Raw genomic sequence first — 57,671 nt, 5'->3', positions numbered from 1 at the left:
ACTTGCCGACGTACTGGAGGGCCTGGCGTGTCACTGACACCGCAGACCTACTGGGCGGAACACGCCTGGCTGGGGAGCACGGTGGAGCAGCACGTATTGATCGAGAGCGGGCGGGACGGCCGGATCGCAGCCGTGCGGGCCGACACGCCCGCCCCGCCGGCCGGGGCGGTCACCCTGCGCGGGCTGACCGTCCCCGGCTTCGCCAACGCCCACTCGCACGCCTTTCACCGGGCCCTGCGCGGCACCGTCCAGACCGGCTCCGGCACGTTCTGGACCTGGCGCGACGTGATGTACGAGATCGCTTCCCGCCTCACCCCCGAGAGCTACTTCGATCTCGCCCGGGCTGTCTACGCCGAGATGGCCATGGCCGGCATCACTGCCGTCGGTGAGTTCCACTATCTGCACCACGCCCCGGGCGGCGATCGGTACGAGAACCCCAATGCCATGGGCGAGGCGCTGATCGCGGCCGCCGCCGAGGCCGGTATCCGTATCACCCTCCTCGATACCTGCTATCTCGCCTCCGGCTTCGGCATCGGCCGCAAGGCCGCCGCCCCCGAGGGGCACCAACTCCGATTCAGCGACGGCACCGCCGACGCCTGGGCGGAACGCGTCTCCGCCTTCGACCCGAACGCCCTGGGCGACCACGCCCGGCTCGGCGCCGCCATCCACTCCGTACGGGCCGTCCCCGCCGAGCAGTTGGGCACGGTCGTGCAGTGGGCCAAGGACCGGATGGCGCCCCTCCACGTCCATCTCTCCGAGCAGACCGCCGAGAACGACGCCTGCCGTGCCACCCACGGCTGCAGCCCCACACGCCTCCTCTCCGACCGTGGTGTGCTCGGCCCGAGCACCACCGCCGTCCACGCCACCCACCTGACGGCCGAGGACGTCGCTCGCCTGGGTCGCTCGTCCACCGGCGTGTGCATGTGTCCGACCACCGAGCGGGACCTGGCCGACGGCATCGGGCCGGCCAAGAACCTCCAGGACAAGGGCAGTCCGCTCTCCCTCGGCACCGACAGCCACGCCGTCATCGACCTGCTCGAAGAAGCCCGGGCCATGGAGATGGACGAGCGCCTGCGCACCCGGAGCCGGGGCCACTGGACGGCATCGCAGCTGCTGCGCGCTGCCACCACCGACGGTCACGCGGCCATCGGCTGGCCCGAGTCCGGGCGCATCGAAGCCGGCGCGCCCGCCGATCTCACCACCATCGCGCTGGACTCCGTCCGAACGGTCGGAACACCGCCCGGCCTCGGACTCGAGAGCGTGATATTCGCGGCGACCAACGCGGATGTCCGCCATACCGTGGTCGCGGGCCGCCATATCGTCCGCGATGGCGTCCACCAGCTCGTACCGCACGTCCCGGTGGAACTCGCCAAGGCGATCGACGCACTCCGCCCCTGACCGGCCGGTCCCCGGCCCGCCGGTACGCGGGAGCCCCGACAGCCACGTCAGCCACCACAGCCGCGACCGTGACGCGGTCGAAGGAGCACAGCGCGCTCATGGCCACCGCCATCACCCACATCGCCAGTCTCGTCACCAACGACCCTCCCCTCGCCTCCGGCTTGGGCGATCCCACCCTCGGCGCGGGCCCCCTCGGCCTGATCCAGGACGCGGCCGTCGTCATCGACGGCGACCGCATCGCCTGGGTCGGTGAATCCAGCAAAGCACCCGCCACTGACAACCGGATCGACGCCGAAGGCCGGGCCGTGATCCCGGGCTTCGTCGACTCCCACTCCCACCTGGTCTTCGCGGGCGACCGCACCGAGGAGTTCAACGCCCGTATGTCGGGCCGGGCATACACGGCGGGCGGCATCCGCACCACCGTCGCCGCGACCCGCGCCGCCTCGAACAACGTGCTGCACGCCAATGCCGGCCGCTACGTCCGTGAGGCGTTGCGCCAGGGCACCACCACCATCGAGATCAAGTCCGGTTACGGCCTCACCGTCGAGGACGAGGCCCGCTCCCTGAGCATCGCCGCCGCCCACACCGACGAGGTCACCTACCTCGGCGCACACATCGTCGCCCCCGAGTTCGCCGATGACCCATCGGGTCCGGCACGGTACGTCGACCTGGTCACCGGCCCGATGCTCGACGCCTGCGCCCCGTACGCCCGTTGGATCGACGTCTTCTGCGAGAAGGGCGCCTTCGACGGGGACCAGGCACGTGCCGTCCTCACGGCCGGCGCGGCCCGCGGACTGACCCCGCGGGTCCACGCCAACCAGCTCTCCTACGGCCCCGGTGTGCAGCTGGCCGTCGAGCTGGGAGCGGCCTCCGCCGACCACTGCACGCACCTCACCGACGCCGACGTCGACGCCCTCGCGAACAGCGACACGGTGGCGACGCTGCTCCCGGGCGCGGAGTTCTCCACGCGCGCCCAGTACCCCGACGCGCGCCCACTGCTCGACGCGGGCGTCACCGTCGCGCTGTCCCCCGACTGCAACCCCGGCTCGTCGTTCACCAGCTCGATGGCCTTCTGCATCGCCGTCGCCGTACGCGATATGCGGATGACCCCGGACGAGGCGGTCTGGTCGGCGACAGCGGGCGGCGCAGCCGCGCTGCGCCGCACCGACGTCGGTCGCATCACCCCCGGCGCCCTCGCCGACCTGGTCCTGCTCGACGCCCCGTCCCACGTCCATCTCGCCTACCGCCCGGGCGTCCCTCTGGTCTCGGCCGTCTGGCGCAGGGGCGAGCTGGTCTGAGCAAAGCGGAGGGCCCGCCCCATGCGAGGCGGGCCCTCCAAGCGCCATCCGCGCCGTCTCGCCGGAACGGCGGCGGCGGTGTCACTCCTCGATCATCAGGCCCTTGCGCAATCGGCCCAGCGTGCGTGACAGCAGCCGCGACACGTGCATCTGCGAGATGCCCAGCTCCTCGCCGATCTCGGACTGCGTCATATTGGCGACGAAGCGCAGCGAAAGGATCTTCCGGTCGCGCGCCGGGAGCTCGGCGATCAGGGGCTTCAACGATTCGACGTACTCGATGCCTTCGAGCCCGTTGTCCTCGTAGCCGATGCGGTCGGCCAGGGCCCCCTCGCTGTCGTCCTCCTCGGGCTGGGCGTCCAGCGAGCTCGCCGTGTACGCGTTGCTCGCCGCCATCCCCTCGACGACCTCGTCCTTGGTGATCCCCAGCCGATGGGCCAGCTCGCTCACGGTCGGAGCCCGGTCCAGATTCTGGGCGAGTTCGTCGCCGGCCTTGGCCAGGTCCAGCCGCAGCTCCTGCAGCCGCCGTGGCACGCGCACCGACCAGCTGGTGTCCCGGAAGAACCGCTTGATCTCACCGACGATGGTCGGCATCGCGAAGGTGGGGAACTCCACGCCGCGGCTGAGCTCGAAGCGGTCGATCGCCTTGATCAGCCCGATGGTGCCCACCTGGACGATGTCCTCCATCGGCTCGCTGCGGGAGCGGAACCGGGAGGCCGCGAACTTCACGAGCGCGAGGTTGAGCTCGACCAGGGTGTTCCGGACGTACGCGTACTCGTGCGTGCCTTCCTCGAGCTCCTCGAGACGGGCGAAGAGGGTCTTGGACAAGGCCCTCGCGTCCAGCGGTCCCACCTCGTCGTACGGGGGGACCTCGGGCAGGTCGGCGAAGATCTCCTCGCCGTATTCGCGGACCTCGGTCTCGATCCCGTCGGACCGGGTATACCCCCCCTGATGGTCGGGGGCGGTTGTCGACGACGCGGTCGGCGCGCCCTCATGGGCGTCGTCGAAGATGCGCGATTCGTCGAGCCGGGGTGACATTGTCTCCTCCATCATTCTCGGCATATGGCTGCCGATGCCGATCTCGCTTCCTGCGGTGTGCGGCGCCTCCCAAGCCGGCGGTGGCGAATGTGTCCCTACTAGCCCTACCCGCAACCACCCCGGCAAAGCAAGGTCGCGTATGGGCGGTATGCCCGTTTCGAGGGGATGTTCGGCTACCGGTCGGCGTATCGAAGGCGTAGGGTTCATGGTGCGCCGTCGCAAGCAACCAGAAGGGGTGCGCATGGACCGCGGGATGGTCGGCAGTACCAACAAGCGCCGACTCCAGGTCGAGGTTCGGCACCACGGTTCCAGCGCGGTCGTGACGCCGGCGGGTGAGCTTGATCACCACACCGCCGAGTTGCTGCGGGAACCGTTGGAGGGCTGTGTCGACGACGGGCTGTCCCGGCTCGTCGTGGACTGCTCCCGACTCGAATTCTGCGATTCCACGGGGCTCAATGTGCTGCTCGGTGCCCGGCTCAAAGCCGAGGCGGCGGGCGGCGGCGTCCATCTGGCCGGGATGCTCCCCGTGGTCGCGAGGGTATTTGAAATCACGGGGGCCGAAGCGGTATTCGCTGTGCATGACACCCTTGACGAGGCTCTCGCCGACTCGCCTGCGGACTGACCGCCGCCCTTCCGCCTGTTGCAGCCTGCTGCGCAGCGTGACTGCACGTTATATGCGTCACACCTTTCGTGCCGAAGAAGTGGGTGTTCCCTTCGATTGGCCGGGCAGGAGACAGCTGAATCTGATGAATGTGTCAGGTATCCGTTACCTGCGTATTGGCGAATCGGTGAGGTGAAGCGCTGATGAGCACCACTCGGCCGTACTCGCCGGGCGATCGTGGCCCGGAGTCGGACGGTGCTTCCCCTGCCAATCCTGAGCCCGGTCAGGTCCGCAGGCTCCGTCTCACGGACGCGAGTGGCATCGTCCCGAGCGCCCGGGACTTCACGCGCAAGGCCCTCTACGACTGGGGCTGGCTCCCCGCCGTGACCGGCGACCAGCGAGCTGCGGCCGAGGACGTGCTGCTCGTCGTGTCCGAGCTCGTCACCAATGCCTGTCTGCACGCCGAGGGCCCGGAGGAGCTGGCGGTCGCCATGACGGGCAAGGTCCTCCGGCTCGAGGTCGTGGACCGCGGTGCGGGCTCGCCCGCCCCCCGTACGCCGCACCGCGCCGGCCGGCCCGGCGGCCACGGCATGTTCATCGTTCAGCGGCTCTGCCTGGACTGGGGGGTCGTACGGAACCCCGACGGCGTCGGCAAAACGGTGTGGGCGGAGCTGGGTGCACCGGCCTAGCCCCGTCCGTTCACCGCCATCTCCCCTCCGAACACGTCGATCCGACGTGTTCTTTCTCTTCCTTCTACAAGGTCCCCGGCGTACCGTCAGCGGCCGACCTGATATGTCGTCAGTAACTCTCACGGCGACGATCGATGAGAGGGGGAGCCCGAGGTGTCCCACACGAAGCGCCACGCGGCCCGCCGCGGCGGGGGCGCGTTCGCGGTGGTCGCGGCGGTGGCCGGGGCCACCGTGCTGATGACCGCCCCTGCCGCCCATGCAGCGGTGGTGGACGTCGACTACCAGTGCAAGACGCCGATCGGCAACAAAGGAGCGGTGTCGCCCATCGACATCAAGAGCGTCAGAAGCGGAAGCTCCTACAAGCTCACGATGTCCTTCCAGAAGGGCGTCTCCTCCAGCCCGGTGGAGCTGGGCAGAGGGGCGATGAAGCCGAGCGCGCTGATCAAGCTGGGCGGAGCGGAGAGCGGAACGGTCGCGGTGTCGGGCCCGACGAACTCCGAGGCGATCCCGCCCAACACCCCCATCAAGATCACCGACCTGTCGGGCACCTACACCCCGAAGGCGAGCGGCAAGGTCACCTTCACCGCCTCCACGCTGACGATCAAGGCGCTGGGCACGACGACCACCTGCACGCCCGGCAACAATCCGGGGCCCTCGCTGACGCTCGATGTGCAGGGCGTGGGCGGGGCGTCGGACGCCTCTCCATCGGGTGGTGAGCTGCCGCAGACCGGCCCCGCGGACTCGGCGATCGCGCTCGGCACGCTGGGCGGAACGGTTCTCCTCGCCGGAGTGGCCGGGGCGCTGTGGCTGACCCGCCGGGGCGGCAGGCAGCCCGCCTAGCGGCGGGCGCGCCGTGCCGCCGGCGCCGCTGCTGCGGGGAGCCGTACGCGGGTCGCGCCGCGTACGGCGCGCACCTGGTCGGTGCCCGCCGGTTCGGCTCTCGGCCAGTCCGGCCATCGCCACGTTGGCGCCTGCCGACTCCGGGGCCTGGCCGGACCCGTCGGCTTGGCGCTGGGCGGCACCCGCCGCTCCCGTTCTGGCGGCTGGCGCGGCCGACGCGACTGGCCGGTCCGGCCACCGGCTGGTCCGGCCGTCGAGCAGCACCGCTACCGCACCGGCGCGACAGCGCACCGGCCTGTCGCTTCCGCACCGTCCGAAAGCTCAGGAGCCCGACCCCGAGGAGTCGCCGAGCAGCACCGCTACCGCACCGGCGCGTCAGCGCACCGGCCTGTCGCTTTCTACACCGTCAGAGATCGCAGGAGCCGCCGAGCCACATCCCGTATTCGGCCCGATGCGCCGAGTCGCGTCAGCGCACCGGGCCGCCGTTCCGGCGCCGTACGCCACGTCTTCCAGTCCCATCCGCGAGCACGCAGTCGAGGAGCCGCCGATGCCGTCCCGCAGCCGCAGGGCAGCCGTTGTGCTGGTGACGCTGGTTGCCGCCGTGACCCTGATGAGTGCGCCTGCCGGCGTCGCACTCAGCGGTCCGAGCACCGGCGCGACTGGCGCGGCCGGGGCTGCGACGTCGGGTGGCACGGCCGCGCGAGACGGGGGCTGGGTCGCCGGGCCCGCGCCTGGCGGAGGGACCAGGCCCAGCGCGGATGACCGGGCGTACTTCTACCTGGAGGGGCGCCCCGGTGCCGTACTCGAGGACGCGATGGCCGTCGCGAACACCGGTGACCGGCCGCGCACCGTCGAGCTACGCGGAGCCGACGCCGACAACACGCGCTCCGGGGCCTTCGCCGTACGGCCCCCGGGGCAGAGCACGGACACCGGGGCATGGGTGTCCCTCGTCCGGGCCGAGGTCGGGATCCCGGCCCGCACCCGGGCCGAGATCCCGTTCACCGTGACCGTCCCGCCCGATGCCGTGCCCGGCGACCATCCCGGAGCGATCGTCGTCAGCGGGGGCGGGCGCGAGGCGGTGACCCGCATCCATCTGCGGGTCACCGGGCCGACCCTGTCCGCACTGTCCGTCGAGGACGTCTCCGTCGCGGAGGCCGGCTCTGGTGCCCTGATCCGGTACGCGCTCGTCAACCGCGGTAACACCGTCCTGACACCCCGGCTCGCGGTGCGCGCGGAGGGCCTCTTCGGCGAAGTGCTGCGCCGGGATGCCCGCGCCCTTCCGCTGGAGCTGTTGCCCGGACAGCGGGTCCGGCTCACCGAGAAGTGGCCCGGGCCGCCCGAGCTCGACGCCGTGGACATCACGCTCACCGCGAGAGCGGCGGGCGGCGCCCACGGCGCGGCGACCACCTCATACGCCGCCGTCCCCTGGTTCGCCGCCGGACTGCTGCTCCTCGTCCCGGGGGCGGGTGCGGGTGCCTGGTGCGCCTGGCGCGTACGCCGTCGCCGACGGGCCGCGTCGACGGCCGACGGCGGGCCGGACCGAGGACGGGACGCGGACCGAAGGCGCGACCCGTATCGAGAGCCGGACCCGGCCCTGGACCGTAACCCCGTTCCCGGCCAGGTCCGAGGCGGCAACCAGGACGGGCAAGACGGCCGGGAGACACGACAGTTGTCCGGTACGGGGGCAGGAGCGGCGACGTGAGCGGCGTCACGGACAGCCGGTGGGCGGTGTCGCCCGACCGCCCCAGCCCCCGTAGCCGCCGACCGGCGGCCTGCGGCGCGGCTCCGGGGTCCCCCGCACAGCCCGTGCGCGATGGGTGCGACGGGCTCAATCACCCCGCCGGGAGCCACCGAGGCCGACGGCGCCGGACCGTACTCGTGGTCGTCATGGTCGCCGCCCTGCTCGTGCTGTTCCCCGCGGGGGGCGTCGCGCCGGCCACGGCCGCAGACGGCCCCACCGTCACCCTGTCGAAGCAGGAGGCCGGCACGGGCGGCACGATCACCGTCAGCGGTGCGGGCTGGCGCCCTGATGCGCTGCTCATGATCCTCATCTGCGGCCAGAACATGATCGGCGGCACGAACGCCTGCGCCAACGCCGACGGCCGCGCCGTCACCACCCGTTCCGACGGTCGCTTCAGCAAGAAGCTGCCGGTCGCCGAACCGCCCGAACCGTGTCCCTGCGTCGTCCACGTGGCCACCGTGACCGGTGAAACGGCGGCTGTGGACGAGGAGTTCGTGGTCGCCGGCCACCCCGTCGAGCCGCTGCCGCAGGAGGAGGGCACGGGCCGGATCGCGGTGTTCGCCGCGCGGTTGGACGGGTCGAGCGGGCTGCTCACCTGGTTCGGGGCCCCGCCCCAGCGGCAGCTCGTGCTGACCGTCGGCAACCTCGGGTCGGCACCGGTCCGGAATCCGATCTTCCAAGTCGGCACCTCGCACGGTGTCTTCGCGCCGCGCTGGGAGGAGCAGCAGTGGCGGGGAACCGTGCCCGCAGGCAGAAAGGCGCAGATCAGACTGCCGGTCGAGCTCTCCGCGGGCGCACACGGGGACTATCTGGTGTCGCTCAAATACCAGGGCAAGGTGCTCACCGAGCAGCCGTGGGGCGTCGGCCGCCCCTGGGGCGTCACCCTCTTCTGGGCGCTGCTGTTCATCGTCGTCCCGGCGGCCGTCTTCCGGATCGGCATGGCGATCGTCGACCACGTCCGGCCGCGCAGGCCGCCACCCGCTCCGGACGCCCCGGGCCCTACGGCCTCCCGCGCGCCGTCCGATGAGCGCCCGCGCGCCGGCCGTACCGCGCCAGGACCGGAGCTCGCGTGGCACGACGAACCGAGCCGGCCCGATCTGTCCTGGCCGGACTCGGACGAGCCTCCGGGAGAGCAGGCTCCGCCCCAGGCTCCGCCCGCACATGCTTCCGCACCGTCAGATGACCGTCCCCCGTCGAAAGGAACCCCGTGAGCAGACAACGGAGGGTGAGCGCGGCCGGTGTCGCGCTGATGCTCGGCGGTGCAGGGCTGCTGTTCGCCGCAAGCCCGGCGCATGCCGCGGAGGTGTCGTTCGCGACAGAGTGCATTCCGCCCCCGATCTCCGGCCGGCCGCCGGTGCAGGGCACCACGAAAGTGGACGTGAAGGCTCCGGCGACGGCGAAGGTCGGGGACACCGTGGAGGTGGTCTGGACGACAGTGCAGGCCGCTTCCAAGAACCCGGACGTCATCGACCTAGAGAAGGACACCGTCAAGCCGACCGGGAAGATCACGGTCGGCGGAGTCCAGAGCGGTGAACTGGCCATGGAGGGGCCACGGCAGAATCCGCCGATCCCCAAGAACAGCCCCATGGTCCTCTCCGAGATGAAGGGCACGCTGAAGCTGGAGAAGGCGGGTGAGGTGACGCTGACACCCGGCTTCTACAACATCAACGTCAGCAAGCCGGTGTCGACGGACACCAAGTGCTCCCCGAAGGAGACGGTGAAGCCCGCGGTCACCATCGCGGTGACGGACGGCGGCGGTGACACCGGCGGTACGAGCACCGGCGGTACGACCAACGGCGGTACGAGCAGCGGCGGAACAACGTCCGGTGGCTCGGCGTCGGGCGGCGACGACAGCGGCGGATCCACCACCGGCGGTGGCTCGAGCGGTGGCACCAGCGGGGGCTCCGCCGGTTCCAGCGGCGGTGGAGGCGACCCCGACGGCACGGCGTACACGGGCAAGGAGGTCCTGGTCCCGTACGAGTGCAAGACCCCGATCGGCGACAAGAAGGCGACCTCCCCGGTCCAGATCAACGGCAAGAAGAGCGGGGGCAGCTTCGACCTCACCGTGAAGTTCAAGAAGTCGGTGATGGACAGCCCGGCCGACATCCCCGCGGACTCCGTCAAGCCCTCGATGGAGGTCAAGCTGGGCGGCGCCGACAAGGGCTTCGTCCACGTCGAGGGCCCGACCAACAAGGAGCCCATCAAGAACGGCGATCCCATCGCGATCCCGGATCTCAAGGGCACCTACAAGCCCGGCGCGGACGGCAGGACGACGCTCACCCCCGGCGTGCTGACCGTCAAGGCCCTCGGCACGACCACCACCTGCACTCCTGCCAAGGACCCCGGCCCCTCGCTCGAGTTGGACACCGCCGCTCAGCCGGGCGGTGCCGCGGGCGGGAGCAGTACGGGCGGCGGCACCGGCGGCACGGCAGGCGGCTCGTCGTCCTCGGGCGGCGGCCTCGCCGAGACGGGCGCGAGCGACCACGGCGGCCTGCAGGCCCTGGCCATGGTGGCGGGCACCGTCATCCTGCTCGGCGGTGCGGTCTTCACCCTGACCCCCTGGAGCAGGCTGCGCGGCACCCGCTGAGAGTTCCCGCGAGAACATGCAAGGGCCGCCGCACCGATCGGTGCGGCGGCCCTCGTCATGCCGTGCGGTGGTGCCTCAGTGCACGCCGGGGGCGGTGCCTCAGTGCACGCCGCCCATCAGCTGCTGGACCCGCTTGCGGTACATGTACACCGCGACGCCGGCCAGCGCGGCCAGGAGCGCCTCCAGGGTGATGACGCCCGTACCGTTCAGGTCGACGCCCGCCAGGGACAGCAGCCCGGTGGTGCAGTCGCCGGCGGTGACGGCGAGGAACCAGACCCCCATCGTCTGGCCGGCGTACTTCGCCGGTGCCATCTTCGTGGTGACGGAGAGGCCGACCGGCGAGAGGCAGAGTTCACCGATGGTCTGAATCATTTGGAGTGCTCTCCCGGCTGAGGCGGGAGATTCCCACCTACCTTGCGGTGGCGGGCTTGACGCGACGAGCGCGCCTGACGACTGCCCTCCCGGCAGCCGGGATGAGCGCGAGGCCCATCCGGTACAGGTACAAGGTGTTCCGGGCTGCGTTGTGATCGGCGTTGCCGGACCAGCCGCAGTTGGGGTTCTTGCACACGAACACGGCCTGGGACTCCCGGCTGCCCGGTGTGATGAAACCACAGGCCGAGCAGCGCTGGGAGGTGCCGGGAGCGGGAACCTTGTGGAGGGAGCCACCGCTAGCCTCACATGCGCGGCGGCCGCCACGTCGTTGATCACCTGCATGCGCACTTGATCGTTCTCGACACGTGCCAGCACAGGGCATTCAACGCCGAGATGCTCACGAGGTGCGAGGAGATCACGCGGGAGATGTGCACGGCCCCGGCCTACAGGCCAATGACTGTCCGAGGCCGGTCGTTCCGGCCCGAGCACAGAAAGGGAGACCTTCGATGTGGTCGACATCGCAAGGTCCCCAGTTGGTGCTATCGGACGCTTCGACACCTTACGTCATACCTGGGCGGTATATGGAAGGACTTGAGAGGTGGATCACAAGTGGATCAGGAACGACGTGACTCTTTCGAAGGTAGCCGACGTTCATCAGTCGCATACCGCAGGGTCTCGTCAGCACGCCCCGCCCCACCACCTGTGCGGACTACCATCACCCCATGACCCGAGTACTGCTCGCCGAGGATGACGCGTCCATCTCGGAGCCGCTCGCCCGTGCTCTGCGCCGCGAGGGATACGAGGTCGAGGTGCGGGAGGACGGTCCCGGCGCTCTCGACGCCGGCGTCCAGGGAGGCGTCGACCTGCTCGTCCTCGACCTCGGCCTGCCGGGCATGGACGGTCTCGAGGTCTGCCGCCGGCTTCGCACGGAGGGCCAGGGCTTCCCGGTGCTGGTGCTCACCGCCCGCGCCGACGAGGTGGACACGGTCGTCGGTCTCGACGCCGGTGCCGACGACTACGTCACCAAGCCCTTCCGGCTGGCCGAGCTGCTCGCCCGGGTACGCGCCCTGCTGCGCCGCGGTGCCGTCGAGTCGCAGCAGGCCCCGGCCACCCACGGCGTACGGATCGACGTCGAGTCGCACCGAGCCTGGATGGGGGAGGAGGAGCTGCAGCTCACCGCCAAGGAGTTCGACCTGCTCCGGGTCCTCGTACGGGACGCCGGCCGAGTCGTCACCCGCGACCAGCTGATGCGCGAGGTCTGGGACACCACGTGGTGGTCCTCCACCAAGACCCTCGACATGCACATCTCTTGGCTGCGCAGAAAGCTCGGTGACGACGCCGCGAACCCGCGCTACATCGCCACGGTCCGCGGGGTCGGTTTCCGATTCGAGAAGAGCTAGTGCCTGCCGGGCGGGAGGCGGCGATGCGACGGGATCGGGTACCGAGCGGTGGTGAACCGCGCCGCGTTCTGCCCGGGGGCCGCCCCCGGATTCGTATGACCCCTGCCCGGAGAGCACATTGCGCCGCCGTCTGATCCACTCCACGCTCGCCGTGGTCCTCGTGGTGATCGCCGTCTTCGGTGTCTCGCTCGTGATCGTCGAGACCCGGACGATCGAGCAGAGCGCCCAGGAGAGCGTGGACTCCGAGGCCGTGCGCCTGGTGAGCATCGTCGAGAGCCGGCTGCTCGGGGGCGAACGGATCGCCTCGCAGGTGCTGCGCGATCAGATCACTCCCGAGCGCTTTGCCCGCATCGAGCTTCCGGGCCGCCGTCCCATCGACATCGGTGAGCGCCCGGCCGGCGATGTCATCGAGGCCAAGGAGACCGGCGAGCAGGGCGAGACGGTCACCGTCCAGGAGTCCTCGGCGACCGTCAGCGAGGAGATTGGCCGCACCCTGCTGATCATCCTTGCGGTCGCGCTGCTCGCCGTCGGGGCCGCCGTGCTGCTCGCCCTCCGGCAGGCACACCGGCTCACCGCACCGCTCACCGATCTCGCCGAGACGGCGGAGCGGCTGGGCTCGGGTGACCCCCGACCGCGCCACCGGCGGTACGGGGTGCCGGAGCTGGACCGGGTCGCCGACGTGCTCGACGCGAGTGCCGAGCGGATCGGGCGGATGCTGACGGCCGAACGGCGGCTCGCCGCCGACGCCTCCCACCAGTTGAGGACGCCGCTGACCGCGCTCTCCATGCGGCTGGAGGAGATCTCCGCGACGGACGACCTCGGGACGGTCAAGGAGGAGGCGATGATCGCGCTCGGCCAGGTCGAACGCCTCACCGACGTGGTGCAACGACTGCTCACCAACTCCAGGGATCCGCGCACCGGTTCGGCCATCGGCTTCGACCTCGACGAGGTGGTCAAGCAGCAGATCGAGGAGTGGCGGCCGGCCTATCGGAGCGCTGGACGGGCCATTGTCCGCTCGGGCAAGAAGGGGTTGCGGGCGGTCGGCACCCCGGGGGCGGTCGCCCAGGTACTGGCGACGCTGATCGAGAACTCGCTGATGCACGGCGCGGGCCCGGTGGCCATCCGGACCCGGGTCACCGGCAACCAGGTGGTCGTGGAGGTCACGGACGCGGGTCCGGGCGTCCCGCCGGATCTCGGCGCGCGGGTCTTCGAACGGACGGTGAGTGGGCGGAACTCCACGGGGCTGGGTCTCGCGGTCGCCCGCGACCTGGCGGAGGCGGACGGCGGACGGCTGGAGCTGCTGCAGCAGAAGCCACCCGTCTTCGCACTCTTCTTGAGCTGCGATACGGGCACCTCTTGAGGCACCCCCAGCGGTAACGGGGGAGGTAGTCCCCCTGAGCCCAAGCCCGGGTGGGGGATGGACGCGGCCCTACTTCAGGCGATTGACCCGGTACTGGGGGTCGGAGAGCAGCGCGTCCTCCTCCAGGAACGATTCAGCGGTCTCGACGGCCTCGTGCCCGGGCAGCGTGCGGAACACCCAGGTCCGGTACGACCAGAAGCGGAACACCGAGGCGATGCCGAGCCCGATGACGTTCTTGGCGACGTTGTCGGCCACGGTCGAGGTGAAGCCGAGGCCGTAGTGCGAGATGGCCAGGATGCCGTTCTCGATGACCAGGCCGACGCCGCTGAAGAGGAAGAAGAGGGTGAGCTCGCGGGTGCGCCGGGATCGATTGCTGTCCCGGTAGGTCCAGTAGCGGTTGCCGATGTAGTTCGTGCAGATCGCGACGAACGTGGAGATCACCCCGGAGCGCACCACGGCCAGGCCGATGGCGTGTACGCAGAGGTTGAAGACCACGAAGTTGACCAGGGACCCGACCGCCCCGACCGTTCCGAACTTCGCCAGCTCGCGGATCAGCTGCCTCAGCCGCGAACGCAGTGTGCGCCGTTCACCCATAGTGATCGTGTTAACTCCGTCGTTGGCGTGGGTCGGTCTGGTCCCGGGCGCCCCATGCTATCCAGCGGCTCCCCGCCCCGTTGCCGGGACACCCGGGCGGCCACCCGCGCAGAGCACCGGGCGGGATCTGGAGGATCCTCCAAGGGGAGAACGGGCGCAGTGTCCGCCGACGGATACCCTAGGCAGGTGACATTCCCGGTAGTCGGCATGGTCGGCGGTGGCCAGCTCGCCCGTATGACCCATGAGGCGGGCATCTCCCTCGGCCTGAGATTCAAGCTCCTCAGCGACAGTCCGCAGGACTCGGCGGCCCAGGTCGTGAACGAGGTCGTGGTCGGCGACTATCACGACCTCGAGACCCTTCGTGCGTTCGCACAAGGCTGCGATGTGATCACCTTCGATCACGAGCATGTGCCGACCGAGCACCTGCACGCCCTGGAGGCGGACGGCTTCGTCATCCGCCCCGGGATCGAGGCTCTGATCCACGCCCAGGACAAGGGCGTGATGCGGGCCAGGCTCGACGCGATCGGCGTGCCGTGCCCCCGGCACAGGATCGTCACCGACCCGGAGGACGTCGTCCGCTTCGCGCAGGAGGGGGTGTCTGCCGGCGGAACAGGAGACGGATTCCCGGTCGTCCTCAAGACCGTGCGCGGCGGCTACGACGGCAAGGGCGTGTGGATCGTCCACCGTGCGGAGGAGGCACGGGACCCCTTCCGCGCCGGGGTACCGGTCCTGGCCGAGGAGAAGGTCGACTTCGTCCGCGAGCTGGCCGCCAACGTCGTCCGCTCCCCCAGCGGCCAGGCCGTCGCCTACCCCGTCGTCGAGTCCATCCAGGTCGACGGCGTGTGCGACACCGTGATCGCCCCCGCCCCCGGCCTCTCCGAGGAACTGTCGCTCCAGGCGCAGCAGCTGGCCCTGACCGTCGCCGAGGAGCTGGGCGTGGTCGGGCATCTCGCGGTCGAGCTGTTCGAGACCCGCGGCGACGACGGCACTGCGGGGATTCTGGTCAACGAACTGGCGATGCGCCCGCACAACTCCGGGCACTGGACTCAGGACGGCGCCGTCACCTCGCAGTTCGCCAACCACGTACGGGCCGTACTCGACCTGCCGCTCGGCGACCCCCGTCCTCGTGCCACCTGGACGGTGATGACCAATGTCCTCGGCGGCGACTACCCCGACATGTACTCCGCGTATCTGCACTGCATGGCCCGCGACCCGCAGCTGAAGATCCACATGTACGGCAAGGACGTGAAGCCCGGCCGTAAGGTCGGCCACGTCAACACCTACGGCGACGACCTGGCCGACGTGCGCGAGCGCGCCCGCCACGCCGCCGACTACCTGCGCGGCACCGTCGTCGAATAGGAGAGCCCCAGATGAGCAGCGCCCAGCCGGCCGGCCACCACCCCGGTACGAGCCCTGACGCGCCCCCTTCCTCGCGCGTCGTCGGCATCGTGATGGGCTCCGACTCCGACTGGCCGGTGATGGAAGCCGCCGCCGAGGCGCTCGACGAGTTCGAGGTGCCCTACGAGGTCGATGTCGTCTCGGCCCACCGCATGCCGCGCGAGATGATCGCGTACGGGGAGCAGGCGGCGGACCGCGGTCTCAAGGCGATCATCGCGGGCGCGGGAGGCGCCGCGCATCTGCCGGGCATGCTCGCCTCCGTCACCCCGCTCCCGGTGATCGGCGTCCCGGTGCCGCTCAAGCACCTCGACGGCATGGACAGCCTGCTCTCCATCGTCCAGATGCCCGCGGGGGTGCCCGTCGCCACCGTGTCCGTCGCGGGCGCCCGCAACGCGGGCCTGCTCGCCGTACGGATGCTGGCCGCCCACGATCCCGAACTGCTCGGCCGGGTACGGCAGTTCCAGGACGAGCTGAACGACCAGGCCACCGAGAAGGGCAAGCGGCTGCGGGCCAAGGTCGACGGCAGCGCCGGCTTCGGCTTCGGCACGTAGCGGGACGGCACCCGGCCCCGCGGGCGTCGAAACCACCGCCGCGCTCCGTCGACGGCCACGCTCGTCGGCCTCGACGGCTGGCCCCGTACCCGTCGCCGAACCGGGGTGCTACGCGCGCGGGCGGCCCAGGGCGCGGTACGTCCAGCCGGCCTCGCGCCACAGCTCCGGATCCAGCGCGTTCCGGCCGTCCAGCATCCGCCGTTCCGCGACGACTTCGCCCAGCGCCGCCGGGTCCAGCTCGCGGAACTCACGCCACTCGGTGAGGTGCAGCACCACATCCGCGCCGCGCGCCGCGTCCAGCGCCGTGGGGGCGTAGCCCAGGGTGGGGAAGATCCGGCGGGCGTTGTCCATGCCCTTGGGGTCGTAGACGGTGACCTGGCCGCCCTGGAGGTGGATCTGCCCGGCGACGTTGAGCGCGGGGGAGTCCCGTACGTCGTCGGAGTCCGGCTTGAACGTCGCGCCGAGCACCGCCACCCGCTTGCCGAGAAAACCGCCCCCGCCCACTGCCTCGCGGGCCAGCTCCACCATGTGGCCACGGCGGCGCATGTTGATCGAGTCGATCTCGCGGAGGAAGGTGAGCGCCTGGTCGGCGCCCAGCTCGCCGGCCCGGGCCATGAAGGCGCGGAGGTCCTTGGGCAGGCAGCCGCCGCCGAAACCGATCCCGGCGCGCAGGAACTTCTTCCCGATCCGCTCGTCGTGTCCGATGGCCTCGGCGAGCTTCAGCACATCGCCGTCGGCCGCCTCGCACACCTCGGCCATCGCGTTGATGAACGAGATCTTGGTGGCGAGGAAGGAGTTCGCGGAGGCTTTCACGAGCTCCGCCGTCGGATAGTCGGTGACGATGAACGGCGAGCCTTCGGCGAGCGGCGCCGCGTACACCTCGCGCAGCTGCTTCTCGGCGCTCTCGCTGCGGATGCCGACGACGATCCGGTCCGGGTGGAGGGTGTCCTGGACCGCGAAGCCCTCGCGCAGGAACTCCGGGTTCCAGGCCAGCTCGGCGCCCTCGCCCACCGGGGCCAGCTCGGACAGCCGCGCGGCCAGCCGGGCCGCGCTGCCCACCGGCACGGTGGACTTGCCCACGACCAGACAGGACCGCCGCAGGTGCGGCGCCAGCTGTTCGAAGGCGCTGTCGACGTAACTCATGTCGCAGGCGTACTCGCCGTGCTTCTGCGGAGTGTTCACGCAGACGAAGTGGACGTCGCCGAACTCTCCCGCCTCCTCGTAGGAGGTGGTGAAACGCAGCCGCCCGGTGGCGCCCTCAAGCCCGGCGACGTGCTGGTGGAGCAGCTCCTCGAGCCCCGGCTCGTACATCGGGACCCGGCCGGCCGCCAGCATCTCGATCTTCTCGGGGACCACGTCGAGCCCCAACACCTCGAAGCCCAGCTCGGCCATGGCGGCGGCGTGCGTGGCGCCGAGGTATCCGGTGCCGATCACGGTGATCTTCGGGGCCATGCATGCTCCCTGGAGGTACGGGCTGGACTGCGGCACGAGCATAGTCGGGCCGCGCTCCGGGTAGGGGCCGCTCTTCAGGGAGGCAGCCGAGGGGGCGGCCCCTGCTGACGTCGCTGTCGGCAAGCTCACGTACCACGGTCCGTGGCTTCGCCCCTAGAATCGAGTTACTTAACAGTAGTTAGCGTTGTCTGGAGTGAGGACACCTTGGCGGGCTCGACTGAATTCGACCTTTACCGGCCGTCCGAGGAGCACGAGATGCTCCGCGAGTCCGTGCGCTCACTCGCCGAGGCGAAGATCGCGCCGTTCGCCGCCGAGGTGGACGAGGAGGGCCGCTTCCCGCAGGAGGCCCTGGAAGCGCTGGTCGGGAACGATCTGCATGCGGTGCACGTGCCCGAGACGTACGGCGGCGCGGGTGCGGACGCGCTGGCGACCGTGATCGTCATCGAGGAGGTGGCGCGGGTCTGTGCCTCCTCCTCCCTCATCCCGGCGGTCAACAAGCTCGGCTCGCTTCCGGTGATCCTCTCCGGCTCGGAGGAGGTGAAGAAGAGGTACCTGGCGCCGCTCGCGGCGGGCGAGGCGATGTTCTCGTACTGTCTGTCCGAGCCGGACGCGGGGTCCGACGCCGCCGGTATGAAGACCAAGGCCGTCCGGGACGGCGACACTTACGTCCTCAACGGTGTGAAGCGCTGGATCACCAACGCGGGCGTCAGCGAGTACTACACGGTCATGGCCGTGACCGACCCCGAGAAGCGCTCCAAGGGCATATCGGCCTTCGTCGTGGAGAAGTCCGACGAGGGCGTCTCCTTCGGCGCCCCGGAGAAGAAGCTCGGCATCAAGGGTTCGCCGACCCGCGAGGTCTACCTCGACAACGTCCGCATCCCCGCCGACCGCATGATCGGCGAGGAGGGCACCGGCTTCGCCACCGCGATGAAGACCCTGGACCACACCCGCATCACCATCGCGGCGCAGGCGCTGGGCATCGCCCAGGGCGCGCTGGACTACGCCAAGGGCTATGTCCAGGAGCGCAAGCAGTTCGGCAAGCCGATCGCCGACTTCCAGGGCGTCCAGTTCATGCTCGCCGACATGGCCATGAAGCTGGAGGCCGCCCGCCAGCTCACCTACGCCGCCGCGGCGAAGTCCGAGCGCGTTGCCGCCGGAGGTGAGAAGGAGGCTCTGACCTTCTTCGGCGCCGCGGCCAAGTGCTACGCCTCGGATGCCGCCATGGAGATCACCACGGACGCGGTTCAGCTGCTGGGCGGCTACGGCTACACCCGCGACTACCCGGTGGAGCGGATGATGCGCGACGCCAAGATCACCCAGATCTACGAGGGCACCAACCAGGTCCAGCGCATCGTCATGGCGCGCAACCTGCCGTAAACGCGCAACGCACGCGACCTGCCGCGGACAACGGAAAAGGCCCCGCCGACTGGCGGGGCCTTTTCAGGTCCGGTCAGTCCTCCTGGACGGTGACCGGCTCGTCGTTCTTGAGCTGCTGCACCAGCTGCTTGACCCGCGTCATGTCCCACTTGAGCGAGCCGGCCGGCGCGGGCCCGGCGATCGGCATGTTCATCGACTTGCCCTCGCCACCCGTGACGCCCTTCATCGCCCAGAACATCTCGGCCAGGTCGAACAGGCTCATCTCCTTGTCGACGACCAGGGTGTCGAGGCCCGCGCCCATGGTCGGGTAGAGCTTGAAGGGGTTGAGCACGGTGCCGGGGTTGGCGGTCTGGCTGGCCAGCGCAGAGAGGAACTTCTGCTGGTTCTTGGTGCGCTCCAGGTCGCTGCCGGCCTCCTTGCGGTTACGGACGAAGGCCAGCGCCTGCTCGCCGTTCAGCGTCTGCGTCCCCTTCTTGAAGTCCGCGCCGGAGTCCTTGTCCTTGATGTCGCGCGGGATGTTCATCTCGACGCCGCCGACCGCGTCCACGATCTTGGCGAAGCCGCCGAAGCCGATCTCCGCGTAGTGGTCGATGTGCAGACCGGTGTTGAACTCGACCGTGCGGACCAGCAGCGGGGCGCCGTCGATGGAGTAGGCCGCGTTGAGCTTGTTGCCGCCGCGGGCCGGGAAGGCCTTGCCGGACTCGGAGCCGTGGAAGGACGGGATGGTGACCCAGGAGTCGCGCGGCAGCGAGACCATGGTGTTTCCGTTGCTGCCGACATGCAGGATGATCATGGAGTCGGTGCGCTTGCCCGCCGCGGACCCGGTGTGGAGGCTCTTCTTGTCCTCGGCGGTGAGGCCGTCACGGCTGTCCGAGCCGACGATCAGGTACGTGGTGCCCTCACCGGTCTCGGGGCGTTCGTCGACCTTCGACAGGTCGACTTCGCGCCGGAGCTTGGAGTCGGCCCAGAAATAGGTGCCTATCAGGACCACGAGCAGGACGACTATCAGCGTCAGCGCGATGTTCTTGAACCGTCTGCCCCGGCCGCCCCGGCGGTCGTAGGGTCCGTCGTCGTACCCGTCGCCGTACACCTGTCCCTGTCCATACCCGTCGTCGTAGTCGTCGTAGCCCCGCGACTGCTGACTGGGGACGGCGGCCCGGCGGGGCGACATGCCCGGCGGCATCGGCGGCTCGGACGGGTAGCGCCCGCCGTAGCCTCCGTATCCGTCACCGCCGCCACGCTGCCGCATGGCGCGCGCGGACTCGGGCCTGGGGCCGGCGCCGCCGCGCCCGTACCCGTCCCTGCTGTTGCCGGTCCATCCATCGCGCCAATCGCTCATAGGGGGAAGTGTGCCTTCCGGGTCCACAGTCATACAGGGTGAGTGGCGAATCACACCTTGGCTGTAGCAGACCTGATGCAAAGCTACGAGGGAGGGGTCGGGGTGGATCGCCGCATAAGGTTGACGGCATGACCGACCAGGCAGCGCCCCCGGAAGCAACGATTCCGGGCAAGCCCACCGCAGCGTCCCGGACCACGCTGAGTCACATCATGACGGCGAGTGACACCAACCTCCTCGGGACCGTGCACGGCGGGGTGATCATGAAGCTGGTGGACGACGCGGCGGGCGCGGTCGCCGGGCGGCACTCGGGCGGGCCGGCGGTCACGGCGTCCATGGACGAGATGGTCTTCCTGGAGCCGGTCCACGTGGGCGACCTCGTCCACGTCAAGGCCCAGTGCAACTGGACCGGGCGCTCCTCCATGGAGATCGGGGTCCGGGTGCTGGCCGAGCGCTGGAACGAGTCCACGCCGCCCACGCAGGTCGGCAGCGCGTATCTCGTCTTCGCAGCCGTCGACGCGGACGGCAAGCCGCGTCCCGTGCCGCCGGTGGTACCGGAGACCGAGCAGGACAAGCGGCGCTACCAGGAGGCGCAGATCAGACGCACCCACCGGTTGGCCCGCCGCCGGGCGATCAAGGAACTCCGCGCCAAGCGAGCCGCCGAGGGCATGGGCGACTGACCCGCCCACACACCGGCGGCTACGAGCGGAGCGGCCTCAGCAGTGAGCTAGTCGCAGAGGACCTGGTCGCCCGTGATCGCCGCGATCTCGGATGAGCCATGGGCACCGTCCACGCCCACGCCCGTCCCCTGAGGCGTCGGGGACTCCGCCCGCACCCGGCGCACCCGCCGGAAGTCCGAGCCGAGTGTGACGCGCATCACCGGGCCCTGCCCGTAGACCGGCCGCAGCTCCGCCCCGGGCAGCGCGGCTGCGACCGTACGGGCCGAGCGGTCCCAGCCCGGGTCGTAGGAGACGACCGTACGGTGGACGGGCACGGCCGCGTTCCCGGGCTTATCGGTGGTGAGGAAGCCGGTGTCGCGCAACGCCCGGGTGACCCGTCGACCGAGACCGGGCCGGTCCGTGCCGTTGTCGACCTGCACGCGGACGCGTCCGGGCGGCACATCGACCAGCGCCGCGCGCTCCCGGAGCGGACGGTGGACGGCGAGCGGCCGGTCCGCTCGCAGCGCCCGGAAGAGCCGGTCGGCCTGCTTCTCGTCCCACTTCACGGTCGATCCGAGTCCCGGCACCGGGAAGCTGGGGTCCGCGATCGGCACCGAGGCGAACTCCGAGGACGCCGGGGTGAAGTGCCGCATCGCCCGGCCGAGGTCCAGCATCTTCTCCGCATCGAAACCGCGGTCCGCGCGGACGGAGCCGAGGAGGGTGGAGCTGACCTCGTTGAACCGCACCGGGTTCAGCAGCACGCCGCCGCCGGTCACCTTGTGCACGAGCGCGGCGATAAAGCGCTGCTGGCGGTGCATCCGGCCGAGGTCGGCGGCGCCGTCGACATGCCGGGAGCGGACGTACTGCAGGGCCTCGCCGCCGTTCAGCCGACTCGTGCCGGCGGGCAGGACCAGGCCGCTGTAGCGGTCCTGCATCGGCCGCGCCGTGCAGATCTCGACCCCACCGACGGCGTCGACCGTCTTCATGAAGCTGATGAAGTCCACTTCGAGGTAGTGGTCGACGTGGAGACCGGTCATGTCCTCGACCGTGCGTACGGTCAGCTGCGGCCCTCCGTGCGCATAAGCGGCGTTGATCTTCCCCGGCCGTGCGGGGACCTTCCGTCCGCTCTCCTGGTCGGTGTGCGCGGGGAACCGGACGTACGAGTCGCGCGGAATGCTGATCACGCTGGCTCGCTTCCGGTCCGCCGACAGATGCACCAGCATGATCGTGTCGGTGCAGTTGCAGGAGTCGCCGCCGAGGTGGAACGTCGCGCGCGACTGCGGGGTGAGCCGGTCCCGGCCGTCGGTGCCGACGAGCAGGACGTTGAGTCCGTCGCTCCCCCGGGGGCGGTCGTCCAGTCCCGCGAAGGGGTCGATCCGGCCGATGGCGCTGTCGAGCCCCTTGACCACCATGTGCCCGCAGCCTCCGGCCAGCAGCACCAGAGCCGACACCCCTGCGGCCAGCCGCAGCCCCCAGCGGCGCCGGGCCGGAGGTCGCCGGAGGCGGCCCCGGGGGTGCCGCCGGGGAGGGCGAGCCGGTGTGGTCAACGGGGACACCTCCGCGCGGGCTTGGCTGTGACCGGGACCACCGTAGGTCGCGGTCCATCGGGTCTTACGGCCACACGCCGCCCCCGCTCGGCCGCGTACGGGCGGGTCCTCCGTTCGCGGTAACGTGAGACGCGATACCGCGCAGCCGTACTCCGAGGACATCCCCGTGCCCGCACCCGAATCGACACCTCCGGCCGTCTCCGTGATCATGCCGGTGCTCAATGAGGAACGTCATCTGCGCGATGCGGTCCGGCACATCCTGGAGCAGGAGTACGAAGGGGAGCTCGAGGTGGTGATCGCCCTCGGCCCGTCGACGGATCGCACGGACGAGATCGCCGCCGAGCTCGTCCGCGAGACCGCGTCGAACTCCTGGGCCCGGGTCCACACCGTCCCCAACCCAACGGGCCGTACGCCCGCCGCGCTCAACGCGGCCATCAAGGCGTCCCGGCACCCGGTGGTGGTACGGGTGGACGGCCACGGCATGCTCTCCCCGGACTACATCGCCACGGCCGTCCGGCTGCTGGAGGAGACGGGCGCGCAGAACGTCGGCGGCATCATGCACGCCGAGGGCGAGAACGACTGGGAGCACGCCGTCGCCGCCGCCATGACCTCGAGGATCGGCGTGGGCAACGCGGCCTTCCACACCGGCGGCCAGGCCGGTCCGGCCGAAACCGTCTATCTCGGCGTCTTCCGCCGCGAGGCGCTGGAGCAGCAGGGCGGCTACAACGAGGAGTTCATCCGCGCCCAGGACTGGGAACTGAACTTCCGGATCCGCGAGGCGGGCGGCCTGATCTGGTTCTCACCGGAGCTCAAGGTCTCCTACCGGCCGCGGCCGACCGTGCGGGCGCTCGCCAAGCAGTACAAGAACTACGGTCGTTGGCGGCACGTCGTCGCCCGCTACCACCAGGGGTCGATCAACCTCCGCTACCTCGCCCCGCCGACCGCGCTGGCGGCGATCGTGGCTGGTCTGGTCGTCGGCGCGGCCGTTACCGCGTGGGGCTTCGTCGTCCCGGCCGGCTACCTCGCGGCCATCGCGCTGGGCTCGGTCCCCGCGGGGAAGGGCCTGCCCGCCAAGGCCCGGCTGCGGATACCCGTGGCGCTCGCCACGATGCACCTGTCGTGGGGCTGGGGTTTCCTGACGAGCCCGCGGTCCTTGGCGAAGAAGGTCATCGCCAGCCGCCGCCCGGCGGTCCTCCCCCGCTGACGTCGCGTCCCGCCAGGAGGAGTACAGGGCCGGCACCACACGGCCCGCCGCGCAACGGCCCGCCCGCGCGCGGATGGCGGACGGAGCACGGCACCGCAGCCCCCAACCCGCGCCGCGGAGTGATCCCTCGCGGCGAGCGGAGCGGCGGTGCGCGGGGCGCGAGTGTTGGGCGGAGCACGGTGCCGCGGTCTCCAACCCGCGCCGCGGAGTGATCCCTCGCGGCGAGCGGAGCGGCGGTGCGCGGGGCGCGAGTGTTGGGCGGAGCACGGCGCCGCAGTCCCCAACCCGCACCGCGGAGCGGCCCCCGCGGCGAGCGGAGCGGCGGTGCGCGGGGCGCGAGTGTTGGGCGGAGCACGGCGCCGCAGTTCCCAACCCGCATCGCGGAGTGATCCCTCGCGGCGAGCGGAGCGGCGGTGCGCGGGGCGCGAGTGTTGGGCGGAGCACGGCGCCGCAGTCCCCAACCCGCACCGCGGAGCGGCCCCCGCGGCGAGCGAAGCGGCACCACACGGTGGCCCCTACCAGACGTGCACCGGGTTCACCTTCATGCAGGCCGACGTGTCATCGCCGCCCAGTGGGTCCGCGCTCTCCGGGGCTTTGTTGTCGTCCTCTCCTCCGGAGCCGTCGGAGCCCGCGGCCTTCGGATAGGCCGTGCCCGTACGCCAGTCGGCGCCGATGACCAGAGTGATCTGCGGCACGCCCTGGGAGTGCCGCACGGCGCTCTTCGGCAGACCGAGCGCCTCGGCGACGGCCAGGGCGTCGCCGTGCAGCGACTCCTCCGGATACGAGACTGTGGTGTCCGCCCGGGACTTGGGGGTCGCGTCCGCCACGGCCCGGGTGAAGCCGAGCTGCGAGAGCCGGAAGGCGATCTCCGCGGCGCGGCCCCGCACGGCGACCTGCGCGGCCGTTCCCGTGCCGTTCTGGACGGTGACCGGGATCTCGGCCTTCGGGGCGGCCGGGTCGCTGGTCGCCGGGCTCTTCCTGGGGCTGGGCTTCTTCTTGTCCTTGCCGTCCAGCGCGACGTCGTTGCGCAGCAGTGAGAAGACCTGATCGGCGTCATCCGGCTTCGGGACGATGTGCGCGGCGTTCTGCGGGTCCGGGGCCCACGGCATGGTGGCCATGGTGATCCGGCCAGTCGGCACCCGTTTGAGATCGTTGCCGAGGTCGTAGAGCTTCTTCACCGTACCCAGGTCCTGGTCGACGGTGAGCGCTTTGGTGGCGGCTTCCGCGAGGTTTCTGAGCTTCGCCGGGTCGGTGAGCTTCGAACCGGCCTTCAGTTGCCTGACCATGGCGTTCATATACATGTGCTGGGCCTTGGCCCGGCCGATGTCGCTGCCGTCCTCGAAGCCGTGACGGGTGCGCAGCCACTGCAGGGCCTGCTTGCCCTTGACGGTCGTCTCGCCCTTCTGCAGGCGGAGTCCGGACCTGTCGTCGTACACGTTGTTGTCCACGCAGACCGGGACACCGCCGACGGCATCCGCCATGTCGACCACGCCGGCGAAGTCGATCATCATGAAGTGGTCGATCGGGATACCGGTGAGCTCTTCCCAGGTGGCGACCGTACAGCCCGGGCCGCCGTTCTGAAGGCTGGCGTTGATGGTGGCGGTGGTCTCCGGGAAGACCCTCCCGTCGTCCGTGTCGGTGCACTTGGGGATGGTCACGCGGGTGTCCCGCGGAATGCTGAGCACCGACATGTTGCTGCGGTCGGCGGAGACGTGCAGCAGCATCTGCACATCGGCGAGGGGTTTGCGGTCCGCGTCGGCGCGGGAGCCGCCGAGCCGGACGTTCTCCTTGGAGTTACGGCTGTCGGAGCCGAGGAGGAGGATGTTGAGCGGGGTCTGGCCCGAGGCGTTCGGCGGGCTCTTGTCGAGCTGCTGGTCGCCGAGGTAGAGGTCGTCCAGGCCGAGGTTGCCGTTGAGGTGCTGGTAGTAGAGGTATCCCGCTCCGGCGGTGCCGAGTATCAGCAGCGAGGCGGTAAAGGCGAACCAGCGGAGTATCCGGCGCTTGCGCCGCGGGGCGGGCCGAAGGCCGGTCGGCGCGCCCGGCCGGGGGCCGCCGGCCCGCTCGTACCGGCCGTCGTCCCAGCCCGGCTCCTCGGCCTCACGGGTGCGGCTTCGCGCCCTGGGTACGCGCACGCTGTCCTGCTGCCGCATCGGGCCTCCCCCCGGTCATCCGGTCTGCCGCACGGCCCGATGGCGGCCGTGTCACTTGGCGCAGACCTGCTTGTCGGCGTTGGCTTTCTGGAGCCCCTCCGGCGCCTTGCTGGGAGCCGTGAGCGGTACGCCGGCGCCCTTGAAGTCGCCGCCGAGCGTCAGCCGCATCGGGTCCTTCGGTGCGGCGTCCTCGGTGCCGGGCTTCAGCGCCTGGGACGACAAGCCCATCATGTCGGCGAGCCGCCGCGCCTGGTCCGCCTGGTTCGGCGCGTACTCCAGTGTGGTCTTCTTTTGTTTCGGTCCTGTGGCGTTGCCGCCGTTGCTGGATTTCAGAACACCCTCGGTGTTCTGCAGCCAGTTGACGGTCGCCTGCGCGGCTCCCAACGGCCCCCCGCCGTTGAGGATCTCCACGCGCACCTCGGACGGATCGGCCTTCGGCCCCTTCAGCTTGGCCTCTTCCTTGGCCTTCTCCTTCTTCTTCACCTCGGTGAGGGAGTTGTCCGCCCGCATCATCGCGAAGAGCTGCTCGGCGGGGGCCTTGTTGAGCACGACGGTTGCACCGTCGGTGTTGTCGAGCACCGGGACGGTGGCGAAGGTGATGTTCTTGGTGTTGACCTGGCTCAGGTTCTTGCCCAGGTCGCTGAGTTCCTTGATGCCGCCTATGGGCTTGTCGACCGTCAGCGCCTTCGTGGCGGCGGTGGCCAGGTCCCACAGCTTGCCGGCGTCGGTGAGGGTCTCGCTCGACTTCATCTTGCGGATCATCGAACTCAGAAACTGCTGCTGGACCTTGATCCGGTCCAGGTCGCCGCCGAAGCCGACCGAGGAGCGGGTCCGTACGAACGCCAGGGCCTTTTCTCCCTGAATGGTGTGCTTGCCCTTGCTCAGCTTGAGGTGCGACTTGGGGTCGTTGATGTCCTTGGCGAGGCACACGTCGACGCCACCCACCGCGGCCGTCAGCGTCTTGACCGCGTTGAAGTCGGCCATCATGAAGTGGTGCAGCTCGAGCCCCGTGAGTTTCTCGACCGTGAGCATCGTGCAGCCGGGGTCACGACCGCTCTGTCCGAGGCTCTCGTTGAAGCGCGTCTTCTGAGTTCCCGGGATGACCTTCTCCGAGCCGTCCTCCTGCTTGGTCCGGCAGTCGGGTATATCGGTGATCAGGTCACGCGGGATGCTCAGCGCGGTGGCGTTGGTGCGGTCCTCGGAGACGTGGAAGAGGATCGTGGTGTCGGCGTGACCGACGCTGCCCGCGTCGCCGTAGCCCTTGTTGCCCTTGCCCGTACGGACGTCGGTGCCGATCAGGAGGATGTTCATGGGCCCGTCGGGGATGGTGTCCCCGCTGCCGGCGTCGCCGATGTCCACGGTGCTCAGGTTGCCGTTGAAGTGCTCGTAGATGAAGTACGCCCCCGTGCACCCGGCGATCAGCAGGAAGGCCATGACCCCGCCGGTCCAGTGCAGCGCCTTCTTCTTGCCCGTGGGCTTCGGCTTCGGGCGGCGGCGGCTCGTGGTGGGCGGAGGAGTGCCCCGGCCGGCCCGGCGGCTGCGCTGAGGCGGCACCTCGCGGTGGCCCTGTGTGTCCCGTCCGGGCGAAGCGTTGCGAGAGGCTCTTCTGGCGGCCGCACGTTGCTGGGTGGGGGGAGGCGACTGCTCTGCGGAGGGGGTCAGCCGCAGCCGGTAGTCACCGGTGTTGGGGTCGAAGACCCACTGATCGGCGGGGTCGATGTCGCCCGCTCGCCCACGTCCTTGCGCGTCCACGGTTGCTTGTGTCCTCCGTCGGTGCCACGCGGCGCCTCCCCCTCAAGGCGCTCCTTCAGCCGTCCTCGGGTGCTCAACCGACGAGGTCGAGCGCACCGGATCGCTCACCCTATCCGCCCAGTTCAACCTCAAACGACGCCGGTGACAAATTCCACTCCTTACAACTGGGCAATTCATCCCATTCTTTTCAGAACTTTTGTAGTCCTGATGTGACACCTTTGCCCTGACTCATCCACACATGTTCAGAGCTGCGGTGGTCCCGCGGTAGGTGGGGGTCGGCTCGCCGCTGGGGGCGTCCGAGGCGGCGTTCTCGTCCCGGTTCATCGTCTCGAGCTCGCTGTCGGGCGATCTGTGGCCGGCGGCCTCGGCCCGGCGGCTGTGCGGCTCCACCGTCACCTCGAGGTCGTTGCGCAGCAGGTTGAACAGCTGGGCGGCAGCGGGTTGTACGAGTTCGTCCCGGTTTGCGTTGAGTGAGTAGGGGCGGCGCGGCATCGTCAGGAACCGGACCTGATCGGCTGGGACCCCGCGCAGGCTGCGCACCAGCTCGTACAGCTCGCGGAGCGAATCGAGGCCCGGGTCCGTGGTGAGGGAGGAGGTCATGGCGTCCAGCACCGGGTAGAGCTTGGTGGGGTTCAGCAGTACGCCGTCGCTCTGCACCTTCTTCACCAGCGAGCCGAGGAACTGCTGCTGCCGGTCCATGCGCTCGGTGTCGCTGCCGTTGCCGATGCTGTAGCGGGCGCGGACGTAGCCCAGTGCCTGTTCGCCGTCCAGCTTCTGCCGGCCGGCGGGCAGCTCCAGGTGTGCCTCGGCGTCGTCGATCGGGTCCTTCAGGCAGACGTCGACGCCGTCCACGGCGTCCACCATCTTCGTGAAGCCGGCGAAGTCCACGATCATGTGGTGATCGATCCTGATGCCGGTCAGATTCTCCGCGGTACGGATCGTGCAGGCGGGCCCGGCCAGCTCGAACGCGGTGTTGAACTGCGCGAACCGCGGCTCGGTCTCCTTGCCTTCCCGGTTCAGGCAGGCCGGGATGTCGGTCATCAGGTCGCGGGGGATGCTGACGGCGGTGGCGCTCTTCCGGTCCGCTGCGAGGTGCAGCAGGATCGTGGTGTCCGAACGCTGGGTGCCGGTGTCCCGGCCGTACTTGCCGTTGTCGTCGGCCCGGGTGTCGGAGCCGATGAGCAGGATGTTCTCGGCATTGTGGACCATCGACGCGGGGCGCTCGGCCTCGTACCGCTTCAGCTCCTCGGCCGTGCCCGTGTCCGTGGTGATGTTCCCTTCGAGCTTCCGGTACATCATCCAGCCGACTCCGGCCGCCGCGAGCACGGCCAGCGAGACCGCGAGCGCCCCCCACCGCACAGCGCGGCGTCGGGGGCGCTCCGGATCCCGCGGCGTGTCCGGTTCGCTCGGCACGTCCGGCCCCTGGGGTGCATCCGACTCCCGCGGGGCGTCCGCGGCCGCGGACGGGCCGCCCGGCGGATCCGCGGCGGCGGAGTCCCCCTGGGCGTCGGGCGTGCCAGCAGTGTCCGTCACGTGTGGTCCATTCCTCATGGAGTCAGGCGGCGTCTTGGCGAGCGGGCCCGACGGTCACAGGAGCAGACGTTCGAGCCCCTCGCATGGTTGTACGTCAGCGCATCTGATGGTGCGTAGGCGCATCATCGCCTGGGAGCCGTAAAAGGGCCGTCAGATGGCTGTGGCGGTGACCCGTTCGCTCTCCCGCCGCTGGTCCAGCGCCTCCCGGGTGAGTTGTTCGAGGCGCGGGCACAGCACGACGGATCCACCGGCGGCCAGTGGCGCCAGAAGCCCGGCCGACAGACCGTCCCAGGAGTCGTACGGCAGACCGGACAGCAGTCGCGAGACGGGTGTCAGGCCCCGGGTCGCCGCGTCGGCACGCGCCTTCTCCACGGTCTGGGCCGCCGTCAGTTCACCGCTGCCGGCGAAGGCCAGCGCGGGCGCGTCCGGATCCACGGGAGCGTACGGCGCGAAGCGGTCGCCCTGGCTGGGCACTTCGACGGCGTAGTCGATGAAGCCCTGAGGGGGCTGCGGGAACCGTACGCCCAGGGGCCGCAGACTGAGCGCCACGCGCTCCCCGGGACAGGCGCGCGCCTCCTCCAGGGTGTCCGGTCCGCTGACCACCAGATCGGCGGAGGCGGGATCTCCTCCCAGATCCGCGACGACCCCCGTGGAGGAGCAGGCGAGCACCCAGACGGCGGTCTGCCAGTGGGCGGGCAGCAGCAGCGCCAGCCGGTCACCGGGCTGCGCGCCGAGGTCGTCCTGCACGAGATTGGCGGTCTTCGCCACCCAATTGGCGAAGGTGGCCACCGAGAGTTCGACGCGCTCTCCAGTGGCATCGTCGTAATAGGTGACCAGAGGGCGGGCGGGGTCCGCGGAGAGTGCGGATCGCAGCAGGTCCGCGGGGGTGCGATCGGAGGCGTTCACTCGCGCAAGCGTACGCGTCGCGCAGGTTCCCGAAGCGGTCCGCCTACGTCCGCATGGGGGAGCGGCGCCACCGATTCGGCCGACTAACCGTCATGTCATAAATAGACATACTAGTCCCAATATGGCCACGATTTGATACATGCGTGCACTCCTTGCTTCCTCGATCGGCGTGGCCTGCACGGCCGCACTCGCGCTCCCGCTCGCCCTCCCCTCAGGAGCGACCGCCGCACACCTGTCCGCCCACGAAGCGGCGCTGTCGGGCAGCACCCAGTCGCTGCCCCTCGTTCCGCTCCCTGCCTCCGACCGCACCGTGCCCACCGTCCCCGACGCGCAGGGTGCGCAGGGGATCTCCGCGCGGGGCGTCCGGCCCTTCTCGCTCCTCGGTGTCGTGTGGAAAAACCCGGACACCGAATTCCACGGCTCGGTGCAAGTGCGCACCCGGGCCGCCGCCACCGGCAAGTGGTCACCGTGGCGGGGCCTCCAGGCCCACATCGACCACGCCCCCGATCCCAGCTCACCGGAGCGCCGGGAGCGGAAGGCGCGAGGCAGCACCGCCCCGCTGTGGGTCGGCGCCTCGAACGGTGTCGAGGTACGCGCGGTGCCCCAGGTCGCCGGGCAGCGTAGAGGCGCCTTCGCGCTGCCGGCCGGCCTCCGCCTCGAACTCGTCCACCCGGGCGACGGCCCCGAAGGCAAACCCCGAGGCAAATCCGACGGCAAGGTCGAGGGCAAACTCGAAGGAACGCCCGAAGGCAGGCCCTACGACCAGCCCGAAGGCGATCCCGGCGATGAGGGTGAGTCCTCGGGGCGCACCGGCCGCAGTCCCGTCATGACTCCGGAGGAGGCCGCGAGTTCCGCCGTGAACGCTCAGCTGGCCCCCATGGGCGCCAAGGAGATCAAGCCCCTCGGCAAGGCGGAGACCGAGTCCGAGGCGGACTACGGCAAGGGTACGAACGGCCCCCTGGCGGGTCGCCCGTTCATCGGCCCGCGGCCCCGCATCGTCACTCGTGCCGGGTGGGGCGCCGCCGAAACGCTGCGCGACCGCAACTTCCTCTACACCAGAACGGTGAAGGCCGCGTTCATCCACCACAGCGCGACCGGGAACAACTACACCTGCAAGGAAGTTCCGGCCATCCTCCGCGCCATCTACCGTTACCACGTCAAGAGCAGCCGCTGGCGCGACTTCGGCTACAACTTCGCCATCGACAAGTGCGGGACCATCTACGAAGGGCGCGCGGGCGGTGTGGCCAAGCCGGTTCAGGGCGCACATACGCTCGGTTTCAACAGCAACAGTATGGGCATCGCCGTTCTCGGAAGCTTCAGCAAGTCCAGGCCACCCGCTGCGGCGGTGAACTCCATCGCCAAGCTCACCGCCTGGAAGCTGGGTCTGTTCGGTGTCAACCCGCGCGGCAAGACCTCCCTGGTCTCGGCCGGGAGTAACAAGTACAGAACAGGCAGCCACGTCAGATTCAATGTCATTTCCGGGCATCGCGACGGTTTCGTCACCGACTGCCCGGGACGCCACCTCTACAGCAAGCTCTTCTCGACCCGCATGAGTTCGGCGAAGCTCCAGGGCCGCTGACCGATCGCTGCCGCGCCAGTCCACGTCGGCGGCCAGGCGTCTGCATACACTGGCCGCCGACCCGACCGGCCCCGGCAGGAAGCAGAGACGACAAGGTGACAGAAGCGATCCTCCTGGTCGGCGGCAAGGGCACGCGGCTGCGCCCGCTGACGGTGCACACGCCCAAGCCCATGGTTCCCGCGGCCGGCGTGCCGTTCCTCACCCACCAGTTGGCGCGCGCCCGGGCCGCCGGCGTCGAGCACATCGTGCTGGCCACCTCGTATCTCGCCGAGGTGTTCGAGCCGTACTTCGGCGACGGCTCCTCCCTGGGCCTCCATCTGGAGTACGTGACCGAGCGCGAGCCGCTCGGCACCGGCGGAGCGATCCGCAATGTCGCCGCACACCTGCATTCCGGTCCCGAGGAACCGGTGCTCATCTTCAACGGCGACATCCTCACCGGCCTCGACATCCGCTCCCTGGTGGACACGCACCGGACCTCCGGCGCGGACGTCTCGCTCCACCTCACCCGGGTCGAGGACCCGCGCGCGTTCGGCCTCGTCCCCACCGACGCGAGCGGCCGCGTCACCGCCTTTCTCGAGAAGCCCCAGACGCCCGAGGAGATCGTCACCGACCAGATCAACGCAGGTGCCTACGTCTTCAACCGCGCCGTGATCGACGCCATCCCGTCCGGCCGCCCGGTTTCCGTCGAGCGGGAGACCTTCCCCGGCCTCCTCGACGCCGGTGCCCACCTCCAGGGCATGGTCGACTCCACCTACTGGCTGGACCTGGGCACGCCGCAGGCCTTTGTCCGCGGCTCGGCGGATCTGGTGCTCGGCCGCGCTCCTTCCCCGGCGGTGCCCGGCCGCTGCGGCGACCGGCTGATCCTGGACGGCGCCGAGGTCGCTGGCGACGCAAAGCTGACGGGTGGCACGGTCGTCGGCGCGGGAGCACGCATCGGGGCGGGCGCCCGTATCGCCGGATCCACTGTCCTGGAGGGCGCTGTGGTGGAACCCGGCGCGCACATCCAGGACTCCCTGATCGGCGCCGGCGCGCGCATCGGGGCGCGTACGGTCCTGGCGGGCGCGGTCATCGGCGACGGCGCGGTCGTCGGGGCGGACAACGAGCTGCGGGACGGGATCCGCGTGTGGTGCGGGGCTCGGATCCCGGACGCGGCGGTGCGTTTCTCGTCGGACGAGTAGGGCTGGCAACGCATCGACGGCTGCGGGCCTACGCTCGTAGGGCGACCCCGAGGAAGGTCCCTGTGAATCCCGACGCCGACCGCCTGACCCGCGCCACTGTGCGGGGCGGGTATGTGCGCGTTCCCGCGCCCCGGCAGGCGCCTGCCGTGAGCCGCCGCTGGACGCCGCCGGAGCTGTTCGACCTGGGGCTCACCGTCGGGCCGCTGCGGCGCGGCCCCGGCGATCCGGCCTTCCGTGTCACTGCGGACGGCTCGGTGTGGCGCGCCAGCCATACGCCTGTCGGCCCCGGCACCCTGCGGATCGTCCTCCGTGCGGGCGAGATCGAGGCCGAGGCCTGGGGCCCGGGAGCCGACTGGCTGCTCGACCGCCTGCCCGCCGTCCTCGGCGCGTACGACGATCCCTCGGCCTTCATCCCGCGCCACCGCCTCGTGCACGAGATGCATCGCCGCTGTCCGGGCCTGCGCCTCACACGTACGGGACTGGTGCTGGAATCCCTGGTCCCGGCGATTCTCGAACAGAAGGTCACCAGCGACGAGGCGTACCGCGCCTGGCGGCTGCTGCTCCAGCGCCATGGCGAACCGGCGCCCGGCCCGCTCGACCGCCTCCGCGTGACGCCTGACGCGCGGGGCTGGGCCATGATCCCGTCCTGGGAGTGGCACCGCGCGGGCGTCGACGGCAAGCGGGCGGCGACCATCGTCCGCGCGGCCAGAGTGGCGCCCCGCCTCGAAGAAGCGGCCTCGATGGACCTGCCCGCTGCCCTGACCCGGCTCCAGCTCATCCCCGGCATCGGCCCGTGGACGGCGGCGGAGACACTGCAGCGCAGCAACGGAGCGCCCGACGCGATCACGGTGGGGGATCTGCATGTGCCCAAGATCGTCGGCTACGCGCTGACGGGCGAGCGCGGCGCCGACGACGACCGCATGCTGGAGCTTCTGGCGCCGTACGAGGGCCAACGCCACCGTGCCTGCCGCCTGATCCTGCTATCCGGCCGCACCCCACCCCGTAGGGCGCCGCGCTTCTCGCCGAACGACATCCGGGTGATCTGACGTCGGATCACCGTCGGTCGTCGATCGTGAGGAGCGAGCGGCCCGGCCTGACGCGCGTCGCGCTACCGCACCTCGATGAAGGCATCAGCGCTCCGTGCAGCCCTCGGCAGCGGCGAAACCGCCGCGTGCCCGACCGCCACCGCTCCCATCGGATCCCAGTTCCCGGGCAGCCCCAGCACGTCCCGCACGACGTCGCGGCAGAACATCGTCGACGACACCCACGCCGACCCCAGCCGCTCGCCCGCCAGCGCCACGAGCAGATTCTGAACGCCCGCGCCGGCCGCGACCACGAACATCTCCCGCTCCGCCGCCGCCCGGCGCACGTCGGGATACGTGTGCGCCCCGTCCGCGACCAGACACGGCACCACCAAGTACGGTGCGCGTCGCAGCACCTCGCCCCGCCGTACCCGCTTGGCGATGCTCTCCTCCGACAGGCCGTCGCCCCGGAGGTCCGCGACCCACGCGTCGCGCATCGCATCCAGCAGCCGCTGCCGTGAGTCCGCCGACTCGAGCAGCACGAACCGCCACGGCGTCGTGTGATGCGGCGCCGGAGCGGTCACCGCGGCCGCGACCGCCCGCCGTACGGCCTGAGCGTCCACGGGCTCGTCCGTGAACTCCCGGACCGTGCGCCGCAGGGTGACCGCCTCTCGAATGGCCTCCGAGGTCCCCAGCCGGAACATATCGTCGGCAGGGGCGCGTACGATCGCCCGCGCGCCCTCGCCGTGCGCCTCCTCGACGACGTGTGGCAGTCCGCGGACGACGGCGACCGGCAGCCCGTCCGCCTTGCCCTTCGCCAGGTCGCCGACCGCGGCCAGTTCATCGGCGGTCGCGACGACGGTCATGCTCAGTGGGTTGCCCTGGGCATCCGTGCCGCCGCGCAGATCGTCGAGAACGCGGACGCCGGCCGCGCCGATGGCCACATCGGTCAGCCCGTTGCGCCAGGGCCTGCCGAAGGTGTCGGTCACCACCACCCCGATGTCGACGCCCAGCAGGTCCCGTAGCCCCACGCGGATCCGCCGCGCCGAGGCGTCCGGGTCCTCGGGCAGCAACAACACCGTTCCCGCCGGAGTGTTGGACGCGTCCACCCCGGCGGCCGCCATGACGAAACCGTGCCGGGTCTCGACGATCCGCGTCGGCCCGCGCCGCGCCACGACCCGTACCGACTCGGCGTCGATCGCCGCCTCGCGGTCGTGAGCCCCGACGAGCCGCCCTTCCGCCTTGGAGACGATCTTCGAGGTCACCAGCAGGACGTCACCGTGGGCCAGACCGGGCAGCCCGCAGCTGGTCGCCGCGTCGGCGATCAGCTTGGCGAGGTCGTCCCCCGCCACCACCTCCGGCATCCCGGGCAGCGCCCACACCTGGTACGCCGGTACGTCGTACGAGGACCGGGCCGTCATGCCCGTACCTCCTCGGCCAGGGTGAGTGCCTCGGCCGCCATCCGCGCCGCCGCCTCGACGTCCGTCATCATCAGCGGCACCGCCTTGGAGCGGATGCCCGCGGTGTCGATCCGGGGCACGGCGGCGGCGTCCACGGTGTCGACGAGCCAGCCGTCGAGCAGCCCCGACCCGTAGTGCTCTGCGACGGCCGTGGCCGTGGCCTCCACGCCCACCGCGGCCAGCACCTTGTCGGCCATGCCCCGCACGGGCGCGTCACCCACGATGGGGGAGAGGCCGACGACCGGTACTCCGGCATCGGCGATCGCCTCGCGCACTCCGGGGACGGCGAGGATCGTGCCGATGCTCACCACCGGGTTGGACGGGGGGAAGAGCACGACATCGGCCTCGGCGATCGCTTCGAGCACGCCGGGCGCGGGCTTGGACTGGTCCGCACCGACCGGGACGACGGCATGTGCCGGCACGGATGCCCGGAGCCGTACCCAGTACTCCTGGAAGTGCACGGCCTTGCGGCCACCGCCTTCGCCCGCGGCGGGATCGCCGATGTCCGCCGTGTCGATGAGGACATGCGTCTCGACCCGGTCGTCGGTCATCGGCAGCAGCCGCACCCCCGGCTTCCACCGGTCGCAGAGCGCTTCGGTGACCGTGCTGAGCGGGTAGCCGGCGCTCATCATCTGGCTGCGCACGATGTGCGTGGCGAAGTCCCGGTCGCCGAGCCCGAACCACTCGGGGCCCACGCCGTACGCCGCCAACTCCTCCTTGACGGTGAAGGACTCGCCGGCCCGGCCCCAGCCCTGTTCCTCGTTGATGCCGCCGCCGAGCGTGTACATCACAGTGTCGAGATCGGGACAGACCTTCAGCCCGAAGAGATGGATGTCGTCGCCGGTGTTGCCGATGACGGTGATGTCCGCGTCGGGAGCGGCCGACTTCAGACCGCGGAGGAAACGGGCGCCGCCGATGCCGCCGGCCAGAACCACAATGCGCATAGGGGCAAGTGTGTCAGCCGAAGTCCCTCAGCTGCCGCTGGGTGGGGGTATCCCCAGCGATAGCTGGGGGTACGCCCCCAGTTCCTTTGAGGGCGGGCTCGTCAGGCGCGGGCGCTCTGCAGGACGTCCGTCCTGCACTGGGCGGTGTGCATGGTCATCTCGGTCAGCCCCGGGAAGTAGACGTGCAGGCTGACGGCCGGGAGGAGACTGTCGTTGACGACCTCGTGGACGTAACCCGGTGCGAAGACGCGTTGCATGCCCGCGCCGAGCGCGCGGCGTGCGCCCGGCGCGTCCCCTGCGCCCGCCGTGTGCTCCGTCAACTCGCCGTCGAGAACGGTCAGTACGCCGGAGGAGCGGCCGTGATCGTGCAGCCCGCTGCCCTGGCCTGGAACCCAACTGAGCAGCCAGACCTCGTAGCCGGGGCCGGTGCGCAGCCGGTGGTACCACCGGCTGGTGGCGTCGTACTCGACGAGGTGCTCCCAGCTCGCGCGGTCGGCAGCGATGGTGCGGGCCAGGCCGGCGAACTCGGCGACGGTACGGGGGTGTGGGGAGACGGGCGGCAGCAGGTGCGGGATGGCGAGCGGATCGCCGGCGATCTGGACGTCGCTGTTCATGTGCGGGAGGTTTCCTCGGCAGAAGGTCTTGGGCACAGATGGCTGGAGCTCGAGGGCATCAACAGCTGGAACAGCGACAGTGAGCCTGCACAGCGCAGCGGAACCCGCGGGGGCGGGTCCGGAAAGAAGGCGCGTGCGTCACTGGCATGCCCCTAAGAACAGCGGTTCCCCTGCGTCGTGTCAACCTGGCGCCCACTTTGGTGGAGATGTTTCACCTCATCCGGTTGCCGTGGGTGCTGAAAGGTTTGTGCGCGGTGGCTCGCGGCAAGGGGGGCGGAGCGGCTGGTCCGTTGGGCGCGCGGCGGTTCATTGGCGATCACCGTTGCCTTGTCGTGACCGGATTGTGATCCACTCCGCTTCCGTGATCAAATTGCAACTGAAGGCGGGGCGGTGGCGTCGTTCTCCGTATGAAGCGGATCGCCGGTGGCTCCATGCGGTCTGTCATGGTTAATGACGATTTGAACACTTTCCGCTCGGCCTTGGTTCCGCAGAGTGAATAAGGAGCCCAATAGCAGATCTCGGCTTGACTGGCCTGGATCGGCGCACTTGTAATTTCACTCGTGTCGTTCAGCCGTCATCGGTAACGGCAGCATCACGGGGACGCAAAGACTGACGAGGGGCGCACATGACCGAGCTGTTCCAGCAACTGCTGGTCGAGGAGGCGGACGAGGAGCTCGGGTGGCAGGAGCGCGCGCTGTGCGCCCAGACCGACCCCGAGTCGTTCTTCCCGGAGAAGGGGGGATCCACCCGGGAGGCCAAGAAGGTCTGCCTGGCGTGCGAAGTCCGCTCCGAGTGCCTGGAGTACGCCCTCGCCAACGACGAGCGGTTCGGCATCTGGGGCGGCCTGTCCGAGCGTGAGCGCCGACGCTTGAAGAAGGCCGCCGTCTGAGGCCTCCGCGCCTGAAGCGGGCCGTCGTTCGAATCCCGCCTGTCCGAAAGTCGCCCACAAGCGGTCGTTTCGGTCATCACCCGACATAATTTCGGTCCGCCTCTTGACCCGTCCGGGCAGGAGGCGGACCGCTGTGCACACGCCGGTCGGCGATCATGGCCGAGCCGTTAGTGTGGGGGGCCGGTCCATGAGATGCCAACGCCCCCGCGGGGCGCGCATGTCAACCGCAGACCACACGCAGTCAGCACAGCAGTCTTCCGGGGGCTCCAATCCACGGCGGTTCCACCGCAGGCCCCCGTACCCCGTCGGAGGGCCCGTCCTCGATGTCCGTGCACAGTCACTCGGCAGCCCCGTACGACGCCGCCACGCCCGAGTTCGCGCGGCACGTCGTCACTGCCGTGCTCGTCTCCCACGACGGCGCCCGCTGGCTGCCTCGGGCACTGACCGGCCTGCTGGGCCAGGAGCGCCCCGTCCAGAACGTCATCGCCGCCGACACCGGCAGCGCCGACGAATCCGCGGCCCTCCTCACGGACGCGCTGGGCGCCGAGCGCGTCCTGCACCTCGCCCGCCGCAGCGGCTTCGGCACCGCGGTCGAGGAGGCCGTCCGTACCGCACCGGTGCTCACCCCCGACGACCTGCCGTACCTCAAGCGCCCCAGCGGCTGGGACCCCGTCACGCGCAGCTGGCGCGACGAGACGTACGACCTGCCGGAGCTGCCGCACGGCGAGCCCGTCCAGTGGCTGTGGCTGCTGCACGACGACTGTGCGCCCGAGCCAGACGCACTCGCCGAACTGCTGCGCGTGGTCGACGCCAGCCCGTCCGTGGCCGTCGTCGGCCCCAAACTGCGCAGCTGGTACGACCGCCGGCAGTTGCTCGAGGTCGGCGTCTCCATCGCCAACAGCGGCCGCCGCTGGACCGGGCTGGAGCGGCGCGAGCAGGACCAGGGCCAGCACGACCAGGTCAGGCCGGTCCTCTCCGTCTCCACGGCCGGGATGCTGATTCGGCGCGACGTCTGGGAGGAGCTCGGCGGCTTCGACCGGCGGCTGCCGCTCATGCGCGACGACGTCGACCTGTGCTGGCGCGCCCAGGCAGCCGGGCACCGGGTCCTGATCGCCCCCGACGCCGTGCTCCGGCACGCGGAGGCGGCGTCCCGGGAGCGCCGCCCCATCGACTGTGCAGGGCGATTCGCTGCTGATCCCCACCGGGTCGACAAGGCGGGCGCCGTCTACACGATGCTCGTCAACAGTCGCCTTGCCGTCCTGCCGTACGTCCTGCTCCGACTCCTCCTCGGCACCCTGCTGCGCACCCTGGCCTATCTGGTGGGCAAGGTGCCGGGCCAGGCACTGGACGAGGTGGCCGGACTGTTCGGTGTGTTGCTCAGACCCGGGCGGATCCTGGGGGCCCGTAGACGGCGCGGCCGACCGGTGGTGGAGGCGAGCGAGCTGCGGCCGCTGTTCCCGCCGCCCGGTGCCACGGTACGGGCCACGTTCGAGCAGGTCATGGGGAACTTCGGCGGGCGGTCCGAGCCCGAACTGGCGTCCGCCGGGCGGCACGGAGTGGTTGAGTCGGGGCCTGGCGGTGACGATGCGGACTTCCTGGAGATCGAGCAGTTCGCCCGGCTGAAGCGGATCGGGCGCAAGCCGGGGCCGGTGCTCTTCCTCGTTCTGCTGCTCGTCTCGCTCATCGCCTGCCGCGGCCTGCTGGGGCCGGGCGCCCTGTCCGGTGGAGCGCTGCTGCCCGCCCCGGGCGACGCCTTCGACCTGTGGGAGCGGTACACCTCCGGCTGGCACCCCGTCGGGGTGGGCGGCACGGAATCGGCACCGCCCTATCTCGCGGTCGTCGCGTCGCTGGCGACGGTGTTGTTCGGCAGCACCGGCCTCGCCATCACCGTGATGCTGGTCTGCTCGGTACCGCTCGCGGGACTCACCGCGTACTTCGTCTCCCGGCCGCTCGTCGACTCCCGGCTGCTCCGGGCTTGGGGCGGCGTGGCGTACGCCTTCCTGCCGGCCGCGACCGGTGCGCTGGCGGGCGGCCGGCTGGGCACCGCCGTCCTCGCCGTGCTGCTGCCGCTGCTGGCCCGCACGGGAGTGGCGGTGAGCGGACTGCGGCTCAAACGGCCGGCCGGGCCAGCAGGCGCGGAAGGGGGCGCGCGGCCGAGCTGGCGCGCCGTATGGGCGTACGCACTCCTGCTGAGCCTCGCGACCGCCTTCACCCCCATCGTCTGGCCGATCGCCCTGGTCCTGGGCCTCGCCGTCATCGTGGTGCGGGCCCGGCAGCAGTACCAGACCGCAGCCTATGGGGTGCGCTTCCTCGTCGCGCTCGTGACGCCGATGGTCCTGCTGGCCCCCTGGTCGCTGTCACTGCTCACCGGTCCGTCCGCGTTCCTCCGCGAGGCCGGACTGCCGTACGGTGCCGGCGCCGCGTCCGGGTTCGACCTGCTGACGCTCAGCCCGGGTGGCCCCAAGGCCACGGGTGGGCTGCTGATGATCGGCATCGTGCTGGCCGGTCTCGCCGCCCTCCTGCGCGGGGAGCGGCAGCAGGCCGTTCGCACGGCGTGGGTGGTGGCCCTCACCGGGCTGTTCTTCGCGGCCCTGGCCAACGGCTCGGCCTGGGCCGGGCCCGCCACCCTCGTCTACGGCCTCGCGCTGATCTCCGCCGCCGCGGTCGGGGCCGAGGACGCGCGTGAACGCGTCGCGGCGCAGAACTTCGGCTGGCGCCAGCCCCTCGCGGGCCTCGTCGCCCTCGCGGCCGCCGCGGCCCCGCTGCTCGCCGCCCTCGGCTGGATGGTCAGCGGCGCCGACGGGCCGGTCGAACGGCGCGATCCGGTGCAGGTCCCGGCGTTCGTTGCCGAGGAGGGCGCCACGCGCGACCAGGCTCGCACGCTCGTCCTCGGCAGTGACCAGGCGGCCGAGGTGTCGTACTCGCTCGTCCGGGGCTCGGGTGCCCGCATGGGCGATGCGGAGCTGGCCGCCGCGGGCGGCGGTGACAGCCATCTGGAAGGCGTCGTCGCCAACCTCGTCGCCGGTTCCGGCGCGGACCAGACCAGCCAGCTCGGCGGCTACGGCGTGCGCTATGTGCTCGTCCGGGACGGCGCGCCCCGCGACATGAGCCGGGTGCTCGATGCCACACCCGGCCTGACCCGCCTCAGCCAGGAGGACGGCAGCGCGTTGTGGCGGGTGGACCAGCGAGTGGCCCGCGCCACGATCGTGCCGCCCGAGACGGAGGAGGGTGCTCGGGCCGGGGCGGCGGGCGCGGCGGTAGCACCGGTGCCGGTGGCCGCCAAGCCGGTCGAGGTGCACACCGACCTCTCGGACGGTCCGGAGGGACGGGTCCTGCGGATCGCGGACCGGGCGGCGCCCGGCTGGCAGGCCACCCTCGACGGCGCACCGCTCACCCCGACGACGGTCGACGGCTGGGCCCAGGGCTTCGAACTGCCCCCGAACGGCGGCCAGTTGGACGTCACGTACGAGACCCCGGTCACGCATACCGCCTGGCTCTGGATCCAGGGGTTCCTCGCCCTCGTGGTGCTGGTCATGGCGCTGCCCGGCCGGCGCAGGGACATCGACGACGACCTTCCGGAGCCGGAGGCCGTGGGCGCCGAGGCGGCCGTGGGCGAGGGTCGGCGGGCCCGCAGGCTCCGGGCCGCCGCGGAGGCGGACCAGGCCGCCCAGCAGGGCGGGCGCGGCGGTCGTCCGGGCGGGGAGCGGCAGGACGAGCCGGGCGAAGGGGCGGCGCCCGGCGCGCAGCCTCCGCCAGGCCAGGTCCCGGAGCAGGAACAGGACGTGTTCGCGGCTGTGCCGCACCAGCAGCCGTACGGGGAGTGGGAGACCCAGGCACACCCGGGCCCCGACAACGGGCAGTACCAGGGCAGCTATCGGGACCAATACCAGGACCAATACGAGGACCAGTACCAGGGCCAGTACCCGGACCAGGACCAGTACGCGGGCTCGTACCAGTCCCCCTACCCGGGCCAGTACCAGGGCGAGCAGTACCCGGCCGACGCCTACCAGGCCGACCAGTACGGCGGCCAGTACGCCGACCCGTACGGCTACACCGGGCAGCAGCCCTACCCCGACGGCAGCTACCCGGCAGAGGGCGACACCACGTACGGGGAGGGCGCCCGGCCCGGCCCCCGCCGCGACGGGAGCGAGCAGCAGTGAACCGCACGACCCAGTCCCTGATCGGCGCCGCCGCGGCGCTGGCCGCGATCACGTCCCTCGCCGCCCTCACCGGTCCGGACGCCTCGTCGGGCTCGGCGGCGACCGCCGAGCGCCTGCCCGTCGAGCGGTCCACGCTGCTGTGCCCGGCCCCCAGCTCGTCCGACCTCGCGGAGACCGCGTATACCTCTTTCACTCCGAAGAGTGAGGTTACGAGCGCGGCGGGCCAGAAGAGCAGTGCCGACCTTCTTCCCGCGTCCCGCGGCGTCGACGGGGCGGAAGATCCCGGCGCCGGGGAGCGTGACGGCAAGGGGGCGAAGGACGACAAGGACAGCAGGAGGGGCAAGCGAGACGGGAAGGATGCCCGGGCGGGCGCGGGAGAGCGTGCCGGCAAGCCGGTCGTGGCCCTGAAGACGCCCGGTACGCCCGCCACGGCTACCACGTCCAATGCCGAGGCCCCGGCTCTGATCGGCACCGCCGAAGGCTCCCTCGCATCCGGCTGGAGCGCTCAGCAGACCACGGTGATCGGAGTGGGCAGGGGGCGCGGCGTGCACGGCGTGGCCTGCACGGCGCCGGACACGGAGTTCTGGTTCCCCGGCGTCAGCACCGGCGAGCAGCGCCACGACTACATTCACGTCAGCAATCCCGACAACGCCGCGGCCGTAGTCGATCTCGAGATGTACGGCAAGGGCGGGCTGTTGAAGACCACGGCGGGCGAGGGCATCACGGTTCCGGCCCGCTCCAGCGTCCCGGTGCTGCTGTCCACCCTCACCACCGAGCCGGCCGACGACGCCACCCTGCACGTCGTGGCCCGGGCGGGCCGCGTGGGCGCCTCCGTACAGGCCGCGGACAGCCGGGTCGGCGGTGACTGGATGCCGGCCGCCGCCGACCCGAGCGGTGCCGCCGTGCTCCCCGGTATCCCCAAGGACGCCACGTCCGTACGGCTCGTCGCGATGGCCACCGGCGACGACGACGCCGATCTGAAGGTGCGGCTCGCGGGACCGTCTGCCCAGATCACCCCGGCAGGTCACGAGACGCTGAATGTGAAGAGCGGCCTGACGACGGTCGTCGATCTCGGTGACGTCACCAAAGGCGAGCCGGGCTCGCTTCTGCTGGCGCCCGCGGAGGGCAGTGAGCCGGCGCCCTTCGTCGCGGCGCTGCGGGTCACCCGCGGCAAGGGGGGCAAGCAGGAGACGGCCTTCATCCCGGCCACAGGCGCGATCGAGGCGCAGGCCACCGCCGCCGACAACCGGGCCAAGGGCTCTGTCCTCTCGCTGGTGGCGCCGGGCGAGACGGCGAAGGTCAAGGTCGTCTCCTCGGCGGGGAGCGGGGGTGGGACCGCCGCCGGTAAGACGTACACGGTCAAGGGCGGTACGACCCTGGCTGTGACGCCTCCGGTGCCTTCAGGAGTCAAGGGCAGCTACGCGGTCACGGTCGTACGGCAGTCCGGCGGGTCCGTGCACGGGTCGCGGATGCTCGAACTCCCGCGGGGCGGCGTGCCGATGTTCACCGTCCAGAACTTGCCGGACGACCGGGGGACGGTCGCTGTTCCGGAGGCCACGCAGGATCTGTCGCTGCTGACCGAATGAGCGGTCGACGGTCCCCGGCTGACGCTCGGGTGTCCCGCGCGGTCCGGCGGACCGGCCCTCCCGAGCGCTCCGACCTCTCGCGCGGCATCCACGCGCGCGTGGAGCCGGTCTCAGTCCTGCCCGTACCGCGGATCGACGGATTCCGGTGCCAGGCCCAGCAGTTCGGCGACCTGCTCGACGACGATCTCGTGAACGAGCAGTGCGCGCTCGTCGCGGCTCTTGGTGCGGATCTCCACGGGCCGTCGGTAGATCACGATCCGGGCGGGCCGGCCGCTGCGCGCCGCGACGAGCTTCCCGAGCGGTACCGCCCCGTCATCCCAGGCCCCCGCCTTGTCCTTGTCGTCCGCCCCGCCCGGCGGGGGCACTTCGCGCACCGTGAACTCCACATCCGACAGCTGCGGCCAGCGCCGCTCCAGTCGCTCGGCGGAGTCGTGCACAAGATCGACGAACGCCTCCGCCCTGCTGGCCGCCAACGGCACCTGCGGCGGGGCGATCGGCCCGCGCATGCCGCGTCCATGCCGGTCACGGCGTCGGGGCCGGGGCTCGGAGGGGCGGGGGGTAACGGGGTTGTCCATCACCCCTGAGAGTAACCGCCCGACCGGTCCGGGACGCACCGAAGCGGGCCGGTCACTGCCTGCGATGTCGAAGGATGAACATTCCAGCCATAATTCCGCCCGATTCGGCGCAGCATTGAGACCGCCGATCTCCAGACGAATGACGCCTTTTGGACCCAGTGGTGACCGGATCCATGGTCGCCCGCTCGCTCGACCTCCTGTCCCCACGCAGGTCAGCCCGGGGTTTCGCAGGTCAGACGCATGGTGGCGGCGCAAACGACACGGCGGAGTGACGTCGTGGAGAGTCGTCGCGGCCCGCTCAAGAGTGCGGTACCGTCCAACGTCGTGAGCCCTGTACGTCGCTGTTCGCGCACTGCGTGCGGCCGCCCCGCCGTCGCGACGCTGACGTACGTCTACGCGGACTCGACCGCAGTCCTCGGACCACTCGCCACCTACGCCGAGCCGCACTGTTACGACTTGTGCGCCGAGCACTCCGAACGCCTCACCGCGCCGCGCGGCTGGGATGTCGTACGCCTCGCCGTCGACTCCGGTCCCGCCCGCCCCAGCAGTGACGATCTCGAGGCGCTCGCCAACGCCGTACGCGAGGCGGCCAGGCCCCAGGAGCGAGCCGCGGGCGCCGTCGGTCACAGCGGCCGGAACGCGGATCCGATGGAGGTCGCCCGGCGTGGTCACCTCCGCGTGCTGCGCTCGCCCGAGCCCTGAACCCATCGCTCCCGTACCGCCGTCGGCGCGGAATCCGCGACCGTGCTCCACGCACCCGTACCCGGCCGTCCGTCCTTGATCGCTCCGTCCCGCCCGGCGTGTCATCGGTGTGTCATCGACGCCGGGTACTGTGCCTTCCGTGGGGGCCAACCCCGGGACCGACCAGGACTCCAGGAGGCGTGCAAGGTGCCCGACTTGTCGCAGATCGTTAAGGCTTACGACGTGCGCGGTGTGGTCCCGGACCAGTGGGACGAGTCCCTCGCCGAGCTCTTCGGCGCCGCCTTCGCGGAGGTGACCGGCGCGACCGCGATCGTCGTCGGTCATGACATGCGGCCCTCCTCCCCCGGGCTGTCGCGGGCCTTCGGCCGCGGCGCGGCCAGGCGCGGGGTGGACGTGACCGAGATCGGCCTGTGCTCCACCGACCAGTTGTACTTCGCCAGCGGTCAACTCGGTCTGCCGGGTGCGATGTTCACTGCCAGCCACAACCCCGCGCAGTACAACGGCATCAAGATGTGCCGGGCCGGCGCCGCCCCGGTCGGCCAGGACAGCGGACTCGCCGAGATCCGCTCGCTGGTGGAACGGTGGGCCGGGTCCGGGGTCCCCGAGCCCGCTGCCACTCCGGGCACGATCAGCCGGCGCGACGTTCTCGCCGACTACGCCGACCACCTCCGTTCGCTGGTCGACCTCACCGCGATCCGCCCGCTCAAGGTCGTCGTCGACGCGGGCAACGGCATGGGCGGCCACACCGTCCCCTCCGTCTTCGACGCGCTGCCGATCGACCTCGTACCGCTGTACTTCGAGCTCGACGGCACCTTCCCGAACCACGAGGCCAACCCGCTCGACCCGCGGAACATCGTCGACCTCCAGGCAAAGGTCCGCGAGACCGGGGCCGACATCGGCCTCGCGTTCGACGGTGACGCCGACCGCTGCTTCGTCGTCGACGAGAAGGGCGAGCCAGTCAGCCCCTCCGCGATCACCGCACTCGTCGCCGCCCGAGAGCTGGCCAAGCACGGCGGTGGCACGGTCATCCACAACTGCATCACCTCGTGGTCGGTCCCCGAGGTCGTCAAGGAGCAGGGCGGCACCCCGGTCCGTACGCGCGTGGGGCACTCCTTCATCAAGGAGGAGATGGCCCGCACCGGCGCGATCTTCGGCGGCGAACACTCCGCGCACTACTACTTCCGCGACTTCTGGAACGCCGACACCGGCATGCTCGCGGCACTTCATGTGCTCGCTGCGCTCGGTGGCCAGGCCGGGCCGCTGTCCGCGCTCGTGGCGCAGTACGACCGCTATGCCGCCTCCGGGGAGATCAACAGCACCGTCGCCGACCAGGTCGGCCGGGCCGCGGCCGTCAAAGCGACGTACGAGGGCCGCGACGACGTCGAGCTCGACGAACTCGACGGGCTGACGGTGACCGCGGCCGACTGGTGGTTCAACCTCCGCCCCTCGAACACCGAGCCCCTGCTGCGGCTCAACGTCGAGGCCCGGGACCGGACCACGGTCGACAAGATCCGCGACGAGGTGCTCGCCATCGTCCGTGCCTGACGGCTGAATCCGGCGCCCGGAAGTGCCTCGGGGCGGGCCGCACCCTGTGGTTGTGCCCAGAGATGCCGTGGCCAGGGATACCAGGGCCAGGGATACGGGATCCCGAGCCCGGGCCCCGCGAAGGCCGGATGACCTGCCGTGCCGCCCCACGGGGCCGCCCGGCGGTACGCTGGCCAGGCTGAACACTCCTTCCTCACCCCTCAGTGGGGGAGGGCCCACGCGAAGGGAACCCCATGCCGCTCGAAGCCGGTCTCCTGGAGATCCTCGCCTGCCCGGCGTGCCACGCCCCGCTCCGTGAGGCCTTCGCCACCGACACCGGGGCCGCGACCGGTACGGCCGCCGACACCGGTGCCGAGCCCACTGAGCTGGTGTGCACCGGAGCGGACTGCGGCCTGGCCTACCCCATCCGCGACGGCATCCCCGTCCTACTTGTCGACGAGGCCCGCCGCCCGGCCTGACCGCGGCGGCAAGGCCCCGGAGATCGAGCGGAATCCCCAGTCGGCCATCAGCCCACCCGGCGATCGGAGGCCCCAGAACGATGCTCGACGAGTCGCTGCTCGACGCCCCCGAGGCTCTGGCCCGAAGCGACGCCTCTCGCGGCCTTCTGCGCGGCGCCGCCGAATCCGGCGCCCGCGTCCGTACGGCTGCCCGTGCCGCAGCCGAGTCGGGACTGTCGGACCTCAAGCCGGACGGGCGCCCCCGCGCGCTGCTGGTCGCCGGCTCCGGTCCGACCACCGGCTGCATCGCCGACCTGCTGTCCGCCCTGGGCAACGGCAACATCCCGGTCAGCCTGATCCGCCCGACCGGTGCCCTGGCCGTACCCGGCGCCCTGCTGTGGACCCTTCCCGGCTGGGCCGGCCCCCTCGACCTGCTTCTCATCCTCACCACCGACGGCACCGAGCCGGGCCTGCCCGCCCTCGTCGAGCAGGCGTACCGGCGCGGCTGCTCCGTCGTCACCATCACCCCGCCTCGCTCCCCGCTCGTCGAAGCGGCCGGCGGGCGGAACGGGCTGGTGGTGCCACTGGTTCCGGCGCCCTACGAGGAGGCCCCCGAGGACCAGCCGCTCCCGTCCATCGGCCTGCGGCCCGCACCCGGCCACGAGGAGCCTCCCGGCACCCTGTGGGCGCTGCTCACCCCGCTGCTCGTGCTCATCGACCGGATCGGCCTGTTCTCGGCGCCGACGCACGCGATCCAGTCGGTGGCCGACCGCCTCGACCGGTCCGCGGAGCGATGCGGCCCGGCCATCGCCACCTACAGCAACCCGGCCAAAACCCTCGCGGCCGAGCTCGCCGACGCCCTGCCGCTGCTGTGGAGCGAAGGCCCCCTCGCCGGCGCCGCCGCCCGGCACTTCGCGAGGGTGCTGGCGTCCGTGGCCGGCCGCCCCGCTCTCGCCGCCGAGCTCCCCGAGGCACTGGCCGCGCACCGCACGCTGCTCTCCGGGGCCTTCGCCGCCGGGGCCGACCCGGAGGACTTCTTCCGTGACCGCGTCGAGGACCCCCAAGCGCTGCACGCGCGCGTGGTCCTGCTTCGCGAACGGTCCCAGCTGGGCGGTCACTCGCCGACGCCCGCCGCCCGTGAGCTCGCGCTCGGGCACGACACGCCCGTCAGCGAACTCGAACCATCGGGTGGCAGCTCCCTCGAAGCCGTCGCGGAACTGCTCGCCATCACGGATTTCGCCGCCGTTTACCTGGCGCTCGCCTCGGGAGAGAGAACATGAGCAGTCGCTGCCGCGGGTAGCCCGCCACCGTGCCCGTGTCCCGCACGCCCGCCGCCCCGGCGGCGCACCCCCACACCGCGGCGCGCGCAGCACCCGCGCCACCCCTCGTACGACAGTCAGGAACCGCACCGCATGGACCGCCTCGCCAACACCGTGCGCCCCTACGCCTGGGGCTCCACCACCGCCATCCCCGAGCTGCTCCGCACCGAGCCGACCGGTGAACCGCAGGCAGAGCTGTGGATGGGCGCGCACCCCGGGGCGCCCTCCCGGATCGACCGGGGCGGCGGGCTGGTGGCCCTGTCCGATGTGATCGAGGCCGACCCGGTGGGTGAGCTGGGTCAGGCCACGGTCGACCGCTTCGGGCCGCGGCTGCCGTTCCTTCTCAAGGTCCTCGCGGCGGCCTCCCCGCTGTCCTTGCAGGTGCATCCCGACCTCGCGCAGGCCGGGACGGGCTTCGCAGCCGAGGAGGACCGGGGTGTCCCGAACGACGCCCCGCACCGGAACTACAAGGACACGAACCACAAGCCCGAACTGATCTGTGCCCTCACGCCCTTCGACGGGCTGTGCGGCTTCCGCCACGAGGCGGAGGCGGCCGAACTGCTGGCGGGGCTGGAGGTCGACTCCCTCAAGCCGTACGTGGACATCCTGCACGCGCGCCCGGAGTCGGACGCCCTGCGGGAGGTTCTCACCGCGGTCCTCACCGCAGATCGGTCGGCGATGGCCGAGACCGTCGAGCACGCCGCGACGGCCGCCGAGCGACTGGCCGACGTGCCGGGCCCGCACCAGGACGCGTACGCCGCCTACGCCTCCATCGCCCGGCACTACCCCGGCGACCCCGGAGTGATCGCGGCCATGCTGCTCAACTACGTACGGCTGCAGCCCGGCGAGGCGCTCTTCCTCGGCGCGGGCGTCCCCCACGCCTATCTGAACGGCCTCGGCGTCGAGATCATGGCCAACTCCGACAACGTGCTGCGCTGCGGCCTCACCCCCAAGCACGTCGACGTGCCGGAGTTGCTGCGCATCGTCCGATTCGAGCCGACCGCGCCCGGTGTGCTGCGCCCCGAAGCGGTGGCGGGCGAGGAGAGGTACGAGACTCCGATCGACGAGTTCCGGCTGTCCCGGTACGTACTGGCCGAGGGCACGAAACCGGTCCGGCTCGGGGCTGCGGCGCCGCAGGTCCTGCTGTGCACGGCCGGTGCCGCTGTGCTGAGCCGCGGCGCCGAGGAACTGCGGCTCGTGCAGGGCGAGTCGGCCTTCGTCCCGGCGGGCGAGACGATCACCCTGTTCGGCGGAGGCACGTTCTTCCGTGCGACGGTGGCGGTCTGAGGCGGTCGGTGAGGTCACCTCTGGTGGCACCCCAGCGGTAGCTGGGAGGTGCCCCCAAGGGGAGGGCCTGACGCGGCCGACCGAGCGGCGGGCTGCAACAATGTCCGCCCAGTAAAGGGAGAGTCAAGACTCCCAGGTCGACGGAAGGGACACTCGGCACTCATGAGTGCAACAGGCGGAACCAGGGCGATCGTCGCGGCGCTCTGCGCCAACCTGGCCATCGCGGCAGCGAAGTTCGTGGCGTTCGCCTTCAGTGGCTCGTCGTCGATGCTGGCCGAAAGCGTGCACTCGATCGCCGACTCCGGCAACCAGGGGCTGCTGCTGCTCGGCGGCAAGCGGGCCCAGCGCGAGGCGACTCCCCAGCATCCCTTCGGGTACGGCCGCGAGCGCTACATCTACGCCTTTCTCGTCTCGATCGTGCTCTTCTCGGTCGGCGGCATGTTCGCGATCTACGAGGGCTACGAGAAGATCAAGCACCCGCACGAGATCGAGGACTGGTACTGGCCGATCGGCGTCCTGGTCTTCGCGATCATCGCCGAGGCCTTCTCGTTCCGTACGGCGATCAAGGAGTCCAACGAGCTGCGTGGCAAGCAGTCGTGGACCCAGTTCGTACGGCATGCCAAGGCTCCCGAGCTGCCCGTCGTGCTGCTGGAGGACCTCGGTGCCCTCGTCGGTCTGATCCTCGCGCTCGTCGGCGTCAGCCTCGCCATCGCCACCGGCGACGGCCTCTGGGACGGCATCGGCACCCTGTGCATCGGCGTCCTGCTGATCCTGATCGCGATCGTGCTGGCGGCGGAGACGAAGTCGCTGCTGCTCGGTGAGGCGGCCGGTACGGAGGAGGTCGAGAAGATCCGCACGGCGATCGTCGACGGGGAGACCGTCACCGGCCTCATCCACATGCGGACGCTGCACCTGGGTCCGGAGGAGCTGCTGGTGGCCGCCAAGATCGCGGTACGGCACGAGGACACGGCCGCCCGGGTGGCCGAGGCGATCGATGCGGCGGAGGCCCGCATTCGGGAGGCGGTGCCGATCGCCAGGGTGATCTACCTGGAGCCTGACATTCCGCGCTCGTCTGCTTGATTCCGGTCGAGGGGGAGCTGCAAGGCAGGGGATTGCCCGGCAATCCCCTGCCGGGCGCGCCCGAGCCCCAGAGCCTCCCGGTGCGAGCCGGACAGCTGAACCGGCATGCGGTGACACGGCGATGCCCCCGCTGCACGGCGGGGGCATCACCCTGTCCGTACGCGGCTATCGGATCTCGGCCAGCACCTGCAGGATCTCCGACGTGTCCCGGGCGGCCGTCAGCCGCTCCCGGAACCCGCTGTCCATCAGCTTGCGCGACAGCAGCGCCAGCAGGCGCAAGTGCTCGTCGCCCGCTGCCGCCTCCGGCACGGAGATCATGAAGATCAGCTTGGCCTTCGTGCCGTCCAGCGAGCCCCACTCGATGCCCTCGGCCGAGCGGGCGAAGCTCACGACCGGGGCCGTCACCGCGTCCGTCTTGGCGTGCGGGATGGCGATCTCCTCGCCCAGCCCGGTGGTGCCCTGCTCCTCGCGGGCGAGCGCCGCCGAGACCAGGGCCTCCAGGTCGGCGACCTTGCCGGTCGTGGCCAGCAGGCCCGCCATCTCACGTACGGCGGCGTCCTTGGTGCCGGACGCCAGCTGCTCCTTCACGGTCCGCGGGGTCAGATGGCCGGAGAGCACCTCCGCTCCGGCCTCGGCTTCGGCATCGGCTCGGTCCCGGGTTTCGTCCCTCCTCGTGGCCTCGCGGCCCTCTGCCTCGGCCCCGTCTGCCGCCGCAGCGGACGGGGCAGTGACCGTCGTACGGGCGGGGGCCGCGGCTGCGACTCCGCCCGTGGCACCCGAACCCGAACCCACACCGGCCATGACCGGCTCGGGGAACGGGGCGGCCACGGGCGTGGGTGCGCCGGGCGCCTCTGCCGCCGCGGAGCTGTTCCGGCCGAGAGCCATCAAGGTCACGGTCGTCAGCGCGGTCACCGCCGTGCCGAAGGCGACCGCCACAAAGAACATCGGGACCCCGTCGACCGCGCCCAGCACCGCCACGATGGGACCGCCGTGCGGCACGCTGTCGGTGACCGCCGCGAGACCCGCCACGGCACCGGCCGCGGCTCCGCCCAGCATGTTCGCCGGGATGACCCGGGCGGGGCGCGCCGCTGCGAAGGGAATGGCGCCTTCGGTGATGCCGAAGAAGCCCATGAACAGCGCGGCCAGACCGGTCTCGCGCTCCTGCTCGGTGAAGAACTTCCGGCGGAGGAGAGTGGCCAGGCCCTGGCCCAGCGGGGGCACCGGGATGGCGGCCGCGCACATACCCATGATCTCGGGGTTCTTGGACACGAGCCCGGCGCCGAAGAGGAACGCCGTCTTGTTGACCGGCCCACCCATGTCGAAGGCGATCATGAGGCCGAGGATGATGCCCAGCAGCGCAGCGCTGGTGCCCGTCAGGCCGCCCAGCCAGCTGGTGAGGTGCTCGAAGATCCAGGAGATCGGCTTGCCGATGACATGGATGAAGAAGAGGCCGAGTGAGGTCGTCGCGACGATCGGGATCACGATGATCGGCATGATCGGCTGGACGAACTTCGGAACCTTGACCTTCTTGATCCACAGCACCAGATAGCCCGCCAGGAAGCCGGTGACGATCGCGCCGATGAAGCCTGCGCCGGCCTCGGAGTCGTAGAGCGCGCCGTTGTTGGCGATCCAGCCGCCGATCATGCCCGGCACGAGCGCGGGCCGGTCGCCGATCGCGTACGCGATATAGCCGGAGAGAATCGGGACCATCAGGGTGAAGCCGATGACGCCGATGTCGTTGACGGGCTTCCAGAACGAGCCGTCGGGGATGACCAGACCGCCGTCGGCCTGCGGGGTGCCGCCGAGTGCCAGGGACACCGCGATCAGCAGACCGCCGACCACGACGAACGGGATCATGAACGAGACGCCGTTCATCAGCGCCTTGTACGTGGCACTCCGCTCCCTGCCACCCCTGGCGGCCGCCGCGGACACGCCCGACGCGCCCCCTCCGCCGTCTCCTCCTCGGTACACCGGTGCGCTCTGCACCTGCTCGATCAGCCGCTCGGGGTGGTGAATACCCTCGGCAACCCCGACGACCAGCACCTTCTTGCCGATGAAGCGGCTGCGGTCGACATCCTTGTCGGCGGCGATGATGATGCCGTCCGCATCGTTGACATCGTTGTCAGACAAGGCGTTCTCGACCCCGATCGAGCCTTGCGTCTCCACCTTCATGCGGTGTCCGAGCGATTCAGCGGCCTGAGCCAGCTTCTCGGCCGCCATGTAGGTGTGGGCGATGCCGGTCGGGCAGGCGGTCACCGCGAGCAGCTTGAGCCCCTGCTCACTCGTCCCCGCTTCCCTTGGGTGTTCAGCCGAATTGGTCACGTGGTTCTCCTTACGGCTCTGCGCGCGAGTCGTGCACCTGATCTCGCGGTCCCCGCATCCTGCATCAGGCCGCTACCTGAGCAAAGCCGTCAGACATCGGGTCTTCGGGGACCAACGCCCGCCCCGCGCTTCGGTTGCGGCCGACCGAGGCGGGCTGGGGCCACTCGATCGATCGGTGTAGATTCGTGACCTGACAGACGTCGCTGCTGATGGCGGTCGGTCGGTCCGCTACGGGTCGGCCGAGGGAGAGAGGGCCTCCGACGGACTGCGTTGCGGCCAGGGGACCCGTGTGTCCGCTGCCGCAGACGAGCCGTGCCCACTCCGCTCGAGTCCACAAGGAGCAGCCCGTATGACGACAGCCGCCACCGGCCAGGACTTCAAGGTCGCCGACCTGTCCCTGGCCGCCTTCGGCCGCAAGGAGATCACCCTCGCCGAGCACGAGATGCCCGGTCTGATGGCGATCCGCAACGAGTACGCCGCCGCCCAGCCGCTGGCGGGCGCCCGGATCACCGGCTCGCTGCACATGACCGTGCAGACCGCTGTGCTGATCGAGACGCTCGTCTCCCTCGGCGCCGAGGTTCGCTGGGCCTCCTGCAACATCTTCTCCACCCAGGACCATGCGGCCGCCGCCGTCGCGGTCGGCCCGAACGGCACTCCCGAGAACCCGCAGGGCGTCCCCGTCTTCGCCTGGAAGGGCGAGACGCTCGAGGAGTACTGGTGGTGCACGGAGCAGGCGCTGACCTGGCCGAACACGCCCACCGGCGGGCCGAACATGATCCTGGACGACGGCGGCGACGCCACCCTCCTCGTCCACAAGGGCGTCGAGTTCGAGAAGGCCGGTTCCGTCCCCGACCCGTCCACCGCGGACAACGACGAATTCCGGATCATCCTCGAGGTGCTCACCCGTTCCATCGGGGAGAACGCCCAGAAATGGACCCAGCTGGCGTCCGAGATCCGCGGGGTCACCGAGGAGACCACCACCGGCGTCCACCGCCTGTACGAGATGCACCAGGCGGGTTCGCTGCTGTTCCCGGCGATCAACGTCAACGACGCCGTGACGAAGTCGAAGTTCGACAACAAGTACGGCTGCCGCCACTCGCTGGTCGACGGCATCAACCGGGCCACCGACGTCCTCGTCGGCGGCAAGGTCGCCGTCATCTGCGGCTACGGCGACGTGGGCAAGGGATGTGCCGAGTCGCTCCGTGGCCAGGGCGCCCGGGTCATCATCACCGAGATCGACCCGATCTGCGCACTCCAGGCCGCGATGGACGGCTATCAGGTCACGACCCTCGACGACGTCGTCGAGACCGCCGACATCTTCATCACCACGACCGGCAACAAGGACATCATCATGGCCGCCGACATGGCCAGGATGAAGCACCAGGCCATCATCGGGAACATCGGCCACTTCGACAACGAGATCGATATGGCCGGCCTGGCCAAGATCCCCGGCATCGTGAAGGACGAGGTCAAGCCGCAGGTCCACACCTGGGCCTTCCCCGACGGCAAGTCGATCATCGTGCTGTCCGAGGGCCGGCTGCTCAACCTGGGCAACGCGACCGGGCACCCCTCGTTCGTGATGTCCAACTCCTTCGCGAACCAGACCATCGCCCAGATCGAGCTCTTCACCAAGCCCGAGGCGTATCCGACCGGCGTCTACGTGCTCCCCAAGCATCTGGATGAGAAGGTGGCCCGGCTCCACCTGGACGCGCTCGGTGTGAAGCTGACGACGCTGCGGCCGGAGCAGGCCGCCTACATCGGCGTCTCGGTGGAGGGCCCGTACAAGCCCGACCACTACCGCTACTGACAGCACCCAGCCGATGATCCCGGGCCCCCGCCGTCGGCGGGGGCCCGGGCCGTCAAGGACCCCACCATGCCCCGCGGCCGCTACTCCCTCCACGATCCGCACGATCGCACCCCCCTCGGAGAAGAGCACTTCCACTGCGCCACCGGCCCCTCCGGTTGGCGCTACGTCTCCCAGATCACCACCCCCTCCGGCGATCACGCGGGCTCGGTCGACCTCACCACCGACGAACTCGGCCGTCCCATCCGTCTGGAGCTCCACGCCTCGAGCTGGCAGGTCCGGGGAGCGGCCCTCGACGGCGTCACCTGGGTGCGTACGGACCCCAGCGGCGCCCACGCGACCGAGGGCAACGTCCGCGCTCACGCGTTCACCGGTACATCCCCCGCCTTCCTCGTCGCCACGGCCCGGCTGCTGCGCCCCACCGCCGGTGCCCCCGCCACTCGCGTCCGTCTCGTCGCCTTCACCGACCCCGTACTGGCGCCTCGCACGCTCGACCAGTCCTGGGCCTTGCTCAAGAGGGAAGCACACGCCACTGACAGCGGCCCGCTGATGGTGGACGAATACCAGGTCACGGACCTGGACACCGGTGAGCAGGGCTCCGTCCACATCGCCGGCGACGTCGTCCTCGCGGCCCCGGGCGTCGAGCTCGAAGATCTCGAATCGCCGCCCTCGACCTTCCCCTGAGGCCTTGCGCGGCGGGCCGCAGCTCTCGGGCCTCCCGCGCCCGGCTCCCGGCCGCCCAGGGCCACGAGCCCAGGGCCGGGAACCTTTAAAACCCCTACGGAAGTCGCTAGGCAGGAGGCACGAAGCCCGTCCTCCCCGTCGCTGTCGGCTCCTCAGGGCTCGCAGCAACCGGCCCCGGCCCCCCGGTCCCGCGAGGTGTGTGCCCCGCGGCAATCGGCGCTGATTCCAAGGGGTCCGTGATCGACGATCCGGAAGCGCCAGGCCGTACATCCTCCTCTGTCGCGGCGTGCCACTGGCGTGCGCTGAGGGGCAGGGGCTGGCCGTAAGGGGCGGCAGCCGCCGTACCCCCGAACGCCCGCTGTGCATCCCGTGCCTGCCGCTCGCCCGCGACCCCGGCCAGATAAACAGCCGGCGGCACTCCCTCGGGCACCGGCGTACCCGTACACGCCGCCACATCTCCGGCCAGCTGCACGGCCAAGGCCCAGCCGACCTGCGGATCGAGCTGCCCCATGCGCGTCAGGTACTGGCGTATCGCCAGCCACAGGCCGTCCGGTACCCGTGACAGATCGAGCCGGGCGAACTGCCCTGCGAGCCACGGCGGCGGAGGCGGCATCCGCACTCCTCGCGGCACCGGTATTCGCTCCCGTACGACCAGGGTCCCGGCGAAGACGTCACCAAGCCTCCGCCCGCGCGCCGAAACGAGCGACGCGATCACCGCCACGACCCCGAAGGTCATGAGGATCTCGACCACCCCCATGGCACCGCGCACGAGCGCATGGCGGAAGCGGATCGGCCCTCCGTCGTCCCGCACCACCCGGAGTCCGCACGCCGCCTTCCCCAGTGAACGTCCGTGGCTGAGCGTCTCCACGGCGATCGGCGCCCCAACCAGGACCAGCAGGAAAGTCGCCACGGACACGGCGGCCCGCGCCGCCGTGTCGAGCGACGCTGTGCCGGCGATCAGCGCCATCGACACCGCGATGAAGGTCGCCCAGATCACCACCAGGTCGATCACGATGGCCAGGGCGCGACTCGGTAGCTTCGCAGCTCGAAGCCCCAGTACGACCGCCTCGCCGGTCACCAGTTCACTCACGCGCGACGCCTCCCTCTCTCGGGCCACTCCCGGCTCCACCCGCGTCCCACCCGCACGCCATGAGGCGTGTACGTATGTACGACCAGTCTGCCGCCCGCCGTCCTGCGTCTGCCAAGCTGACTCCCTACGCCGATGCCCCCACCAGGAGCAGCGCCCCATGGATCTCGACGTGTTCGTCGCCGCCCACCGCGCCGAGTGGGACCGCCTGGACGTGCTGCTCCGCCGCCGGCGTCGGCTGAGTGGGGCGGAGGCCGACGAACTCGTCTCCCTCTATCAGCGGACCGCCACGCATCTGTCCTTGATCCAATCCAGCGCTCCGGACCCGCAGCTGACCGCTCGGCTCACCACGCTCGTCGCCCGTGCACGCAGCGCGGTCACGGGAGCACGGAAGGCCGGCTGGCGCGACGTCGCGCGGTTCCTCGCCGCCGGGTTCCCCGCGGCCCTGTACCGGACCCGCCGGTGGTGGGTCACCACCGCTGTTGTCTCGACGGCACTCGCCACGGTGATCGGCTGGTGGATCGGTACCCATCCTGACGTCCAGTCGTCCATCGCGGCTCCTGAAGAGCTGCGAGAGCTCACGCGGCCCGGCGGTGAGTACGAGACGTACTACTCCAGTCACGCCGCGGCGTCGTTCGCCGCCCAGGTCTGGACGAACAACGCCCAAGTCGCAGCCACCTGCCTGGTCCTCGGAGCCTTCCTGGGCATCCCCGTGCTCTGGGTGCTGTTCCAGAACATGCTGAACCTCGGAGTGGGACTCGGTCTGATGTCCTCCGCGGGCAGGCTCGACAGCTTCCTCGGTCTGATCCTTCCGCACGGCCTCCTCGAACTCACCGCGGTGTTTGTCGCGGCCGGCACAGGCCTGCGACTCGGCTGGACGGTGATCGACCCCGGCCCACGCGCGCGTCGCTCGGCCCTGGCCCAGGAGGGGCGCGCAGCGATCGGCATGGCCATCGGACTGGCCATCGTGCTCTTCGTCTCGGGAGTGATCGAGGGTTTCGTGACCCCCTCGAGCCTGCCCCCCTGGGCCCGTATCACGGTGGGCATGGCAGCTGAGGCAGCATTCCTGATCTACGTCTACGTCGTGGGTCGGCGCGCGGTATACAGGGGGGAGACGGGCGATGTGGGGGAGGCAGACCGCAGCATCGAGGTCCCGACAGCCGCCTGACCTGCCCCGGGCCGCGCGGAGCTGCTACTGTCCTCTTCGCCCCAGGAGACCTGTTTGACACAGGTGGAGGGGGGAGGTAGATTTGAACGGTTGCGGACGGGCTGGGTAAGCTCGGACGCCATCGAGAATCCACTGCACTCCGCAATCCGGAAACCCCATTCCGATGAGGTGTCTCCGGTGAGCGGTCAGGGATGTTGAGCCGATTCAGCGGCCAAAACGACCTGATAATGTCGGATCAGCCGAAAGGCGAGGCCTTTCCAACGGCCACTGGAAGCAATCCGGACCGGGTAACGGCCGGGTGAGAATCTGGTAAGTTGGAAATACCGAAGGGAAGCGCCTGGAGGGCCCGGTGGCGGGTCTGAAGGAAGCGTCCGTTCCTTGAGAACTCAACAGCGTGCCAAAAGTCAACGCCAGATATGTTGATACCCCGTCTCTTTCGGGAGATGAGG

Annotated in this window: 46 protein-coding genes and 2 pseudogenes (1 of these 48 running past the window's edge); 31 read left to right on the top strand and 17 right to left on the bottom strand. The window is 70.7% G+C overall.

The window, feature by feature from the left end; all coding sequences use genetic code 11:
• From ACTWQI_RS24455 to hutI, 3 genes are all read left to right on the top strand, one after another.
• Positions 1-37, top strand: the end of a protein-coding gene (locus ACTWQI_RS24455) for an allantoate amidohydrolase (protein WP_443273749.1). The gene continues 1,232 nt to the left of window position 1, outside the view; the window shows 37 of its 1,269 coding nt (coding positions 1,233-1,269); its start codon lies beyond the left edge, outside the window; the stop codon is at positions 35-37.
• The gene (locus ACTWQI_RS24450) at positions 28-1,398 is read left to right on the top strand and encodes a formimidoylglutamate deiminase (RefSeq protein WP_443273747.1); all 1,371 of its coding nucleotides are present in this window, start codon (positions 28-30) and stop codon (positions 1,396-1,398) included. Before ACTWQI_RS24455 ends, ACTWQI_RS24450 begins: the two co-directional genes overlap by 10 nt.
• 98 nt (positions 1,399-1,496) lie before the next feature.
• Positions 1,497-2,696: an imidazolonepropionase gene (gene hutI / locus ACTWQI_RS24445; protein ID WP_443273746.1), complete on the top strand. Its 1,200-nt coding sequence runs from the start codon at positions 1,497-1,499 to the stop codon at positions 2,694-2,696.
• 81 nt (positions 2,697-2,777) lie between these two features.
• Here the strand turns inward: hutI and ACTWQI_RS24440 are convergent, their stop codons facing one another.
• Entirely contained in the window at positions 2,778-3,743 is a 966-nt protein-coding gene (locus ACTWQI_RS24440) for an RNA polymerase sigma factor SigF (RefSeq protein ID WP_443273744.1), read from the bottom strand.
• A 229-nt stretch (positions 3,744-3,972) separates the two neighbouring features.
• Here ACTWQI_RS24440 and ACTWQI_RS24435 point away from each other — a divergent pair, with 229 nt between their 5' ends.
• The 6 genes from ACTWQI_RS24435 to ACTWQI_RS24410 all read left to right on the top strand — a co-directional run bounded on the left by ACTWQI_RS24435 (position 3,973) and on the right by ACTWQI_RS24410 (position 10,189).
• The gene (locus tag ACTWQI_RS24435; protein WP_443273830.1) at positions 3,973-4,353 is read left to right on the top strand and encodes an STAS domain-containing protein; all 381 of its coding nucleotides are present in this window, start codon (positions 3,973-3,975) and stop codon (positions 4,351-4,353) included.
• A 182-nt stretch (positions 4,354-4,535) separates the two neighbouring features.
• Complete coding sequence (locus tag ACTWQI_RS24430; RefSeq protein ID WP_443273742.1) at positions 4,536-5,021, top strand: ATP-binding protein; 486 nt, start codon at positions 4,536-4,538, stop codon at positions 5,019-5,021.
• Positions 5,022-5,174: 153 nt separating this feature from the next.
• Positions 5,175-5,861, top strand: coding sequence for an LPXTG cell wall anchor domain-containing protein (locus ACTWQI_RS24425; protein ID WP_443273741.1), 687 nt, complete (start codon positions 5,175-5,177; stop codon positions 5,859-5,861).
• 547 nt (positions 5,862-6,408) lie between these two features.
• Positions 6,409-7,563, top strand: a complete 1,155-nt coding sequence (locus tag ACTWQI_RS24420; protein ID WP_443273740.1) for a COG1470 family protein — start codon at positions 6,409-6,411, stop codon at positions 7,561-7,563.
• Positions 7,564-7,748: 185 nt separating this feature from the next.
• Entirely contained in the window at positions 7,749-8,813 is a 1,065-nt protein-coding gene (locus ACTWQI_RS24415; RefSeq protein WP_443273828.1) for a neocarzinostatin apoprotein domain-containing protein, read from the top strand.
• Positions 8,814-8,851: 38 nt separating this feature from the next.
• A complete protein-coding gene (locus ACTWQI_RS24410; protein ID WP_443273826.1) occupies positions 8,852-10,189 on the top strand; it encodes a hypothetical protein in 1,338 nt (445 codons plus the stop codon).
• Between the two features lie 99 nt (positions 10,190-10,288).
• Here ACTWQI_RS24410 and ACTWQI_RS24405 read toward each other — a convergent pair.
• Together ACTWQI_RS24405 and ACTWQI_RS24400 are read right to left on the bottom strand one after the other, a co-directional pair.
• Positions 10,289-10,570: pseudogene (locus ACTWQI_RS24405) on the bottom strand (MFS transporter); the annotation flags it as partial.
• 28 nt (positions 10,571-10,598) lie between these two features.
• Positions 10,599-10,856, bottom strand: a pseudogene (locus tag ACTWQI_RS24400) (zinc ribbon domain-containing protein); the annotation flags it as partial.
• Positions 10,857-11,283: 427 nt separating this feature from the next.
• Between ACTWQI_RS24400 and ACTWQI_RS24395 the strand changes: the two are divergent.
• Both ACTWQI_RS24395 and ACTWQI_RS24390 read left to right on the top strand, forming a co-directional pair.
• Positions 11,284-11,961, top strand: coding sequence for a response regulator transcription factor (locus tag ACTWQI_RS24395; RefSeq protein WP_443273738.1), 678 nt, complete (start codon positions 11,284-11,286; stop codon positions 11,959-11,961).
• A gap of 118 nt (positions 11,962-12,079) precedes the next feature.
• Positions 12,080-13,321, top strand: coding sequence for an ATP-binding protein (locus tag ACTWQI_RS24390; protein WP_443273736.1), 1,242 nt, complete (start codon positions 12,080-12,082; stop codon positions 13,319-13,321).
• Between the two features lie 69 nt (positions 13,322-13,390).
• Here ACTWQI_RS24390 and ACTWQI_RS24385 read toward each other — a convergent pair whose 3' ends face one another.
• Positions 13,391-13,915 carry a GtrA family protein gene (locus ACTWQI_RS24385; RefSeq protein ID WP_443273735.1) on the bottom strand — a complete coding sequence of 175 codons (525 nt, stop codon included), beginning with the start codon at positions 13,913-13,915 and terminating at the stop codon, positions 13,391-13,393.
• Positions 13,916-14,101: 186 nt separating this feature from the next.
• Between ACTWQI_RS24385 and ACTWQI_RS24380 the strand changes: the two genes are divergently transcribed.
• Together ACTWQI_RS24380 and purE are read left to right on the top strand one after the other, a co-directional pair.
• Entirely contained in the window at positions 14,102-15,274 is a 1,173-nt protein-coding gene (locus tag ACTWQI_RS24380) for a 5-(carboxyamino)imidazole ribonucleotide synthase (RefSeq protein ID WP_443273733.1), read from the top strand.
• Positions 15,275-15,285: 11 nt separating this feature from the next.
• Positions 15,286-15,864: a 5-(carboxyamino)imidazole ribonucleotide mutase gene (gene purE / locus ACTWQI_RS24375; protein ID WP_443273731.1), complete on the top strand. Its 579-nt coding sequence runs from the start codon at positions 15,286-15,288 to the stop codon at positions 15,862-15,864.
• Positions 15,865-15,972: 108 nt separating this feature from the next.
• On the opposite strand, the gene ACTWQI_RS24370 is transcribed toward purE, so the two are convergent.
• Entirely contained in the window at positions 15,973-17,316 is a 1,344-nt protein-coding gene (locus ACTWQI_RS24370) for a UDP-glucose dehydrogenase family protein (protein ID WP_443273730.1), read from the bottom strand.
• A gap of 204 nt (positions 17,317-17,520) precedes the next feature.
• Here ACTWQI_RS24370 and ACTWQI_RS24365 point away from each other — a divergent pair, with 204 nt between their 5' ends.
• The gene (locus ACTWQI_RS24365; protein WP_443273728.1) at positions 17,521-18,693 is read left to right on the top strand and encodes an acyl-CoA dehydrogenase family protein; all 1,173 of its coding nucleotides are present in this window, start codon (positions 17,521-17,523) and stop codon (positions 18,691-18,693) included.
• A 73-nt stretch (positions 18,694-18,766) separates the two neighbouring features.
• Here ACTWQI_RS24365 and ACTWQI_RS24360 read toward each other — a convergent pair whose 3' ends face one another.
• Positions 18,767-20,032: an LCP family protein gene (locus tag ACTWQI_RS24360; RefSeq protein WP_443273726.1), complete on the bottom strand. Its 1,266-nt coding sequence runs from the start codon at positions 20,030-20,032 to the stop codon at positions 18,767-18,769.
• A gap of 128 nt (positions 20,033-20,160) precedes the next feature.
• On the opposite strand from ACTWQI_RS24360, the gene ACTWQI_RS24355 reads away from it, so the two are divergent.
• A complete protein-coding gene (locus tag ACTWQI_RS24355; RefSeq protein WP_443273725.1) occupies positions 20,161-20,709 on the top strand; it encodes an acyl-CoA thioesterase in 549 nt (182 codons plus the stop codon).
• A 47-nt stretch (positions 20,710-20,756) separates the two neighbouring features.
• On the opposite strand, the gene ACTWQI_RS24350 is transcribed toward ACTWQI_RS24355, so the two are convergent.
• On the bottom strand, positions 20,757-22,235 hold the full coding sequence (locus ACTWQI_RS24350) for an LCP family protein (RefSeq protein WP_443273723.1): 1,479 nt from the start codon (positions 22,233-22,235) through the stop codon (positions 20,757-20,759).
• A 208-nt stretch (positions 22,236-22,443) separates the two neighbouring features.
• On the opposite strand from ACTWQI_RS24350, the gene ACTWQI_RS24345 reads away from it, so the two are divergent.
• A complete protein-coding gene (locus ACTWQI_RS24345; protein ID WP_443273824.1) occupies positions 22,444-23,439 on the top strand; it encodes a glycosyltransferase family 2 protein in 996 nt (331 codons plus the stop codon).
• A gap of 515 nt (positions 23,440-23,954) precedes the next feature.
• Here ACTWQI_RS24345 and ACTWQI_RS24340 read toward each other — a convergent pair.
• The 4 genes from ACTWQI_RS24340 to ACTWQI_RS24325 form a co-directional block, all read right to left on the bottom strand.
• Positions 23,955-25,589 carry an LCP family protein gene (locus ACTWQI_RS24340; protein WP_443273721.1) on the bottom strand — a complete coding sequence of 545 codons (1,635 nt, stop codon included), beginning with the start codon at positions 25,587-25,589 and terminating at the stop codon, positions 23,955-23,957.
• A gap of 51 nt (positions 25,590-25,640) precedes the next feature.
• Positions 25,641-27,341 carry an LCP family protein gene (locus ACTWQI_RS24335; RefSeq protein WP_443273720.1) on the bottom strand — a complete coding sequence of 567 codons (1,701 nt, stop codon included), beginning with the start codon at positions 27,339-27,341 and terminating at the stop codon, positions 25,641-25,643.
• A 228-nt stretch (positions 27,342-27,569) separates the two neighbouring features.
• On the bottom strand, positions 27,570-28,874 hold the full coding sequence (locus ACTWQI_RS24330; RefSeq protein ID WP_443273718.1) for an LCP family protein: 1,305 nt from the start codon (positions 28,872-28,874) through the stop codon (positions 27,570-27,572).
• 150 nt (positions 28,875-29,024) lie between these two features.
• The gene (locus ACTWQI_RS24325; protein WP_443273716.1) at positions 29,025-29,780 is read right to left on the bottom strand and encodes a TIGR03089 family protein; all 756 of its coding nucleotides are present in this window, start codon (positions 29,778-29,780) and stop codon (positions 29,025-29,027) included.
• A gap of 139 nt (positions 29,781-29,919) precedes the next feature.
• Here ACTWQI_RS24325 and ACTWQI_RS24320 point away from each other — a divergent pair, with 139 nt between their 5' ends.
• The 3 genes from ACTWQI_RS24320 (at position 29,920) to ACTWQI_RS24310 (ending at position 33,583) form a co-directional block, all read left to right on the top strand.
• Positions 29,920-31,359, top strand: a complete 1,440-nt coding sequence (locus tag ACTWQI_RS24320) for a peptidoglycan recognition protein family protein (protein ID WP_443273715.1) — start codon at positions 29,920-29,922, stop codon at positions 31,357-31,359.
• A gap of 95 nt (positions 31,360-31,454) precedes the next feature.
• A complete protein-coding gene (locus ACTWQI_RS24315) occupies positions 31,455-32,537 on the top strand; it encodes a sugar phosphate nucleotidyltransferase (protein WP_443273714.1) in 1,083 nt (360 codons plus the stop codon).
• Between the two features lie 98 nt (positions 32,538-32,635).
• Positions 32,636-33,583, top strand: a complete 948-nt coding sequence (locus ACTWQI_RS24310) for a DNA-3-methyladenine glycosylase family protein (RefSeq protein ID WP_443273822.1) — start codon at positions 32,636-32,638, stop codon at positions 33,581-33,583.
• Positions 33,584-33,645: 62 nt separating this feature from the next.
• Here ACTWQI_RS24310 and ACTWQI_RS24305 read toward each other — a convergent pair whose 3' ends face one another.
• From ACTWQI_RS24305 to ACTWQI_RS24295, 3 genes are all read right to left on the bottom strand, one after another.
• Positions 33,646-34,980 carry a coenzyme F420-0:L-glutamate ligase gene (locus tag ACTWQI_RS24305; protein WP_443273712.1) on the bottom strand — a complete coding sequence of 445 codons (1,335 nt, stop codon included), beginning with the start codon at positions 34,978-34,980 and terminating at the stop codon, positions 33,646-33,648.
• Positions 34,977-35,963 carry a 2-phospho-L-lactate transferase gene (gene cofD / locus ACTWQI_RS24300; protein WP_443273710.1) on the bottom strand — a complete coding sequence of 329 codons (987 nt, stop codon included), beginning with the start codon at positions 35,961-35,963 and terminating at the stop codon, positions 34,977-34,979. Before cofD ends, ACTWQI_RS24305 begins: the two co-directional genes overlap by 4 nt.
• Positions 35,964-36,064: 101 nt before the next feature.
• Positions 36,065-36,577: a cysteine dioxygenase gene (locus ACTWQI_RS24295; RefSeq protein ID WP_443273709.1), complete on the bottom strand. Its 513-nt coding sequence runs from the start codon at positions 36,575-36,577 to the stop codon at positions 36,065-36,067.
• A gap of 625 nt (positions 36,578-37,202) precedes the next feature.
• Here ACTWQI_RS24295 and ACTWQI_RS24290 point away from each other — a divergent pair.
• The 3 genes from ACTWQI_RS24290 to ACTWQI_RS24280 all read left to right on the top strand — a co-directional run bounded on the left by ACTWQI_RS24290 (position 37,203) and on the right by ACTWQI_RS24280 (position 43,212).
• Positions 37,203-37,466: a WhiB family transcriptional regulator gene (locus ACTWQI_RS24290; protein ID WP_004952403.1), complete on the top strand. Its 264-nt coding sequence runs from the start codon at positions 37,203-37,205 to the stop codon at positions 37,464-37,466.
• A 323-nt stretch (positions 37,467-37,789) separates the two neighbouring features.
• Complete coding sequence (locus ACTWQI_RS24285) at positions 37,790-41,626, top strand: glycosyltransferase (RefSeq protein ID WP_443273708.1); 3,837 nt, start codon at positions 37,790-37,792, stop codon at positions 41,624-41,626.
• Positions 41,623-43,212, top strand: a complete 1,590-nt coding sequence (locus ACTWQI_RS24280) for a DUF5719 family protein (RefSeq protein WP_443273706.1) — start codon at positions 41,623-41,625, stop codon at positions 43,210-43,212. The genes ACTWQI_RS24285 and ACTWQI_RS24280 overlap by 4 nt, the downstream gene beginning before the upstream one ends.
• A 110-nt stretch (positions 43,213-43,322) precedes the next feature.
• Here the strand turns inward: ACTWQI_RS24280 and ACTWQI_RS24275 are convergent, their stop codons facing one another.
• The gene (locus tag ACTWQI_RS24275) at positions 43,323-43,787 is read right to left on the bottom strand and encodes a metallopeptidase family protein (RefSeq protein WP_443273705.1); all 465 of its coding nucleotides are present in this window, start codon (positions 43,785-43,787) and stop codon (positions 43,323-43,325) included.
• A gap of 276 nt (positions 43,788-44,063) precedes the next feature.
• On the opposite strand from ACTWQI_RS24275, the gene ACTWQI_RS24270 reads away from it, so the two are divergent.
• The 6 genes from ACTWQI_RS24270 (at position 44,064) to ACTWQI_RS24245 (ending at position 50,157) form a co-directional block, all read left to right on the top strand.
• Positions 44,064-44,489 carry a DUF3499 domain-containing protein gene (locus tag ACTWQI_RS24270; RefSeq protein ID WP_443273704.1) on the top strand — a complete coding sequence of 142 codons (426 nt, stop codon included), beginning with the start codon at positions 44,064-44,066 and terminating at the stop codon, positions 44,487-44,489.
• Between the two features lie 186 nt (positions 44,490-44,675).
• Positions 44,676-46,034, top strand: coding sequence for a phosphomannomutase/phosphoglucomutase (locus ACTWQI_RS24265; protein WP_443273703.1), 1,359 nt, complete (start codon positions 44,676-44,678; stop codon positions 46,032-46,034).
• Positions 46,035-46,267: 233 nt separating this feature from the next.
• On the top strand, positions 46,268-46,492 hold the full coding sequence (locus tag ACTWQI_RS24260) for a Trm112 family protein (protein ID WP_443273701.1): 225 nt from the start codon (positions 46,268-46,270) through the stop codon (positions 46,490-46,492).
• An 80-nt stretch (positions 46,493-46,572) separates the two neighbouring features.
• On the top strand, positions 46,573-47,751 hold the full coding sequence (locus ACTWQI_RS24255; RefSeq protein ID WP_443273700.1) for an SIS domain-containing protein: 1,179 nt from the start codon (positions 46,573-46,575) through the stop codon (positions 47,749-47,751).
• A gap of 132 nt (positions 47,752-47,883) precedes the next feature.
• Entirely contained in the window at positions 47,884-49,077 is a 1,194-nt protein-coding gene (manA, locus tag ACTWQI_RS24250) for a mannose-6-phosphate isomerase, class I (RefSeq protein WP_443273698.1), read from the top strand.
• Between the two features lie 162 nt (positions 49,078-49,239).
• Positions 49,240-50,157, top strand: a complete 918-nt coding sequence (locus ACTWQI_RS24245) for a cation diffusion facilitator family transporter (RefSeq protein WP_443273697.1) — start codon at positions 49,240-49,242, stop codon at positions 50,155-50,157.
• A gap of 165 nt (positions 50,158-50,322) precedes the next feature.
• Here the strand turns inward: ACTWQI_RS24245 and ACTWQI_RS24240 are convergent, their stop codons facing one another.
• A complete protein-coding gene (locus ACTWQI_RS24240; RefSeq protein WP_443273695.1) occupies positions 50,323-52,479 on the bottom strand; it encodes a fructose-specific PTS transporter subunit EIIC in 2,157 nt (718 codons plus the stop codon).
• Positions 52,480-52,828: 349 nt separating this feature from the next.
• Between ACTWQI_RS24240 and ahcY the strand changes: the two genes are divergently transcribed.
• Positions 52,829-54,286 (top strand): adenosylhomocysteinase, encoded by a 1,458-nt coding sequence (gene ahcY, locus ACTWQI_RS24235; RefSeq protein WP_443273693.1) that lies wholly within the window; start codon positions 52,829-52,831, stop codon positions 54,284-54,286.
• Positions 54,287-54,352: 66 nt separating this feature from the next.
• A complete protein-coding gene (locus tag ACTWQI_RS24230) occupies positions 54,353-54,967 on the top strand; it encodes a hypothetical protein (protein WP_443273691.1) in 615 nt (204 codons plus the stop codon).
• 106 nt (positions 54,968-55,073) lie between these two features.
• Here ACTWQI_RS24230 and ACTWQI_RS24225 read toward each other — a convergent pair whose 3' ends face one another.
• Complete coding sequence (locus tag ACTWQI_RS24225) at positions 55,074-56,057, bottom strand: RDD family protein (RefSeq protein ID WP_443273689.1); 984 nt, start codon at positions 56,055-56,057, stop codon at positions 55,074-55,076.
• A gap of 157 nt (positions 56,058-56,214) precedes the next feature.
• Between ACTWQI_RS24225 and ACTWQI_RS24220 the strand changes: the two genes are divergently transcribed.
• The gene (locus ACTWQI_RS24220; protein ID WP_443273688.1) at positions 56,215-57,222 is read left to right on the top strand and encodes a stage II sporulation protein M; all 1,008 of its coding nucleotides are present in this window, start codon (positions 56,215-56,217) and stop codon (positions 57,220-57,222) included.
• Positions 57,223-57,671: the final 449 nt, after the last annotated feature.

The organism is Streptomyces sp. KR80, from assembly GCF_052245555.1.
Classification (GTDB): Bacteria; Actinomycetota; Actinomycetes; order Streptomycetales; family Streptomycetaceae; genus Streptomyces.
Note: the sequence above shows the minus strand (reverse complement) of the source record. Positions and strands in the feature narration are given on the sequence as shown.

What these genes read in the sequence shown, in the direction of transcription:
- ACTWQI_RS24360 (WP_443273726.1), bottom strand. Translation starts at nt 20,032, where the DNA reads ATGAGCGATTGGCGCGATGGATGGACCGGCAACAGCAGGGACGGGTAC.
- ACTWQI_RS24260 (WP_443273701.1), top strand. Translation starts at nt 46,268, where the DNA reads ATGCCGCTCGAAGCCGGTCTCCTGGAGATCCTCGCCTGCCCGGCGTGC.
- cofD (WP_443273710.1), bottom strand. Translation starts at nt 35,963, where the DNA reads ATGCGCATTGTGGTTCTGGCCGGCGGCATCGGCGGCGCCCGTTTCCTC.
- ACTWQI_RS24230 (WP_443273691.1), top strand. Translation starts at nt 54,353, where the DNA reads ATGCCCCGCGGCCGCTACTCCCTCCACGATCCGCACGATCGCACCCCC.
- ACTWQI_RS24340 (WP_443273721.1), bottom strand. Translation starts at nt 25,589, where the DNA reads ATGCGGCAGCAGGACAGCGTGCGCGTACCCAGGGCGCGAAGCCGCACC.
- ACTWQI_RS24395 (WP_443273738.1), top strand. Translation starts at nt 11,284, where the DNA reads ATGACCCGAGTACTGCTCGCCGAGGATGACGCGTCCATCTCGGAGCCG.
- manA (WP_443273698.1), top strand. Translation starts at nt 47,884, where the DNA reads ATGGACCGCCTCGCCAACACCGTGCGCCCCTACGCCTGGGGCTCCACC.
- ahcY (WP_443273693.1), top strand. Translation starts at nt 52,829, where the DNA reads ATGACGACAGCCGCCACCGGCCAGGACTTCAAGGTCGCCGACCTGTCC.
- ACTWQI_RS24345 (WP_443273824.1), top strand. Translation starts at nt 22,444, where the DNA reads ATGCCGGTGCTCAATGAGGAACGTCATCTGCGCGATGCGGTCCGGCAC.
- ACTWQI_RS24255 (WP_443273700.1), top strand. Translation starts at nt 46,573, where the DNA reads ATGCTCGACGAGTCGCTGCTCGACGCCCCCGAGGCTCTGGCCCGAAGC.
- ACTWQI_RS24290 (WP_004952403.1), top strand. Translation starts at nt 37,203, where the DNA reads ATGACCGAGCTGTTCCAGCAACTGCTGGTCGAGGAGGCGGACGAGGAG.
- ACTWQI_RS24320 (WP_443273715.1), top strand. Translation starts at nt 29,920, where the DNA reads ATGCGTGCACTCCTTGCTTCCTCGATCGGCGTGGCCTGCACGGCCGCA.
- ACTWQI_RS24295 (WP_443273709.1), bottom strand. Translation starts at nt 36,577, where the DNA reads ATGAACAGCGACGTCCAGATCGCCGGCGATCCGCTCGCCATCCCGCAC.
- ACTWQI_RS24440 (WP_443273744.1), bottom strand. Translation starts at nt 3,743, where the DNA reads ATGGAGGAGACAATGTCACCCCGGCTCGACGAATCGCGCATCTTCGAC.
- ACTWQI_RS24435 (WP_443273830.1), top strand. Translation starts at nt 3,973, where the DNA reads ATGGACCGCGGGATGGTCGGCAGTACCAACAAGCGCCGACTCCAGGTC.
- ACTWQI_RS24430 (WP_443273742.1), top strand. Translation starts at nt 4,536, where the DNA reads ATGAGCACCACTCGGCCGTACTCGCCGGGCGATCGTGGCCCGGAGTCG.
- ACTWQI_RS24275 (WP_443273705.1), bottom strand. Translation starts at nt 43,787, where the DNA reads ATGGACAACCCCGTTACCCCCCGCCCCTCCGAGCCCCGGCCCCGACGC.
- ACTWQI_RS24285 (WP_443273708.1), top strand. Translation starts at nt 37,790, where the DNA reads ATGTCCGTGCACAGTCACTCGGCAGCCCCGTACGACGCCGCCACGCCC.
- ACTWQI_RS24245 (WP_443273697.1), top strand. Translation starts at nt 49,240, where the DNA reads ATGAGTGCAACAGGCGGAACCAGGGCGATCGTCGCGGCGCTCTGCGCC.
- ACTWQI_RS24305 (WP_443273712.1), bottom strand. Translation starts at nt 34,980, where the DNA reads ATGACGGCCCGGTCCTCGTACGACGTACCGGCGTACCAGGTGTGGGCG.
- ACTWQI_RS24355 (WP_443273725.1), top strand. Translation starts at nt 20,161, where the DNA reads ATGACCGACCAGGCAGCGCCCCCGGAAGCAACGATTCCGGGCAAGCCC.
- ACTWQI_RS24410 (WP_443273826.1), top strand. Translation starts at nt 8,852, where the DNA reads ATGCTCGGCGGTGCAGGGCTGCTGTTCGCCGCAAGCCCGGCGCATGCC.
- ACTWQI_RS24370 (WP_443273730.1), bottom strand. Translation starts at nt 17,316, where the DNA reads ATGGCCCCGAAGATCACCGTGATCGGCACCGGATACCTCGGCGCCACG.
- ACTWQI_RS24420 (WP_443273740.1), top strand. Translation starts at nt 6,409, where the DNA reads ATGCCGTCCCGCAGCCGCAGGGCAGCCGTTGTGCTGGTGACGCTGGTT.
- ACTWQI_RS24415 (WP_443273828.1), top strand. Translation starts at nt 7,749, where the DNA reads ATGGTCGCCGCCCTGCTCGTGCTGTTCCCCGCGGGGGGCGTCGCGCCG.
- hutI (WP_443273746.1), top strand. Translation starts at nt 1,497, where the DNA reads ATGGCCACCGCCATCACCCACATCGCCAGTCTCGTCACCAACGACCCT.
- purE (WP_443273731.1), top strand. Translation starts at nt 15,286, where the DNA reads ATGAGCAGCGCCCAGCCGGCCGGCCACCACCCCGGTACGAGCCCTGAC.
- ACTWQI_RS24385 (WP_443273735.1), bottom strand. Translation starts at nt 13,915, where the DNA reads ATGGGTGAACGGCGCACACTGCGTTCGCGGCTGAGGCAGCTGATCCGC.
- ACTWQI_RS24220 (WP_443273688.1), top strand. Translation starts at nt 56,215, where the DNA reads ATGGATCTCGACGTGTTCGTCGCCGCCCACCGCGCCGAGTGGGACCGC.